This window comes from Algoriphagus antarcticus (assembly GCF_002150685.1).
Lineage (GTDB): Bacteria > Bacteroidota > Bacteroidia > Cytophagales > Cyclobacteriaceae > Algoriphagus > Algoriphagus antarcticus.
The window spans coordinates 57,672-115,342 of sequence record NZ_MSSW01000017.1; the positions used below are offsets into that span (position 1 = coordinate 57,672).

The window sequence follows — 57,671 nt, forward strand, 5'->3', positions numbered from 1 at the left end:
GTTGACCGAGTATAGCCGCCTCTGCTTCAATTCCTCCAACTCCCCAGCCTACTACTCCGATTCCATTTACCATCGGCGTATGAGAATCCGTACCTACTAGCGTATCAGGAAAGACAAGCCCATCACGCTTGATTACTCCTTGGGCTAAATATTCTAGATTCACCTGATGGCAAATCCCCATTCCCGGAGGAACGACAGAAAAATTATCAAATGTCTTTTGAGCCCATTTCAGGAATTTATAGCGCTCGGAATTACGCTCATATTCCACTTCCACATTTCGCTGATAGCTATAACTAGTACCAAAGTAATCCACTTGTACCGAGTGATCTATCACCAAATCCACAGGAATCAGTGGATTGATCGCACTCGGGTTTTTTCCTTTTCTCTTTGCCTCAGACCTCAGTGAAGCAATATCCACTACGGCTGGAACCCCTGTAAAATCCTGCATTAAAACTCTGGCGGGTTTAAAAGGGATGTCTTTGTCTGAGGATTTCGGTGACCACGAAAGCAAAGTTTCCAAATGCTCCCTAGTGACAGCAAAGTCATCGAAATTCCGTAAAGCATTTTCCAATAAAATCCGGATAGAAAAAGGTAAATGCTTCACCGGGTGACCGTTTGCTTCAAGTTTTTCCAAACTCCAATAAGTATGGTCTCCAGTTGAAGTTTTTAGCGTAGTTTTGATCTGATATGGGTCATGGGTCATGATTAAAAGAGGATTTGGTTAAAAAAAAGATTGCATAGATGTAACTCAAAATTATTACTTAGGATTCCATCTGTGGTAATTGAGTCCCAAAGTCTTGCCATTAAACTGGAAAATTATTCAACTTTAATTTAACTTAAGAAAATCAAATTTTTACATGGGCTACATTCTGCTGCGAGTATTCAGTGCATTTTTCATATTTGCTACATTTTTCCCATTGGTCAAGTTGGACTACTGGTGGGTTAGGATTTTTGATTATCCCCGACTTCAGAAATTCATCTTCATACTGATTATGATAGCTTTATGGCTAGCTCCTTTTGGCAGTGCTATAGGTCTGGAGGCCTACATATGGTCTGGCCTATTAGGTATTTGCGCCATATATTTAATCGGTAAAGTCGTCCCTTTTACGATATTGGGCAAGAAAATGATCGAGACGGTTCCATATTCTGAGGAAGCGGGAATTCATATTCTGGTGGGAAATGTCTATCAATACAATACAAACTATCACAAAGTGGTGTCACTTGTACAGTCTGAAAATCCTGATTTGATATTCTTTGTAGAGACGGACAAAGCTTGGGAAAATGGCCTTTCTGATATAGAAAAGGACTATCCCACTCAGATAAAACTTCCTATGGACAATACCTATGGTCTGTTGCTTTATACCCGTATGGAAATAGTTCGGCAGGAAATAAATTATCTCATCGACGAGGAAGTACCTTCATTGGAGATCGATGTGAAGTTACGAAACGGGGAAATAATTACCATTTACGCGATTCATCCCACTCCGCCCGTACCGGGAGAGAATGAAACAAGCACCGAAAGAGATGCTGAAATCCTGCTTGTCGGAAAAAAATCAAAAGAAAACACAAAACCTTCTTTAGTCATAGGAGATCTGAACGACGTGGCTTGGAGCTACACTTCAAAGTTATTTTTAAAAAACTCCGAGATGGCAGATCCACGCAGAGGTAGAGGACTTTTCAATACCTTCCATGCAAAAGTCCCTCTTTTCAGATGGCCTCTGGATCATATCTTTTTGAGCAAGCACTTTGGCTTGGCTAGCCTTCAAGTCCAGAAAGCGATCGGTTCAGACCATTTCCCCATATCAATAAAAGCCGTATTGACTCCCACAGACAATACAGATACCATCAAGGCAAATGGGGATGAAAAACAAGAAGCCCAAGAGAAGATTTCCCGTGGGCTTGATGAAGAAGATTAATATGTGTATCCGCTTTTCTACAACTCGATAAAGTAATCCATACAAACTTTGGGCTGATTCTAAATTTGCCCGTTTCGGGCTTCCGTCTTCTGTCTTCCGTCATGAAATAAAAAGAAAATATGGCTAATGTCAGAATTGAATTCAATCATAAGAATAATACTTCTCTTAGTTATTTTCCTTCTCTTCAGCTTTCTTCTTACGCTTGAAGCCTTTGTTGAAAGGCCAAGTATATTCTAGGGCATCCATGCCACGGTTCAGGTTATAAGAAGCAGAATCGGCATTTTGAAGCGTGCTTCTCAAGGTCTCTGCTAATTCAGGATCATTCAAAAGCATGCCCACTGAATTATCAGTGGAGTTAAACTTTTCTGTCACTGTACTGAGTTCAGATGTCATCTTCTGGGCATTCTCGGCAGCAGTATTCAAGCTTACCAAAGTCTGCTTCATTTCCGAAACCATCGTCGTGTCTGTAACCAGCTCATTGAATAAATTACCTTCCTGATTCAATTTTGCCGTGAAGCTTTTGAGCTCATTGATCATTCTGTTGCTATTTATTGAAGCTTGATTCAGGTTATTTACAATAGCACGGAAGTTCTCAGCAAGCAAAGAATCTGTCAGCGCAGCTCCCACCATACCTTCACCTTCAGCAAGCTTGCTAGTCAGGTTTTTAAGATTTCCGGTGATTTCCACCAGGTTCTCATTGTTCACCTGAAGCGTCTCCATCATCTGATCAGTATCCAAAGGCATCACTGACTCAAGTCGATCTCCATCTTCTACTGCAGGAGCCAAAGTAGTTCCTCCATAGATCACGATGATTTTGTTGCCGATAAGACCGTCGGAACTAATGGTGGCTTTGGAATCTTTACGGATAAATTCCACCACTTCTTCCTCCACATTCATTTCTATCTCTACCTGAGCGTCACCGTAAAAGTTGATTTTGCGGACTGTACCTATTTTCACCCCGGAAAACCAGATATTATTCCCTTCCTGTAAGCCTCCGATATCATCGAACACAGCTTTAAGCTGTATGGCTTTTACAAATTTCTTCTGCTGACCTCCAAGTGTCAGGACTCCTGCCACAAGTATAGCTATGCCTACAAAGACAAATATGCCTACTATGACTGATCTTTTATTTTCGCCTCTCATGAGTTGATAAAATTATAATCGTAAAATGATTTTATGCGTTTGTCTTCTGCGTGAGGAAATACCTCTTCAAAAGTTCCTATAGATCCAAACTGCCCATCCAAAAGCACTGCCATGCGATCCCCTGTTTCTTTGGCACAGGTCAGATCGTGTGTAATGACAATGGATGAAGTATTATACTCTTGTCTTACCTGGTTTATCAGCGTATTGATCTCTCCGCACGTGATTGGATCCAATCCAGCTGTAGGTTCATCATAGAGCATAATTTCCGGCTCCAAAATCAACGTACGCGCAACACCTATTCTCTTTTTTTGACCTCCCGAGAGCTCAGAAGGCATTTGATTGATAGTTTGAGGCAATCCCACGCTATCTAATAAACCTTCTATTTTCGCAGTGATTTCCTTCTTTGTCAAATTCTTGATGTTTCTCACCAGAGGGAATTCCATATTCTCCCGAACGGTCATACTGTCGTAAAGCGCTGAATTTTGAAATGAAAACCCAATCCTCAAACGCAAAGCATTCAATTCCTTTGTTTTTAAAGTAGAAACTTCTTTGCCTAATACATTCATTGTCCCAGAATCCTGTTTCAAAAGGCCTACCATAATTTTGATCAGAACTGACTTTCCTGAGCCAGATTTACCTAAGACCACCAAATTTTCTCTTTTGTACAAATCCAGATCCACTCCTGTGAGCACATCCAAATCACCAAAGGATTTCATTAAACCGCGAATTTCTACTACTTTCTCTTCCATTGCTTACATCATTCGAATTGCGTTCACGATCTGAAGAACCAAAAGCTCTTCAATAAATATCAGGAACATCGCCATCACCACCGCGGCATTTGCAGCACGGCCAACGCCCTCTGTTCCTTTGGAAGAATTGTAACCCTTGTAGCAGCCTACAATACCAATTGTAAAGCCAAAAAGCAGCGCTTTTAGAACCGATGAAATAATATCCAGAAAGCTGATGGATTCGAAAACCTGAACAAAGAAGGTTAGCATACTAACATTTTCATTTGCATTCACGCTAAGAAATGATCCCATCAAGGCTACAAAATCGGTGAACATCACCAGCACAGGTATCATGAATGTTGTCGCCAGTACCCGTGTAACTACCAAGAATTTGAATGGATTGGTCGCTGATACTTCCATCGCGTCTATCTGCTCCGTCACTTTCATAGAGCCTATCTCAGCACCTATACTTGACCCTACCTTTCCTGCTGCAATCAATGCTGTCACCAATGGGCCCATAGCCCTTACCACAGCAATGGCAATCAAGGAAGGAAGCCATGAAGTGGCTCCGAAGTTAGAGAGTGAAGGCCTGGATTGGTTGGTAAATACGATTCCCACAATAAATCCAGTCAGAGCAATCAGGGGCAAAGATTCTACCCCAATCCTATAGCACTGATGAATAACCTCCCTAAATTCATAAGGCGGCACAAATACCTCTTTGAAGAATCGCTTGAGAAAATTCCAAGCGTCCGCCAGTCCGGTAAAAAACTTATCTATTTTCTTTGAAAGCAGGGGCTTTCTGTCTGCTGCTTTTTCAGTCATACATTCTTTATGATGGCTCGAAATTAATTAAATTATTTAAAAGGATGATTCTAATATAGTTCAAAGTCCAAGGATTGATCTCAAGTCGGATTCACTCAATGGCTTTTCAAAAATATTACTGATTCTTTTATCCAAATTTGCCCGCTTCATTTCTTCACTTTCAACAGACCCGGATTGCAAAATCACTATAGAATCTGGACAAACTTTTTCCACCTCATTTACAAATTCCCAACCGCTCATTTCAGGCAAATTCAAATCTACCAAAAGTAAATCTACCGATTCAGATTTCAGAAAATCCAAAGCTTTGCCAGGTGAATCGAAATAAACAAATTCAACACCAGAGTCAATTTTCAAAAGTCTTTTTTCCACTAGGATTTTTTGGATTCTATCGTCATCGAGTAAAAGGATTTTTTTGATGCTGGTAGGTTTCATTCTGAAAAGTTTGACAGTAAAAGATATGAGTTGCTTTTGCTAAGATTATAAAATTATGACTCAAAAACTCAATCTCTACTAAGCAGATTGTTAAACAAAACTTTTCAAAGTGAGAGTAAATACGCGAAACCTGTCCAGAAATCCTTATCATCGATAATAGGAATGCTCTTTGGGATTTAAGCGGGGCTATTTTGCTAATCATCTAATTTTTAGCCAAAGCTAATCTTTTTAGTCCAGTCAAATTATGTGAACCCTAAACCAGTCTTATACTTCATAAAATCAACTAGTTACGGTTCAAATTATAAAGTCATGATTACTACATAAGTGTGTGATTATTTAGCGATAGGAAGCAGGACTGATAAACACTCGATTACCTTCACCGTAGAATATTCTGCTTTTAGACTGGCACTATCTTACCCCAAAAAAGGTCTGGATTTCAATTATTATGAAAAGATTTATTTTTAGAAAAATGAAGGAAGAGGCTAAGCCACGAAATAGAAGGAGTAATCCATTTACACCATTGCTGAGATCGATTTGATCTTCGAGAAGTCAAAAATGTGAGTTGAAAATGATAGAATAAATCGTCAAAAACGTAGAGCTAAATGGAGTAAATATCTGAACTTTGATATTTGTGATTCACGTCGTTTCTGTTAGGACTTAACGTACACTCAAGGCAGACATCAACTGAGATTTGCACATTTCGCCCCTGAGGCATCCCAATATGGGGATCATAATGGCCGCTATATTTAACGATTTTTGACTTGGTGAATTGCTCGATCAGGAATCTTGGAGTAGTTGTTTTTAGTGTTATTTTGATATCCAGATTTGCTTTTATTTCATACGTCTTGACAATGCCCACTCGGAGCTAATTGTGCCAAATATACCGACGATTTAGGATGTCCTGATTGCGGTCTTTGGAAGACTCGCTGGGATCATGGCTGGCTCTAGAAAAGGTGAAAAGTAATGCGGTCCGAGGTGTGGCAATTGTCACTGCGTTGATATGCTCGGCTGGCTACAGTTTGGCAACTATGAATATGTACTTTTTTTTTGGTGCCTTTTACCTGTTATTCACCAACTCGTCTTCATCTCTTGATCAACTTAATTGATCGTGAAATTTATGAAATGTCCCAAAAAAAGAGATCTTGGATAATAAGAAACCCTCTTACTCAGACATTGAAAATTTGCTAAATTGGTTTTAACTATGCGATAAGTCAGATTCAGTTTTCTTAATCTTATAATACCCCCCAGACCTATGAAAAAGCTAATCTTGTTCTTAATCTTCGCCATTTTCGCCAATTCTTATTCTTTCGCACAAAATTCAGCCTTTGATGAAACTTTAGCTAAAGAAGTCGGTGCCGATGAGTACGGCATGAGAAAATATGTAATTGCTTTCCTTTATCGTGGTGACAAAGTGGAGGAGTATTCCGAGCAAGAACGGTCAGACATCCAAGCTGGACACATGGCAAACCTCAATAGACTGGCGAAAGAAGGAAAGATGGTAATGGCTGGACCTTTCTTTGGAAATGAGGATTTGCGAGGTCTATTTTTCTTTGCTGTGGAAAGTATGGAAGAAGAAGAGCAACTTACCTCAACTGATCCAGCGGTCAAAGCTGGCGTACTGAGAATGGTTCTAAAAGAATGGTACGGCTCAGCTGCATTGATGCTAATGGTGGATATGCATAGCAAAGTGGCTAAGGTTGAAATCTAGAATAAAGAGAAGGCTAATTTGTCAGTCAAGAGTTCTAAAGCTCTAATGGCTTTGATAGAATTCCCTTTATCATTGAGCTCAGGACTCCACACAGCGATACTAAACTTATGCGGCATCACTGCAGCCACTCCTCCTCCTACCCCACTTTTACCAGGAAGTCCAACTCTGAATGCAAATTCTCCTGCTTCATCATAAAATCCACATGTCAGCATCAGTGCATTAATCCTTCGGGCGCTGCTTTCTGATAGAATCTGACGATTGGCAAAAACAGAAAAGCCGTCATTGGCTAGAAAGGAAAAGGATTTGGCCAGATCCACACAACTCATTTCCATAGAACAGTGGGAAAAATACAAATCGAGCACCTCATCGATAGGGTTGTTGAAGTTTTTGTATGATTTTAGGAAATAAGCCAATGCCGTGTTGCGTGCCCCATGATTCTTTTCAGAATTCTTGACCTCAGAGTTGATTTTCACGCAAGTCTCACCCGCAAGCTCATTTATAAACTCTGTTAGTTGATCTATCGGCTTTTCGAATTTGCTACACAGGGCATCCGTAATCACCAAGGCTCCTGCATTGATAAAGGGATTTCTGGGAATTCCCTTTTCGTATTCCAGCTGCGCTATTGAATTGAAAGGATCACCACTTGGCTCCACATTTACCCGAGACCAAAGTTTCGTATTGAATACATTAAAAACCATCGTCAGCGTATGAACCTTACTGATACTTTGGATAGAAAATGGAACCTGATGGTCTCCAACACCATAAACATTGCCTTTGAGATCCACCAACGCTATCCCGAATTGATTTGGGTTTACGGAGGCAATTTCAGGAATATAGTCAGCGACTTTGCCTTTTAGGTTCTCCGCTTGTACTTCGTGATATACTTCTTCAATAAGTTCCTGATAATCCATGTTAGAAAAGTGTGGAATTTTGATCGTGAATGAAAGGTTTTTTTGAGAAATCATATATAGATGGAATGTTGCCAGTTTGACTTAGTAGTCTGATGTCCGATGCTAGGTGACCGATGCTGACTTCCCTATTGACTCTGTAGTCAAACATACTCCGCAGTTATTCCAAATTTCGAGAAGGAATGAAAAATCACATACCTAAAATTCTTATGTATATAATTTTTCTATATATTTGGTTTAGCTAGGTAATACAGCGAAACCATGTCGAATAACAATCTAATCAAAGGCTCTCTTCAAACCATCATTCTAAAGCTCTTGGAAGAGAATGAACGCATGTATGGCTATGAGATCACACAGCGTGTCAAAGAACTTACAGCAGGTGAAATCAAAATTACTGAAGGCGCTCTCTACCCTGCCTTGCATAAACTGGAAGCAGAGGGGCTGCTCAGCACTGATATCCAACAGGTGGACAATCGAGTTCGCAAGTATTATAGTTTGACTAATGACGGGCAAAAGGAAGTCACCAGCAAAATGTCCGAGTTGCAGGGTTTCGTAGAAAACCTCCAAAGAATACTGACTCCTGACCTCAAACCAGGTTTTAACATCTGATTTTTTAAACCAAGCAGCTATGAGAAAACTTACAGAACAGGAACTTGATCAGGTGAAAAAAGCCATCGCAGCAAAAGAATTGACTTCAGCGGAAATCCTAATAGAGATCTATGATCACTATGTGAGTCATTTGGAGAGTTTTGAGGAGATGGATTTCGAAGAGCAATTATTTGAGTTGGAGGGGAAGTTCACCCCAAACTATTGCAAAACCCTTCAACTTAACTTTTATGAAACAGCCGAAAAGGAGCTTAATCGGCTTCAATGGTCCATTTGGAAAAGCTATTTCACTTGGCCGAGAGCGATGTGGACGATTTTCTTTTTTATTATTTTCTTCTATATATGGATCAATGGAGGAGCATTTTCCAGAACACTCGCACTTAGCTTTCCCTTTATATCAGGATTTTCACTTAACGGATGGCTTTGGTACAAATCTTATAAAAAGGTAAATGAAATCAGAAAGCTGGTAAAAAGTCACACCACGCTCCAATCATCCTATTTGCCTAATTCTGTCACTCAATTTGCCATCATGTTTGGTGTATTTAATTTGCTTTTTAATATTCCGAGAACGTTGAACTTGCTTAATTCTATGGAAAGCATCTTTTCCATAATTGCCATCCTTCTAATCTATGGTTTATTTATCAGCTACATGCTTTCATTTTATGAGGCTTGCAAACTAAAATCTAAAATCGCGCTGATATGAGAAAGCTTTCTTCGCAAGAACTCGAATGGATTCATACTCGGCTAAAAAGCCTTTATATCAGATACACCGAAGTGTATGAGGAGATCTTTGATCACTATTGTACAACGCTAGAGAATACTCCAGCTATAGATTCTCCCGTAATCATTGCGAAGCTGAATGAGACCTTTGCCTGGTCGGTGGTAAAAAATATGGATAAGGAATTGGAAACAAATGTATCCAAGCAAGTACTTGTCGCTCAACTAGATTATCTCAAGTTCTGGAATCATGGAATAAAAGGTCTCTTGATAGGTTTCGCAGGATTTGCTGTACTGAATATCTCTATCTTCATTATTCCACCTTCTGAATTAATAATCATTTTCCTGCTGTCTATTATTTGCACGGCCGCTGGAATATTTTTCATGAAAAGAGATGCATTATCCTTTAGCCTCACCCACAAGTCTGTGTCAGTCTCATCTTTAACTGTTATAAAAAAGGTTGGAATATTGAACACACTTATGATGTGGATCTGGGTTATGCCAACTGTATTGACTCGTGGTGACATTCAATCAAACAAGCTATTTGCTATAGGAATGGCACTAGCCACCGTCCTTAGCATCATTTATTCGATAAGTCTAATAGTTGTTGCTTCAAATTTGCCTAAAAAAAGTCACGTTCAATGAAACTCTCCCCTTCCCAAATAACTACACTCAAAAAACTGATTTCCTACAAAGGTTATCCTGAGATCGATTTGCAATATGAGATCTTGGATCATGTGGCCTGCAAGGTGGAAGTACTTTTAGAAGAAAAGCCTACTCTATCACTAGACGATGCTTTTCGAAAAGTCCATGGGGAATTTGGGATTTTTGGGTTCAGTGATTTGGCAGAGTCTTATACAAAAAGCATAGAAAAGCGGTATCGGAGATTTTTCTGGGAAGAGTTTAAGTCAATCTTTACGAGTATTAGAATCATCTATCCAATAGCTATAGCATCTATCCTATATTGGCTGAGTATAAATACCAGACCGTTTGGATATGAATTGACCTTGCCTATTTGGGGTGTCATATTCTTTTTTATTGGGTTGGTATATGTAATTAGTAGCTATATGAGAGTTGATAAAGAGCTCAAAAATTACGTGGCATTTAAAAGCACCAACAACTTTTTGGTTATCCTGAACCTCTTTATGCAAGTCAATATTTATGGATTAAGGTATTTTGAAAACCCCAATTACGTCATTGAATTCACTGCCAAAGGTGTTTTCATGTCCATAGGCCTTGTGTTTATCTTAATGTCGTTCTTTTCAGTCTTCATCCTTCCTAGGGTTTTGAACAGATCAATCGCAGAAACCAAAAAGTTACAAGCCATCTACGAAGGGTAGTAAAAAAGAATTCAGTGGGTTTTTCTTATTGCAACTGTAAGTCTCTCCATTTTTCCTTAATACCTTCTAAGCGCAGGGTAAAACTATCAAATCTTCTATATGCTAAATAGGCTCATCAGGGCACATAACACTAAACTTCACAGGTAGATAACCTTACTCCAAAATTTTATTTGTACTTTTGCGCCTCAATCAGGCAAACCATGCAGAATATTCGGAATATCGCGATTATCGCACACGTTGACCACGGCAAGACTACACTCGTGGACAAAATCATACACGCTTCTCAGATTTTCAGAGAAAACCAGCAGTTTCAAGATTTGATTCTTGACAGCAATGACCTGGAGCGTGAACGAGGAATTACCATTCTTTCAAAGAACGTATCCGTTCGCTACAAAGACGCTAAAATCAACATTATTGACACTCCAGGTCACGCCGATTTCGGTGGTGAAGTAGAGCGAGTATTGAAGATGGCTGATGGGGTGATCCTTTTGGTGGATGCTTTCGAAGGTCCTATGCCTCAGACCCGATTTGTATTGGGCAAAGCTTTGGATCTTGGATTGACTCCTATTGTAATAGTAAACAAGGTAGATAAAGAAAACTGTCGTCCTGACGAAGTTCACGAGGCAGTATTCGAATTGATGTTCAACTTGGACGCTACCGAAGAGCAGTTGGAATTCCAGACGCTTTACGGATCAGCTAAGCAAAACTGGATGGGTCCTGATTGGAAAAACCCTACAGATACAATCTTCCCTCTTTTGGATGCTATTTTGGAACATATCCCAGCTCCAAAAATCGAAGAAGGCACACTACAGATGCAAATCACCTCTCTGGATTATTCCAATTTCGTAGGTAGAATCGCTATCGGTCGTGTGAAAAGAGGTACAATCAAAGAAGGCCAGCAGATCGCTTTGATGAAAGGTGACGGTACTATCAAAAAGATGAAAGTTAAAGAGCTTCATACGTTTGAAGGACTTGGAAAACTTAGAGTTACAGAAGTTGCCGCCGGTGATATCTGTGCAGTAACTGGTATAGAAGATTTCGAGATCGGTGATACTATCGCTGATGCTGAGAATCCAGAGGCTCTTCCAAGAATCTCTATTGATGAGCCTACGATGAATATGCTCTTCACCATCAACAACTCTCCTTTCTTCGGTAAAGAAGGGAAATTTGTGACGTCACGTCACTTGAGAGATCGTCTGATGAAAGAGACTGAGAAAAACTTGGCACTTCGTGTAGAATCAACTGATTCTGAAGACAAGTTCTTGGTTTACGGTCGTGGTATCCTTCACTTGTCTGTTTTGATCGAAACTATGAGAAGAGAAGGTTACGAACTTCAGGTAGGTCAGCCTCAGGTGATCTTCAAAGAAATAGACGGTACTAAATGTGAGCCTATCGAAACGTTATTCGTAGATGTTCCTCAGGAAACTGCCGGTAAAGTGATCGAACTGGCTACTCAGCGTAAAGGTGAATTGCTGGTAATGGAGCCTAAAGGAGATCTTCAGCACTTGGAATTCAACATTCCTTCAAGAGGTTTGATCGGTTTGAGAAATAACATGCTTACCGCTACTCAAGGTGAAGCCATTATGAACCACCGATTTACTTCATATGAGCCTTTCAAAGGTGTAATGCCAGGTCGTACCAACGGATCCTTGATCTCTATGGATGGCGGGCAGTGTACAGCTTACGCGATTGATAAGCTTCAGGACAGAGGTACCTTCTTCGTAGAACCAGGTGATGATCTATACACAGGCCAGGTCATCGGTGAAAACTCACGTGACAATGACATCGTGGTAAACGTACAGAAAGGCAAGAAATTGACCAACATGCGTGCATCAGGATCTGATGACAATGCGCGTATCACGCCAGCTAAGAAGTTTTCTCTAGAAGAATCTATGGAATATATCCAAAAAGATGAGTACCTAGAGATCACTCCTAAATCTATCCGAATGAGAAAAATCTATTTGGACGAAGGCGAAAGAACCAGAAACGCCAAGAAAGACTCTTAAGAAGATTAAAGGGCTAACGTTCTAAAATCAAGAATATATAGAATCCCTCGGACGAAAGTTTGAGGGATTTTTTTTGTCTAGACTAATCGAATAGCCAAACTATTCATCCAACTTTTGCGTCTCAGAATTAAACAATTAATATTTACTATGAAAAAATATCAACTGCTCCCTTTCATACTTTGCTTTTTCGGAGTTTCACTTTTTGCGCAGACCAAATCCGATAAATTGTTTACTCAGAATGAAGTGAAAGAAGTAAATGTAAAGGAAATCACCCCGGTAGCGATACGCTATACCTATTCTGGAGAAGAGACTGTATACAGTATTAATAAAATCCTAGTTAATAAAATCGAATTTGCGAGCGGAAGACAAGAGGTTTTTCAGGAAATCCCCAAATACATCAATGATCTGGACGACTACCAAAATGTCTTTATTGCTACGGATCCATCGGAAGTTTTAGATCTAGAGCAGTTAGGATTGCTAAATACAGCATTCTATAAAATGGAGCCACTCACAACAATAAATCAGTCGATCCAAAAACCCATTTCCAAACTGAAACTAGAAGCAGCTATGCTTGGAGCTAATGTAGTGCTAATTGAGAACGTCGGAGAAAATGTCAACACAACTTATTTCAACTATAACTATGGCGTCAACGGTCTTCAAAATGATGTTGGTGTAGGAGCTGCTTTCAGCACAGTGAATCTCTCGTATGTTGGTATGGCTTTTCGCTCCAATCCTTTGGAAATTGATTACCTGAAAAGTAAAATTTCAAATCAAGAGTTTCACCTGATGACAATCAAAAGCCTGCCTTCAGGCAATGCGGAACTACAAACGATTGAAGCTTCAAAGTATAGCTCAGAAGGAAGACCTGTTTTTGACCGGCTAAGAGAGATTAATGAAGTCGGAAATCAACTGTTCGTCAGCTCTCAAGGAATCAGTAAAGAATTCCATGAATTGGAAGTGATCGATGGTGGAGAGGATTATGTCGTATTATCTGGGCAAAACAATCAAAAAATCTCCAACTTCTACCTTTACACCAAATCCTACATCCCTTCTAAAATTACCATTAATGTCTCGATGATAGGAAATTAAGAGGTCATTTTAAAAAAGAGACTGAACAAGATTTATTTAGAGCAAGGCCAACCACCAGAATAACAAAAAAGACGCCTAACTGAGATCACAGAGTCAAGATTCTAAAATAGATTGAATCCCTCAAGCGAGAATTTAGGGGATATTTTGCTTTCTACCAAAGATGATGGACTTCCTCGCGGATGTACTTGTCGTAGATTTTCTTAACACCTATCATTTGTTCATCCGTCAGGTTTGGTAGTTGGCCTGCCTTCACATTTTCTTCCAATTGGGAAGATGTTGAAGCGCCGGGAATCACTACACTTACCTCATCGTACATCAATATCCAGCGAAGAGCCAGTGCAGCCAAATCTCCATCTCCTTTAAAGAAATCCTTCAACTCCTCCACTGCAGGAAATGCTTTTCCCAAAGGAACTCCTGAAAAGGTCTCTCCCTTATCAAAAGCTTTTCCTTCACGGTTAAAGTGTCGGTGATCGTCTTTAGAAAAAGTAGTTTCAGGTGTGATTTTACCAGTAAGTAGTCCACTGGCCAATGGAACACGAATTATTAACCCTACGTTTTTTGTGGATGCTATTTTAAAAAGCTCATCGGCTGGTTTCTGCCGAAACATATTGAAAATCACCTGGACACTTGAAACAATCTCATATTCCATAGCGCGTTTCGCTTCTTCCACTTTCTCCACGCTCACGCCCATTGCAGCTATTTTGCCTTCTGCCTTCAATTTTTCAAACAAACCGAAGATATCATCCCGCTGATATACCGAAGTGGGTGGACAATGTAACTGAATCAAATCCAACCTATTCAACCCAGTATTGCGTAGGCTATCTTCTACATGACGCCTCAGCCTCTCTATGGTATAGGTTTCGTCGATGTGAGGCTGAATCCTTCTGCCGCATTTAGTCGCCACATATATCTTTTCCGACCGATCTCTTACAGCCTGCCCTACGGCTGCTTCACTCGCCCCCCCATCATACACATCAGCAGTATCTACGAAATTTATCCCTTTGTCAAAGGCCGCATGAAGTATTTCCTCAGCAACTTTTGGGCTAAATGGGCTTCCCCAGCCTCCACCAACTTGCCAAGTCCCCAGTCCTATTTCTGAAACTTTCCATCCGGTCTTTCCTAAAATTCTATAATTCATAGTTCTTCTATTTTATTGAAAAAAGGGAGTTGGAATAAAAAAGGAAGGCTAAAAATCCCCTGATTATCTAAAAGTAATTTAAATTTTTATCTTTAGAATCACAGTTAATCCTGATTTTTGTCCGTTAGAAAAATCCAACAAATGCCTTAAACCAATAAGCTATTTACATGAAATCAAGAAGACAATTTATCAAAACCATCAGCGTGGCAAGTGCTACCGCTGTCCTACCTATAACCTCAATCGCTAAAGTAATGGCAAAACAAAAAATGATTCACCAAGTATACTTTTGGCTACATGATACTGCCAACACGCAAGAATTTCTCACAGAAGCAGTACCTATGCTAGGTAGATGCAAGACTGTAGGCAAATTCATCGCTGGCACACCTGCCGCCACCGAAGACAGAGATGTAGTCGATCATAGTTTCCAAGTATCCTGCACGGCTTTCTTTGATAGCTTAGAGGATCAGTTGATTTATCAAACAGATCCTACCCATTTGGAGTTTATTGAGAAGTATTCTCACATGTGGAAAAAAGTGCAAGTGTACGACATCGCAATCTAACACATCTAAAACCACCTCTCACTCGTAGCTAACTACAGCTAAGCCTGATATTATGAATAACTCAAAGTGGATTTTCGGAATACTAATACTACTCATCTGGTCATGTCAACCAAAAGATGAAATAATTCCAGACCCTCAATCGGAAAAAGTGAGAGGTGCTATTTTTGAATCCATGCAGGAATGGTACTACTGGAATGACGAGCTGCCGGCTTCTATTAACACGGCGGATTATTCTTCCAATGAAGAGCTCCTGGCTGCAATCCTTTTCAAACCTCTGGATCGATTCTCCTATCTGACTACCCAAAGTGCATTCAACGATGCATTTGTGGGTAAGAATGCAGGTCATGGGTTTGGGTTTGCCTTTGATGCTGCCGAAAAACTTTATCTAACTTTTGTTTTCGATGAGTCGCCTGCTGGAAAAGACGGCTGGCAACGCGGCTGGGAAATCACCGACATTAATGGGAAAGCTATCTCGCAATACAAAACCAGTTCTGGAGGATATGACTTTAAATTAGGAACCTCAGACCCCGGAATCACAAATTCCTTCACTTTCAACTTACCGGACGGCACCACTTCTACCCGTACAAATGTGAAAGCAGAATACCAGTCAAACTCAGTGCTGCATCAGGAAGTAATTGAGCTTGCTGGCAAAAAAGTTGGGTATTGGGTGTATCAGAGTTTCAAAGCCACAGCCGGTCAATCTCCTACCAAAAGTCTGGAAGTGGATGAATCAATCAAGTTTTTTGAAGCCGCTGGCATAAATGAATTGATTATAGATCTTAGATACAATGGCGGCGGATCTGTAGCCGTAGCTGAGCAAATCAATAACTACTTGATTCAAGCCGTAAATACCAATAAACTGATGTACACAAACAAGCTGAATTCGCTAAAAACAGAAAATCAAAAAAGCGTGAATTTCAAAAAAGGAGGCAGTTTAAACTTGGATAAATTGATTTTCATTACCTCCCGTGGCTCAGCTTCAGCATCTGAACTAGTGATCAATTCACTTGATCCCTATTTCGACATTACGCTAGTTGGAGATAATACGTTCGGCAAGCCGGTGGGTTCATTTCCGCTTTCGAGCTACAACAGTATCCTTAAGGATAATAACGTAGAACTAGTACCCATCACTTTTGCTACTGCAAATGCTGAAGGAAAAGCCGAATATTTCGATGGATTTCCAGCTGACTTTGCTGTGGGCGATACACCGCAGTTCAATTGGGGAGATCAGAATGACTTACGTCTGGCTGCTGCGCTGAATGTTGTGGAAAACGGCTATGTTGGCGGGAGAATCCTGAATACTTTCTACAGACCCAAATGGGAGATGATCGATCAGTTCAAAGGACTGAAACAGGAGTTTCCAGCTTATTAGAAATTACTTATAATGAGTATCTGCAATGCTGCCACGATTCTTATTTTCTTTGCTTAGCGGGCTGGAAGACCCGCCACATCGAGGCAGGCCGATGACGGAAGACAGAAGTGGCGCCTTTGCTAGTACCGATGGCTATCGGGATCACCAAATTCTCTGTTGATTTTGTATTCTACTGGCGGAAAAGCGGCTACACAGATTACTTCTTATTGAAAGTAGATTCCATCAGTACCCAAGAATCTGGATCTAGAATTACTTTCTCCGGCTCAAAGTCAAGTGCAAAAGAAAAGGAGTTTGTTTTCTCTTTTATCTCAAGAGTTTTAATGAGACGCACCTTTTCACCTTGCTTATAAATTGCCACTTGGATAGGCATTTCGAATAAACTCCCGTCCTTCTGAACCTGATTTAGTGAGATTTCAAGTTCCTGTCGAATCTTATTGTATTCCCAACCACCCTCAAACACCATGGCCCCGGGCTTATACAACCACTGGTCAAAGAAAACCTCAAGATCCCTTCCTGATACTTCCTCCATTTCCCTTCTAAAATCAGCGGTTGTAGCATTCAGGTTTTGGTATTTGGAATAATAAGCCCGAATTCCTTCCCAGAAAAGCTCCTCTCCCATTATTCCACGCAGCATATGCAGAATCCATGATCCCTTTTGATATGTCTGGCCCGTCGTAACCTTACTCATATCCTCCAAATTATTATGAACGATGGTATAGCCGGGATTTTGGGCATTAAAATTATCTACCCGCTTTTTACTAGATGCCATCTGCTCCATAAAAGCATCGTGACCATACTGGTGCTCTATGAAAAGCGATGTAAAATAGGTGGCAAATCCCTCGCTTAGCCACACATCATCCCAGTCATACTCGGTGACCGCATTTCCAAACCATTGATGAGCGATTTCATGAATCACCACATTTCGCCAGCGTTCATTCCTATCTCCCACTACCGAACTCTCACTATATAAAATTGCGGATGCCGCTTCCATGCCGCCACTTACGCTATTAGATTGGATATTTGCGAGTTTCTCATAGGAAAAAGGGCCGATGTAGTCAGAGTAGAATTCAAGTGCTTTTTTGGTAGGCTCCGCAAAATCATAAAAGCCAGCCTCTTTATCCTGACGATATACCCAAGTCTGTATAGCTTTTCCATCAAAATCATCTACATGCTGAACCGCAAATTCAGCCACTCCCATCACATACAACCAAGATGCTATTGGTACGGATTGCTTCCAATGCGTCACCCGATTCCCATCTCCTAGGTCAGTTTCTTCGACCATAAGTCCATTGGATACGACTTGATAATGATCAGGAGCCGTCACGACAAACTCGCTTGTGGCCTTGTCATAAGGATGATCCACAACCGCCAACCAATTTCGTGCTTTGTCAGGCCAGTTGTCACTGAAAAAAGTCCGATCGCCATACTTATTATTTGCGATCTTCAGTCCCGTCGCTGGAATACCAGAATAAAACACGGTATAGCTACTTCTTTGGTTTAAATAAGATGCCTCAGGCAAATTGATCTTCAATTCTTCCCCTACGTGTGAGTAACTAAACTCTTTTCCCCCAGCTGCCAATACTTTGCTGACAGTCATTCCTTTGTTCCCTAAAGCTTCGCTAGACTTTGTCAAATCCAGCCTAAGGACATCCACTCCTCCCTTATAACTCACATCTATTGTTACTTCACATTTGATCTCATCTGTATCATCAGATAGTTCTATTCTGAATACATAATTCAGAATATCTACTTTGGGATTTTTAGGGTACTTATCTTCTGCGAAAGAAAAAGTAATACAAAGAAGTAGAAAAGAAAGGCTCAATAATGCGTGTTTCATAAGGGAAATGATCAAGGTTAAAGGCTATTTTTCGAATGGTAATTTCACAGCAGGACGTTCTTCAATCATCCCTTTCTCAGCTATTGTCTTCTCCACATCTTCTATACTGGTTGGCACAAATGCACTCATATTTTCGACTCCATCTTCTGTAACCAAAGCTACATCCTCAATTCTTATATAGAGTCTTTCGTCCCGAATCCAGATCATCGGGTCAATCGTAAAGACCATTCCTGGCTTTAATTTCACTCCGTGAACTCGTCCCACGTCGTGAACAATCATTCCTACAGGATGCTGGAAATGTCCCCGAAACTTAATCCCATCTTCCACTGCTTTCAAATGAGAAGACTTGACAAAAGTCTTTCCCACCATATACTTTTTCATATCAGCTGCGGCTTGATCCAGCACTTCATTGGAAGTGACTCCTGGTTTGATATATCTAAAAAGTGCATCTCTGTATTCTATTATAAATTCATACAATGCTCGCTGTTCTTCATTGAACTTTCCGTTGACAGGCCAGATTCGGGTAACATCGCTAGAGTAATACTTATAGTCCGGAGCATAGTCCATCAGTACCAAATCACCATCTACAAGCTTGTCGGTTTTATGAAAATAATGACCCATGTAGGCGTTTGTCCCGCCTCCGATAATCGCCGGATAAGAATCGCCCATTGCACCATGCAGTGTAAAAACATACTTGGCAGCTGCACCCAGTTGGTATTCATAGACGCCAGGCTCAGTAGATTTCATAGCTTCAATGATTGCCAGACCAGCTATCTGAGTTGCTTCTCGGAGAATTTCAATCTCCTTTTTACTTTTGATCAACCGCAGCCCGTCAAGGGTAGGCGTCAAGTCTTTGATTTCAAATTGAGGATATTGTGATTGAAGTTTTTGAATGAATAACGCTTCGCGAGAAGCCGCTCCATCCCAGGGATCAGAAGCAACCATAATCTGCTTGGCAAGAAGTTCATCCCGACTGTCATTTCCACTTTCTACCGGACTAAACTCTACATGGAGAGCTGGAGCAGGAGGTCTGATCAAACCTGTTCCGCTTAAATCTCTGGCTAGAAATTCAATGCCCTTTACATCTTCGATTCCAGTGAGTTCTTTTACCAACTCAGCATCTTCCGCTGATAGCACCTTGCCCTGATTACGCTCCATTCCCTCATCTCTATGAGGTAGATAAAGCGTGGATCGCTTATTTTTCCCGTTAAGAAGAAGGTAAGCGTGCGGAGATTCTACTCCCGTCAAATAATAGAAGGAATTGGATTGGCGGAAAACGCTGACTCCCGGCGTCCCTCCCGAACCTTGGATGACTGCTATAGATTGATCACCAATTGCATCAAAAATCATTGCTCTTCTACTGGCAAATTCTTCTTTTGAGAAATCAGTTTGGTAGTAGTTTTTCTCCTGAGAAAATGACGGAATAATCACGAGCAAAACCAGGAGAACTGATAAGATTTTTTTAATTTTCATACTTAGATCGACTTTCAATTTCAATAAAAGATCTTCCAAAACAATCTGTGCCAGGCCTTTCAATTACTTCTATCCTAAGAAAGTGATAAAAAATGAAACAATTCAAACCTACTAAAATAAAAAAAGGCCCGAATTCCTTCAGACTAATTGTACTGTGAAAGTTATCAGCCGTAGTCTGTGTCCTCACTGACCAACCAAAAAATGGCAGAATGTTCAGTTGTGATATGTGTTCACAACTTTCTGAATATTTCCATTCGAAAGACACGAACGGAGGCAAAGTTAGTAACGCATAGATCAACCATCCCCACTACCTTGGGCTGACCAAACCTTACTCACCACCATGGTCTGTGTCCTCACAGACCAACCACAAATGCCTTACTTTTTCTTAGGCCGATCGATCAACACATCCATCACCTCGTCTAGCTCAAAACTTTTAGGTTCGAGCAATACCTAGTAATGATAAAGTAAGTCCGCCGCTTCACCTATAAACGATTCTTTGTTGTTGTCCTTAGCTTCGATCACTATCTCTACCGCTTCTTCACCTATCTAATAAATAGGTCGAAATTGGTCGACCTCAATTTCATTCTCTATAAAAAAAAGAATCATCTTACAATTTAGGAATTAGATTCCTAAATTGTAAGATGATTCATAGAGACGCGCTAAAGGAATTAGAAATTCTTGCTAGTCAATTTAAATGTGTAGGTATAATTGGCCCAAGACAATCAGGTAAAACGACTTTGTGTAAACTCACATTTCCCCATAGAGATTATGTCAGTTTAGAAAATCCTGATACGCGTATTTTTGCTGATGAAGACCCACGAGGCTTTTTATCGAATTACCCCAATGGAGCAATCCTGGATGAAATTCAAAGAGTTCCTAAGCTTTTCTCTTACCTGCAACAAATTTTGGACGAGAGCAATGAACCCGGATTTTTCATACTCACCGGCTCAAACAACTTCCTACTCCAAGAATCCATATCACAAAGCTTGGCAGGAAGAATAGGGTACATCAATCTCCTACCATTAGCAATACATGAAATCATTCCTAAAGGATATGAATCTCAGGAGAATTATAGTGACCTAATAGTTAAAGGCTTTTTCCCGCCTGTACATGATCAAAATTTAGACCCTGTAAGATGGCATCAGAATTACATCAGAACCTATGTGGAAAAAGACGTAAGGCAGATTAAAAACATTCTCCAACTTAATCTATTTGAGAAATTTTTAAGGCTTTGTGCAGGAAGGATAGGACAGTTATTGAACGCTAATAGCCTGGCAATAGAAATCGGAGTAGACAATAAAACCATAAGCTCGTGGATTGGTGTGCTTGAAAGTAGTTTTGTGATTTTCTTATTACGCCCTCATCACAGAAGTTTTAATAAACGAATAGTCAAAATGCCAAAGCTCTATTTCATTGATACTGGAGTTGCATCTTCACTTTTAGGAATTAGAAATAAAGCTCATTTGGACACGCATCCTCTCAAAGGAAATCTCTTTGAAAATCTAATCGTAAGTGACTTATTAAAAACTCAGTATAACTTAGGAGTCGAAAATCGCCTGTATTTCTGGAGAGATAATGTAGGACACGAATTAGATGGACTTATAGATAGTGGAAATAAACTCCATCCTATAGAAATTAAATCAGGTCAAACTATTACTTCGGACTATTTCAAAGGACTTAGCTACTGGGAAGAAATCTCGAAAGAATCTGGAGGAACAATCTTCTATGGTGGAAATACACCTCAAAAAAGAAGCTCTGGGGTTGAAATTCACCCATGGTTTGACTGTCAAAAAATCGTTCACCTTTTTGATTGAGAACGTTTCTTTCAGTGTATCAATCAACATCTCCATCATCTCCTCAAACCAATAAATTTTATCTTGGAGCAATACCAAATAGTACCCACACCCATAAATACCTCCTTGTCGTCATCCTTAGCTTCGATCACGTTCTCATCAGCGTAGTCTGTGCCTAACAGAACAACCATACCCACTGCATTGGGCTGACCAAACCTTACTCACCACCGTGGTCTGTGTCCTCACAGACCAACCACAAATGCCTTACTTATTCTTATGCCGATCGATCAACACATCCATCACCTCGTCTAGCTCATAGCCTTTGGCTTCGAGCAATACTAAATAATGATAAAGCAAGTCTGCCGCCTCACCCATAAACAATTCTTTGTTGTCGTCCTTTGCTTCGATCACGATCTCTACTGCTTCTTCACCTACTTTTTGCGCCACTTTATTGATGCCTTTGGCAAAAAGTGAAGCAGTATAAGAGGTGTCTGTAGGATTGTTTTTCCTATCCTTGATGATAGCTCTGAGTTGATCGATAAAACCAGTTTTAGATGAATTCACTTCATCAAAACACGTATCAGACCCAGTATGACAAACTGGCCCACGAGGATTGGCTTTTACCAAAATAGAGTCCCCATCACAATCTTCAGTAATACTTACCAACTCCATGAAATTACCTGAGGTTTCTCCTTTAGTCCATAGTCTGTTTTTGCTACGGCTGAAAAAAGTCACCATTCCTGATTCTTGGGTTACTGCCAAAGCTTCCTCGTTCATATAACCCTGCATCAGAACTACACCACTAATCGCATCTTGCACAATTGCTGGAACAAGCCCATCCATTTTCTCAAAATCAATATTCATATCTATTTCTTTAGACCTTTTCTTTAGACCTTCCAGGTTTTGAAAACCTGGAAGGTCTTGGTTATATCTACTTTTTGTTTCTCTAATAACCTCAGAAAACTATCAATCATTATAAAAACGTTCGAGGAGTCCCGATAGCTATCGGGAGAAACCTCAAAGGTTATTTCACTTCCGAATACTCACTCCCTCATTTCCCAAATAACCTTTCAATTCAGGAATTGGAATTTCCTTGAAGTGAAAAATACTTGCCGCCAAAGCTGCATCGGCTTTGCCAAAGGTAAACACATCTCTGAAATGTGCCATCGTCCCAGCTCCACCGGAGGCAATAACAGGAATGGGAAGTGCAGATGAAATCTCCGCCAAAAGCTCATTTGAGAAACCTGCTTTCGTACCATCGTGATCCATGGAAGTCAGCAAAATCTCACCAGCTCCACGATCACAAACTTCCTGAGCCCAAGCCTGGGTTTTCAGTAAAGTTGCTTTCCTTCCTCCGTGTGTATGCACGAAGTCAATTCCATCTATATTTCTGGTATCAATTGCCACCACAATACACTGAGAACCAAATTCTGCAGCCATTTCATTGATAATTTGGGGATTGTGCACGGCAGCCGAATTGATGGAAATCTTATCTGCTCCGGCATTAAGTAGGAATTTCACATCTTCCACAGTCGAAATCCCTCCGCCAACAGTAAATGGGATATTGATTGCTTTGGCCACCTTTGTTACTAAGTCAGCCAAAGTTTTCCGCTTGTCCACCGTAGCCGTGATATCCAAAAACACCAGTTCGTCAGCTCCTTCGTCAGAGTAAATCTTCGCCAGCTCCACCGGATCTCCAGCATCTCTGAGTTCGACGAAATTCACTCCTTTCACCGTACGGCCGTCCTTTATGTCTAGACAGGGGATTATTCTCTTCGTTAACATGGTATAGTATTCAAAACTTCAAAATTAATTATTCTGCGCTCTTCATTTTAAATTACGATTTACGATATTGGATTTACGGCGCCTAAACTATGCTTTACCTATTATCTCCAATTTAGCCTTACAAAAAGGTAGAATTGGAGATTATGGTTAGAGGATCAATTCAATCTCGTCAATCGTATTTCTTTACTCGTAAATAGTGCAAGTTCATTTTAAATTACGATTTACGATATTGGATTTACGGCGCATAAAACTAGTGTTAACCACTATCCCAATCTTTAGGCTTTAAGGATGGTAAGAATTGGATATTATGGTTAGAGAATCAATTAATCATATTTCGTCAATCGTAAATCAGACAAACGCCGCCAGTTCCTCTAACGTCACTCTTCCCTCATAGTATGCTTTTCCTACAATCGTCCCATAAACCCCGATTTTCTCCAACCCTTCCAAATCAGCAACTGAGGAAACTCCACCACTTGCGATGAGTTTCACGCCAGGAATTTCTTGCAGAATCTCCTTGTATAAATCAACAGAAGCACCTTGAAGCAAACCGTCTTTTGCCACATCGGTACAGATCACATAGCTAATTCCTTTGGCCACATAGTCTTTGATAAAAGGAATCAAATCCACCGAAGTTGTCTCTTCCCAACCACCAACAGCAATTTTTTTGTTCTTAGCATCAGCCCCAAGGATAATTTTCTCAGAACCGTAATTAGCAATCCAAGCTTCAAATAATGCTGGGTTTTTCACCGCAATACTTCCCCCAGTCACTTGCTTCGCTCCCAAACTGAATGCTTTCTCGATTTCCTCATCTGCTTGAATTCCTCCACCAAAATCAACTTGCAAAGAAGTACCCGCACAGATGCGTTCCAAAACTTCTGCATTCACGATCTTTTTTGCTTTGGCTCCATCAAGATCTACTAAATGTAAGCGCTGAATTCCAACTCCTTCAAAGCGCTTGGCCATTTCCAGAGGATCGTCATGGTATTCTTTTTTGCTGCTGTAATCTCCCTGACTAAGACGAACACATTTGCCGCCGATCAGGTCTATTGCTGGGATTATCTGCATGTTTTATTAAGTATTAAGTCTCAAGATTTAAGAATCAAGACTCGCTGGGTTATCAAGGGTGAAACTTTGGATGAGCCTACTCCCCCTTTCGAAAGGGGGCAAGGGCGATTTCTTATAATGAAAGAAAATTAGCGAGCAACTTCTCCCCAACCAATCCACTTTTTTCCGGGTGAGCCTGAATAGCATAATAATTATCCCGATGGAGCATGGCTGAAAAGTCATGAATGTAATGTGTCTGAGCAATCGTCAAATCACTCAGTTCAGCATAGAAGCTGTGTACATAATACACGAAAGGATTGGCAGGCAGATCTTTCAAAAGTAGATTATCAGCAAGATTCTCTAATTCATTCCAACCTACATGAGGCACCTTGAATTCCTGCGAGTTTTCAGGTACAAAGCGCTTTACTTTTACTGGAAAAATACCCAAACACTCTGTATCATTTTCCTCAGAATGCTCACAAAGCAGTTGCAAACCTAAGCAAACACCCAAAAAAGGCTGTTTGATGTCAGAGATCACTTGATCCAATTTTCGCTCTTTCAAGTATCGCATGGCAGTACTTGCTTCGCCCTGACCTGGAAAAATCACTTTGTCTGCGGCTCGGATCACTTCCGGATCATCCGTCAGTTCAGCATTTGCACCAAGCCTCTGTAGCGCGTAGAGCACCGACTGCACATTGCCGGAATTATATTTTATGACTGCTATTTTCATTTTTATTGTCGGGTGCTAGATGCCCGATGTCAGGTGTCAACATCCAGCATCAGTCATCCAACTTTTTACATTTTACTTTATACTTCTCACAACTTTTACTCTTTACCCTTCACCACTTACCACTCACAAATTTTACTGATCACACTTCACTACTCACCACTTACCACACACAAACTTTACTGGTCACCGCTCACTTCTCACAACTTACCACTAACAAACTTTACTGGTCACCGCTCACTTCTCACCTCTTACCACTCCCAAATTTTACTGATCACACTTAACTACTTACCACTTACCACTAACAAATTTTACTGTTCACCGCTCACTTCTCACCTCTTACCACTAACAAATTTTACTGATCACACTTCACTACTTACTTCTCACAAAGTTTACTTTTCGCCTCCTACTTCTTACTCCTCACACCCCTTCACCAACATCTCCTCCAGCACTTCCTCAATCTCAGCAAGCGACTCATAAAGCTGTTCATAACTCTCGATCACAAAGTATTTATCCTGAAAGCGATCTTTCCAGTACTCCTGATTCAAAATCTTTCGAACATCGTACGCCAGATGCGCAGGTTCGTTTGAAAGGCTGAATTTAGTCTCTCCAGCCGAACTTAGGATCCCCGCTCCGTATATTTTTAACTCACCTTCTTCGCGAATCAAGCCAAACTCTATCGTAAACCAGTAAATCCTACTTAGCAACTGGATCGCCCAAGGATTGTCAATATGCTTTAGAGCAATTCCAGAAAGGTTTTCCAGAAAGTCCACATACGGCTGATTCGTCAGCAAAGGCATGTGTGCAAATGCGTCATGAAACATGTCTGGTTCCTCCAGGTAATCGAGCTGCTCCATCGTTCGAAGCCAAGTAGAGGAAGGAAACTGTCTGTTATTCAACAACCCAAAAAACAAATCATCATCAATCAAACCAGGAACTACATGAACAGCCCAGCCTGTACTTTTCACTAAAACCTGATTCAATTCATCAAAGTTGGCAATTTTATCTGCGCTAAACTTGACCAGTTCCACACCTTCCAAATATGCTTTGGAAGCAGCTTTCGGTAGATTTGGCATTTGTCGCTCAAAGAGAATCTTCCAAACGCTGAAATCTTCCTTGGTGTATGTTTCATACTCCTGCCTAAGCTTTTGGAGTCGTTGGTCACTGAAGACCCAGTTTTTTTGTTTTGTGTTCATGGTATTTGGGTGTATTCTGTATTCTGCTTAACTATTCTATTTCGTCATTGCGATCCGCCACAGGCGGAGAAGCAATCTTGTCAGACTGCCACGCCTCGTTCCTCGTCTCGCAGTGACGGAGGAGGGAAGCCATCTACTTGTTACACTAAAGATTGCTTCTCCGCTTTGCGTATCGCAATGACGAAACAAAAAAGCCTACCCCTGAAAGGAATAGGCCTCTATATTCTTTTTACCAAAAAACCATAGCTATCCTACCCCTTCATCGAAGACAGTGGTAAGAGTGATGTACGTAGGTTCTTGGTGTTGGATTCATAGCCTAAAGGTAAGTCGTCATTTCTTACGGTCAAAAAATCAGGCTGTCTTATTTGCAAGAGGAGGCAAACCCAAAGCTTCATAAATAATTTTTTGATTTACCGGAGTGAGGAGGCCATTTTCGATTGAAAGGTTTCGGCTCTTGATCCAGCGCGAAAGTGTCTTGGCAGACACACCATATTCATCGGCGACTTGCTGTCGGGTTTTGGCTTTATGCTCCATAAAAAGTAGTTAAAATGAATTGTTGGTGTTATTGAGGTTCACCTAAAATAAAAGTAATTCCGTGGATTTCAAACTTGTTTTATAGATTTCACCTATTTTTCTTGCCTATAAAATAAATCTTGTCCGATCTTGTCCGATCTTGTCCGATCTTGTCCGATCTTGTCCGATTAAATTAAACTTTCTTTTTTTAATTTTAATGACAAGTTTTTTTTCTCATGGTCAATTCTATTTCCCATCGGTTGAGCTCTCTTTCCCACACCTGGTCACGCACTTGGGTCAATTCATATATACTTCTTTTAATCCTGTCAGGGGTCACAGTTTTTGCCTTCTTGCCCACATTATCCAATGATTTCCAATTGGCTTGGGACGATACTTGGCAGGTGTTGGAGAACCCATTGGTCAACTCGACCTCTTTACAAGTCGTTTTTTATCATTTGACCCACTTTTGGCAGCAGCAGTTCTCCCCGGTAAACTCTCTATTCTATTTAGTCATCTTCCAGCTGTTCGGTATGAATGCCAGTGCATTCCATACCGCATGTCTCCTTATTCATTGCTGCAATACTGCGCTGGTTTTTTTGATTGCAAAAAAACTGCTTCCGACTTTATTGCCCCGAGTAGTGGATGCAACCGTCAGGAGTTATGCTTTCTTCACCGCATTGATCTTTTGCCATACATCCGGTGCAGTTAGAGTCAGTAGCTTGGATCAGCGCATCGAAAATTCTGCTCTACGGATTTTTCACGTTGACAGCCCTCTACTGCTACATTCGCTACATACAATCTGCACACTACGGCTGGTTAGTCATCACTGCTGTAGCTTTCCTGTTGGGTTTTGGATCCAAAGAACAGGCTATCATTCTTCCATTGAACTTAATTCTGTTCGATTATGCATTTGGAAGGTACACCGGGCTGACTTGGAAGCGTATGCTTACCTCCAGAGTTCTGCTTGAAAAAATTCCACTATTCCTGATGGCATTGGGTTTCTGGTATTTTTCATGGACCAACAATATCGGAACAATCAATCCGGATGGATATCCATTGTACCAAAGAGCAGTATTTGGCTTCTACAGTTTTACCGAATACATCTTCCGCTTTCTGGCACCTGTCAAGCTCTATTTTTTCCATCCATTCCCCATAGGGCTGGGTGAGCAGCTTCCGCTGTACTTGTATGGAAACATCGCATTGGTGGGTATAGTGGGCTACTTTGTTTGGGATATGTATCGCAAAGGAAACAAGCTGGTTCTAGTTGGATTTCTCTTTTTCCTTATCAACCTACTTTTAGTACTGCATATTATTCCCTTGCCACGAACTGTCATCACAGCAGATCGCTATATGTACTTGAGTATAATAGGAATAGCTATGGTGTTGATTTGGCAGGTGGATCTATGGCTTACTAGCTTACCTACCACTGGCAAAACTATGCTACTTGTGTTGGGATTTGCATGGTTTACTTTTCTGGGTGTCCATACTTATATACGAACGGCGGACTGGAAAGACAGTGAGACTGCAAATGGTAACGTGAACGAAATCATTAAGTTAAGACAAAAATCACAGGAACCCGAACTCTTTAATCTGATAGAAAATGAATGATTTCCTAGTGTCCCTAGTCGTCCCTTGTTATAACGAAGCTGAAAATATAGCTCCTCTCCTATCGCGGGTAGCGCAGGCGCTGAAGCTCTTCAGCTATGAAGTCATCTTGGTCAATGACGGAAGTGATGACGGTACACAACTAGCCATAGAGACAGTCCTATTAAGTAATCATCCGGTGAGGTATATCTCCTTCTCGAAAAATTTTGGTCATCAGGCGGCGCTCAAAGCAGGAATAGACCATGCCGTAGGAGACTGTATCATCACGATAGATGCTGACTTGCAAAAACCACCAGAAGCGATCCCGGAAATGATCACCCTCTGGCAAAGAGGAAATGACATCGTCACCGCAGTCTGCAAAAATGAGGGGCAAGCCTCTGCCTTCAAAAGACTAAGCTCAACTGCCTATTACACTCTGTTGTCTTGGCTGGCAGACCATACCGTAGTTCCCAACGGGGCAGATTTCCGATTGATCGACAGAAAGGTAGCCGATATCATACGAAGCATTCAAAGTCAGAATCTGTACCTGAGAGGCATGTTTTCCTGGATAGGCTATCAGCAGGGGGTCATCTATTACAGGGAGGAAAACAGAAGATTTGGCAAAACAAAATACAGTATCTGGAAAATGCTAAACCTGGCAAGTAATGGCATCACTTCTTTCAGTATCAAACCATTGCGTTTTGCATTGGCGGGAGGATTGTTTTTCGCCTGCTTGGCCTTTGCCTATGGGATCTATGCCATAGCCATGGTATTTCTGGGAATGACAGTCCCCGGCTGGGCCTCGCTGATAGCGAGCATTGTATTCCTATCCGGAATACAGCTAATTGTATTGGGAGTAATCGGGGAATACATCGGCAAAATGTATATGGAGCTCAAGCAACGACCTGTTTACCTGATCGCAAAGACCAATATAGTTAGGTCAGAGGTCAATCCGATAACTGAGTCAATTAGTTCACCAACTCAAGAAAGGAGGACAGCGATGATTTGAAGCAGACCTAGCAAAGTTTCTTTTCTTAAACTAATCGAATAAGATAAGCACGTCAATGGTCACGAAAGACCACAAACAACAAAATAAACTTCAAATCAAAATTGAAAAAACATGAATACGAAATTGAAAAAAATAGCAAAAACAGTTGCTGTAGGTATATTCTTTATGGCACTGTTCTTTAATGTGAAATTCAGTCTCACAGATCCATTTATCAATATTGACAATGCTGCCATCGCACAGACTACGAGTAGTTCTGGGGGAGGCGGTGGAGTTACATGTCCAAGATGGCCAGCAACTGGAAATTGTCATACAATGAAGACAAAGTATGAAAATGGGATGATATGTTTCTATTGTGAGTTCACAGGTTATGAATTCGAATATTGCAGTATATAAAATTTCACAGAAGCACAGGGTAACGCAAATTTTGCTTACCCCTGTGCTTAAATAAGACAAATCATGAAACGGATTCATCTGCTAATTTTCGCAATATGTGTGAGTAATATTCTGTGGGCGTGCAAAAAAAAAGAAAGTATTGATACGTCATATTTGACATTAAAAGTGAACTTGGACAAATTAGATTCTAATAAGTGGGAAAATATTTTTAAGGAAGTTGAAGTCATACCATTGGAGTTTAACAGCGAATCTATGTTAAGCAGTATAGATAAGATAATATTTCAGGACCGTCAATACTTAGTTCTTGATAAAAAAACTAACATTATTTACAAATTTGATTCAAAAGGAAAGTATATTTCAAAACTAGACAAATTAGGTGAAGGACCAGATGAATACTTCCCAATTTCTGATTTCAATATAAATCCATATTCAGGTAATATAGAACTTACTTCTATATATGGCTTATTCTATATTTATGATATAAATTTTTCATGGTTGGAAACGATTGAAATACAAGAAGTTTCTAGCATTAACAAATTCGAATATTTAGACAAAGATATCATAACTTTATATTGTAGTAATGATAGAAACTACAATCTTTGGTTGTATTCAAGATCAAGCAAAGATTATGTAAACAAACTATCAATGCCACAATCAATATTTGAGTCATTTGGAGGAACTATGCTAAACAATCCATTAGCAAATAGTTCAACAGGACAATTTTATTGTGTTCCATTTATCAATTCTATTTATAGCATTAAGCAGGAGGGAGCCACTTTACAATATGTTTGGGACTTCGGGGGAAATACCTTCGAGTCAGGAACCTTAGTAATAGGTGATCCACATCAGAAATTTATTGATCAATACGAATATAATATAGTAAATGGTTTTGGATCATTATACAACTATTTTGATTATGAATCGACAATATTCGCACAGTTCTATTTTAAAAATAATTTTGGAACTATGCTATACAATAAAGTAAGTAATAAATATCAGATATATTATGACAACTATACACACAGTTTGACTATCCACTATTTGGTAGATGGATATATTTCGTATACATCAGAAGAAAATCTTGAAAAAGTATTAAAGAACGCAAATACTACATTTAATGCGAAGAATATGATTCAAAAAAATCATGAACCCAATCCCATACTTTTGAAGTACAAGTTTAAAGAGACTAGATAGCTATTTAATACATATATATACTACTCATAAAGTATTAATGAGAATAACATACAACTTTCTATTAAAAATGGTTCTACCACGAATTTAATGGAATAGCTATCTTTAAGCAAAAAGATGTTTACGGAGAATCTTTTCACAAGAATACTAGATTTAAAAGATGGATGGGTAGTCGAATCGGTTGACACAGATTTTTCTAAAGAGGAAATTTCTATCCAAATAGTCTGTTTGTCGGAGCAGTTAGAAGATACCCATACTGGTAAACTCTGCAAAATTTACGATCACGCGCCGGCACGTAAATGGAGGCACTTGGACACGATGCAGTACAAAACTTATATCAAGTGTGAACTGCCTCGGATTATTACTTCTCAGGGTAAAGTAAAGACTGTTCAGCCCAACTGGGCCTCTGGGTACGAGCGTCATACCTTCCTGTTTGAGCATGCGGTAATAGACTTACTCAAGGCGAGTAAAAATCAAACCAAAACAGCTCAAATTATGCGCTGTGGCTTCAATGTGGTAAATCGGATCATGCACCTGAGCACAAAAAGAGGCATGGAGAGAAGAAACTATACAGAGCTGGTATTTGATCAATTAAGTGTTGATGAAAAGTCCTTTAAGAAGGGTCATCAGTACATCACTGTCCTGAGTCATCCCGGGTCTGGCTGTGTACTTGATGTGGAAGAAGATCGAACAAAGGAGGCTTGTAAGTCACTATTTAATAGAACATTAACCGAAACACAACTTGGGCAGGTAACCACAATCAGTATGGATATGTGGCCCGCATATATCAATTCAGCGGAGGAGCTGCTTCCCAATGCTGCGATCACGCACGATCGGTTTCATCTGATCATGTACCTCAATAAGGCTATCGATCAAGTGCGCCGAAGAGAAGTAAAATAGCATGACGAGCTAAAAAACACACGCTATGCTTTACTTAAGAATTCAGAAAACCTCACAGAGAAACAACGGATTAAGTTTGAAGAAATTACCGGTGCGAACTATGAGGTTAGCAAGGCTTGGCAAGTAAGAGAAAACTTCAAAGATCTGTTCAGTTGCGGAAAACTTTTCGCTTGGACACTATACAACAAATGGACAGCTGACTCGAAGAGAAGAAAAATAAAGGAAATAGATAAAGTAGTAGAGACGTTTAACAACCATATTTCCGGAGTGGTAAATGCATTCATAATGAATCTAAGCAATGCAATGGCTGAACGACTAAATGGCAAAATTCAAGAACTCAAAACAGTAGGAAAAGGCTATCGAACCTTTGCCAACTTTAGAAGCGCAATGCTGTTTTTCCATGGTGGCTTAGATCTATATCCCCACTAACTTAAGGGTAGAACCTTAAAAATTACTCTACCCTTATCCGGAATACAGCTACTAGTGCTGGGAGTAATAGGCGAATACATCGGCAAAATGTATATGGAGCTCAAGCAACGACCTGTTTACCTGATCGCAAAGACCAATATAGTTAGGTCAGAGGTCAATCCGATAACTGAGTCAATTAGTTCACCAACTCAAGAAAGGAGGACAGCGATGATTTGAAGCAGACCTAGCAAAGTTTCTTTTCTTAAACTAATCGAATAAGATAAGCACGTCAATGGTCACGAAAGACCACAATCAACAAAATAAACTTCAAATCAAAATTGAAAAAACATGAATACGAAATTGAAAAAAATCGCTAGAACAGCTGCTGTGGGAATATTCTTTATAGCGCTATTCCTGAATGTGAAGTTGAGTCTTACAGATCCTTTTATCAATATTGATAATGCGGCGATAGCCCAGACAAGTTCCCTCAATATACAATGTTATAGTATTCTGGAGGGATTCGATGGACAATCTGTGGCATGTTCACCTTGTTACCTCGCCACAGGTATTCCACCATGGTATCATTTTGGAAGTCAATGCACTCCAAATTACTAAATAGATAAAACTACCACCCATTCCAACATCTTAGAGGTATGGGTGGTATTATGTTCAAATACATAGACAACCAGAATTCAATAACCATGTAAGCCAAGAAAAAAATTTACAATAAAATGAAATTTCACAATCAATTAATGAAATTTCGACTCTCTAATAAAAAGGGCAATGAATAAAAATAAAATTTAGATCTAAAAATCAAATATATAAACTTTTGATCTTAAAAATAAAACTGCAAGAATATCCCCATAATAATTAATAACCCTAACCAAATTTATAGTAATAAAATGAAATCGCTATCATACTTATATCTTATTATGCTGATTGTTTTTGGGTGTAATAATAAAAATAATAATATATTCAAAAAAATACAACCCAATAATATAATTTTTGAAAAGACATATGAACTAAAAGGAGAAGAGCTAGAGATAGATGCGTTTGTTTCAAATAATTTGATAATATTCGACACACTTATAATCCTAGTAACACCTCAAAGCGAAACATTATATCATGCAATATCAACAAATGACTATAATTGGGATAAAAAATTTATACGTAAAGGAGAAGGTCCAAACGAATTTCAAAATGTATTAAAACCTCTTTCTTATGAAAAAAAAGATAATGACCTCCTACTCACATTTTATGACAAGGCAAGAGAAGGACTCTTTCACTATAATCTAACACAGTCTTTTAATCAAGGAATAGATATTTTTCAAGACACTATTTCACTAGGTGAAACTACTGAAATATATCGAGCATATAAAATCACTGATAATAAAGTATTCATTGATAATTTAGACTTTATTAACCTTAACCAAATCTATTCGGTTTATGAAGATAAAAAAATTATAAGCACTGATACAGCACTAGTTTCAGGCCTTATTAATCAATCAGACTCATATATAATGACCACCATTACTAGCTTTAATAAAAATAAACTTAAATATGCTGGTGCCATGATGTTTATGGATCAAATAAATATATATGACATAAATAATCCAAATAACTCTTTAGCAATAACAGCAAATAACAACAACAGACCTTCAATCAATGAAGTGTCGCAAACACTTATGCCCTATAAAAATGAATTTTATGTAGACTTAAGGCAAACAGATTCTTACATATTTGGCCTTTATGCTAACCAAAGCAGAAAAGAATGGGCTACTGGAGATAATCCTGGTGTTATTCACATATTAGACTGGGAAGGTAATCCGATCTGCAAACTTAAAACAAAAGAAAAACTTATTCATTTTGATATTGACTCTAATAGTAATACACTTTACGGAATGACAGAAAAAGAAGAAATAATTAAGTATAATTTAGATGAAATATCTGAATTGGCTCAATCTGGCAAGTAATGGCATCACCTCTTTCAGTATTAAACCATTGCGTTTTGCACTGGCAGTAGGGCTGTTCTTTGCATTACTGGCTTTCGGCTATGGAGTCTATGCGATCAGCATCGTATTCCTCGGCATGACCGTGCCGGGGTGGGCCTGGCTGATAGCGAGTATTGTATTCCTATCCGGAATACAGCTACTAGTGCTGGGAGTGATCGGAGAATACATAGGCAAAATGTATATGGAGCTCAAGCAGCGACCTGCTTACCTGATCGCAAAGACCAATATTGATAAGTCAACAATACATCCGACCACAGAGCCAACTAGTACACTATCTCTAGAAAGGAGGGCAGCTATGACTTGAGATGGGCATAGCAAAGTTTCTTTTCTTAAACTAATCGAATAAGGTAAGCACGTCCGTGGACACGAAAGACCACAAACAACGAAATAAACTTTAAATCAAAATTCAAATAAAATGAATACGAAATTGAAAAAAATAGCTAAAACAGCCGCTGTGGGGATATTCTTTATGGCGTTATTTCTTAACGTGAAGCTGAGTCTTAATGATCCTTTTGTGGCCATTAGCAATGATGTGATGGCTCAATCGAATACCAGTGGAAGTAATCCATGTGATGCTGGAGATGAAAAAAACTTTGAGGGGTGTAGAGACAGGAACTGTACCGAGCTAATTAGTTTCGAGTGTACGTTTATTTATGCTGGTGATCTTGTTACACTATGGGGACGAAAGAAAACATCATAATGGGTTTACCCTATCGTATTAAAATGCAAGTATACTATGTATACTTGCTACCTTTTTTGCTGTTTAGATGTAGTTATCCCCCTATAAATGATTACAGCTTCAGTGAAACGAAAGAACTGCAGTCTCATTCATTCTCAAGTTATAGGATAGGCTATGATTACCTGATTGACAAGATTGATAACTATTTAATTGTAGTCAGTTTTAAAAATGGAGACCTTATTTCGGTTTATGATGCTGATAGCCAAAGATTATTGATGCATGGAGCATCCAATGGAGAAGGAGAAAACGAACTGTTGGCGCCAGTTGCTTTGTATGTTGATAAGCAAGAACGTTCATTCTATATTTATGATGGCATGAAGCAGAGGCAGTTTAAATATGATTTGGGCGAGATTATGAAAAACGGAGAAATCGGTACCTCCGTTAGCATTAGGCTCCCTAGCTCGGGTGATTTTATGAACCCTGTTATTCCTTTGGGAAAGGGAATAAATTTAACCATGACATATGATAAAGAAGGACATTTTATGTTTTTTGATAAAGAAGGGGAGGTAGTGGGCAAACTGGGGGAATTTGAGAAAATGGATGTTAGAGGAGATGATATTCCTGATATGATTTATGGCCTGATCTGGAAAGGTAAATATGCAGTTAATAAGTCCAGAAAACTAGTTATCAAAGCATACATGGATTATAGTAGAATTTCTTTCTTTGATATGGAGGCTAACCTGTTAAAAGATATATGGACAGGGAACAAGGATATGCTGACTGTAGAGTTTGATGGACAAAACGTGATAAAGAAGGGTGAGAGGAAGATACACTACGGCTCTGTGAAGGTTACTGACAGCTTTGTATATGCATTGTATTCAGGGGAGGGTTATGACAACGACTATAGCGTTTTTCCTGGAAAGGAAATACATGTGTTTGACTATGATGGGAATAGGGTTTCCAGGTATTTGTTGGACAAATTGGTATCCGACTTTTGTATCGATGAGGAAGGGAACAGGATATTCGGGGTAAACTTTACTTCAGATGAGGAGGTAATTGTTTTCAATTTATAAAAGAATTGTATTCCCTAGTTAACTCAAGAAACGGCTCACTTATCTCATCTCAAAAATCAACATCACGCTCCCTTTTGACACCCAAAAGCAAGGAAGCTATTCAATAAACCCAAGAGACATGACATCCAGTAGGCAAGAAAGGAGGTCCGCCATGACTTGACAACAGAATGATTTTTCTTGCTCTGCCAATCAGAGTCGAAGAAAACTTAAGTGAAAACGAAAAATTCAGACGAAATAAAAATTTACTCTTATACTAAATTCTTAAAATGATGAATACGAAATTAAAAAAGATCGCAAAAACAGCCGCTGTGGGGATATTCTTTATGGCGTTACTAATGAATGTAAAAGTAAGTCTCACAGATCCGTTTCTGACAATTAGTAATGAGGTGGTCGCCCAAACAAATTCTAGTAGTGGAATGGAAATATATTATGTCCAATTTGACTATTGCAGTAATTATATCCCTAATTGCAATAAAAGAGTGCTAAAATGTAGGTAAATTGGAGGAAGATTCTGTTCCGCATCAATTCAGCTTCCATGTGAAGAGGCTTGCGGAGGAACTTAAAAAGCTTGAATTAAACTATGATCAAATGTAGTAGAACTTTATATCAATATAATAAAACTTATGATCATAGTTTAATTTAATAGTTTCAAATATTATTATGAAAGATAATGTAAAAAGCACATAAAATAATTGACAAAATGAAATATATATACATAATAACATTATTTTCAATCACACTGAGCTGTACAGAACCTACTACTAAAACAGAAGCGGAGGATGTTGAACTGATTAATTTTAGAGTGAACCGAGACTTGAAACTATCTGAATTTATTGATAGTATCGAATACAATATTTTACCCAAAGAAATAAAATATGGATATTTTGATAAAATATTATTAACAGAAAATAATTTCATTATAGCAGATTTCGAGATGTCAATGAATATATACATACTAGATAAGCAATTTAACTTAATATCGATTATTAACAAATATGGAGAAGGGCCTGGTGAATATCAATGGATTGAAAATATAAATTACAACATTGAAAGAGAAACTATCGAAGTACTGACAAACAAAGATATTCTACGGTATTCTATATCTGGGGCATTTATTGAGTCGATAAAGCTCCCATTTTCGTTTGGAAATTTCTCTTCAATATCAAGAGATAAATATATAATTTATAATAATAATTTAACAACGGATTATCCAGAAAGCACTTACATGTTTGCAATTTGGGACTCTAAAACAAACAACTTAGAACCCTTAGTAAAACATATAAAAAACGATTTAGTCAGTTCCCATTTAGACAGAAGCAATATATTTAGATATGAGGACGAAGTATTTGCATCCCATATCTTCCTTGACACATTATATAAAATCAATACGAATAAAAAAATATCCAAATTTCATATCAATATCAACAACCAAAATCTTCCGTATGAATATGTGAAATTTGATACAGAAAGTGGCCATGAATCAATTCTTGATAAAAGTGAGGTGATGTCCAATTATGCTTTCCATTATCCAAAATTAATGGCCAATAAAGAGTTTTTAATCGATGGTTATATAAAAAACAACACAATTTATTTTTATCTATTAAATAGGATTAATAGAGATATATTTACAGGAATTAATATTATTAATGATATTGATGGAGGACTAAATTATCTAAATCCAAGAATTTTAGATAATTCCAATAACATATACACCTTTCATGAATACGAAGAACTAAAAGAAAAAGCTAATATAAACATTGATAAAAAATTAATATTTAATGAATATATAAAATCTCTTGGTCCAGAAACAGGATTTGTAGTAGCAAAATATCACATAAAAAACTTATAGGGAATCTACAAATACCCAATTCTAACAATATTTCTCCGGTTATTTATAAACAGAATTATATAAAATATATTAATATAGTTAGTTGGCTTTAAGAAACTGTTGTAACACAATCAAAAAATTCACAAACAGAAGAATGTAATGATCGACATAAAAGTAGCGGATATCATACGAAGCATTCAAAGTCAGAATCTATACTTAAGAGGAATGTTTTCCTGGATAGGGTATCAGCAGGGGGTGATTTATTACAGGGAGGAAAACAGAAGATTTGGCAAGACAAAATACAGTATCTGGAAAATGCTAAACCTGGCAAGTAATGGCATCACTTCTTTCAGCATCAAACCATTGCGTTTTGCATTGGCGGGAGGATTGTTTTTCGCCTGCTTGGCTTTTGCTTATGGGATCTACGCCATAGCCATCGTATTTCTGGGAATGACTGTGCCAGGCTGGGCCTCGCTGATAGCGAGTATTGTATTCCTATCCGGAATACAGCTACTAGTGCTGGGAGTGATCGGAGAATACATCGGCAAAATGTATATGGAGCTCAAGCAGCGACCTGCTTACCTTATTGCAAAAACCAATATTGATAAGTCAACAGTCCATCCAACCGCTGATGCAATAAGTACACATACTCAAGAAAGGAGGACAGCGATGACTTGAAGTGGATATTGCAAAGTTTCTTTTCTTAGACTAATCGAATAAGATAAGCACGCCCGTGGACACGAAAGCACCACAAACAATGAAATAAACTTTAAATCAAAATTCAAATAAAATGAATACGAAATTGAAAAAAATAGCTAAAACAGCCGCTATAGGAATCTTCTTTATGGCACTATTCCTAAATGTGAAGCTAAGTCTCACTGATCCGTTTGTGACAATTAGTAATGATGCACTTGCTCAGACAAGTTCAAGTAGTAGTAGTTGTAGTACATGCACTAAATGTGAGGTATCTCACATTGCTTCAGAAAATCAAGGTGGGTGTACAGCGAATCCATATGGAGGAGGTATGTGCGTCAGATCCGGGCCAGGCCCCTTATGCAGTGGTACAATAAATAGCTAGAACTAATCATACAGCTGCCTTCTGGAATCCGTTGGTTTGTTACTAGCCTATATTAATAGCATAACTACTGTAATAGAACTCCTTGAATCCTAAAGGCAGCTGTCTAACAATATTACTTAAAACATATATTGTTAACACTTTTGATTTCAATATGAAAAAATATTCAATCTTATATTCAATTGTAGTGCTAGGTTTTTCTTGTACTGAAAAGAGCGAATTTAACTCCTATTTTCAGTTAGCAAACTCTTCTGAATACAACAAAGCTATGGAGTTAGTATCATTGAACATTCTTGAATATCCTTTGGATTCAAGCCTTCGTTTTTCGACCAACTCAATAGGGGTTACAAATATTGAAGGAAAAGAATATTTAAGCTTTCTGGATACTGAACTAGAGACACTAGTGATATTCGAGTATCAGGACTCAAAAAAGTCACGTAAAATTCAATTTCAATACGAAGGCCCAAATGGTGTGGGAAACTCGACTTCCTCAGCTCACTATCTTCATAGCTTTGATTCCATCTATATATTCCATCATTGGACAGGGGTTCTATTACACATGACTGATTCAGGCAAAATAATAAATCGTTACAAACTTACAGACTACGATGACCCCGCCAATCTCCCTATGCCTTTTCCCACCACGACTACACCTATACTGTTTTCCCAAGGAAAATTATTTATTCCGTGTACCATCACAAAGTATCAAAATGATTACCACAGCTATCCAAGCTCATTAAGCTTAGATCTGAATACAAGGAAGATAAAGTACCTTAGTACATTTCCAGAAATATATAGTAATGCATATTGGGGGTCGAAATTTAAATACGAACCAAGCATAGCCTATAATTCAATAACTGACGAATTGGTTGTAAGCTATCCAGTAGATCATTTCCTGCAAAATATCAATCTTAAGACACGGAAAGTGAGCCAACATTATGTCGGTTCTGAGTATTTCGATGCCATTCCTCCGTTCAAATATGATGTGTCTCACTATCTCACGAGGACTAAAGGTACTGGAGATCAAGAAGAAGATGATCATGGGATGTCCAACTCTGATTATAGAGGCATATATTATGACAATTCTCGAAATCTATATTATCGTATTGCGTTAATACGCTCTCCCTTGGAAAAGCTCTCAATTACGAAAGTTCCAGATTTTTCGATAATAATTCTTAATGCGAATTTTGAAAAATGGGGAGAGCATTATTTTTCATCGCAGGTATATGATCCGTCGAAAGTTTTCCTTTCTTCAAAAGGAATCAATATCTTCCGATGAGATTTATTTGAAAAAAACGAAAATACGATAGCTATTGAGGTATTCTCACCTGTTGAAACTTTAAAAAAGTAGTATAAAAATAAACTACTGGCATACGAGTGATAATCTAGGTCAAATTTAGGTATCTTGGAATAGTAAAGTTGAGGAAAAGAGGAAACTACAAAACTGGTAGTTTCCTCTTTTTAGTGCAAATAGTAGTTCCAACTCATTAACCAGGCTGATTCAATCTACAAAATTATCAAGGCAGTTGAGTGTCTGCCAATTTTTTTTTATCTCCGTGAGATTGTGGATAAGGCTTGAAAAACATTGCAGTTGCCCCCTCATGACAAGACCATGGGCACTAAACAGCTCATAATTTACCGCTTTAGCCTAGGAATCTGGGAAGTCTCCACTGATTAAGGTAAACTATTGAATCATATCAAAGTGCAGTCACACCCAGCTCGATTTCCTAAAATAAGTCCCTATATTTTGCGAAGCATCCAAAAAAATAGAGCCCCCGAATGATCGGAGGCTCCTGCAAGCAAAGAGTGAAGATTATATTACACCCAAAATTACCAATTCTAGCGAATGATAAAAATCATCCACGTATTATTTACCATTTACTCCATTATACTTTTCTTCACGCTACTCCTGATCCTTGGGCTTTTTATTGTAATTCCCTTGAGTATTAGTCCAGCAGGGGGCAAAATCTCTTTTTTACTTTTTCGAATTTGGGCAAGGGTCTGGTCTTTTGGCTCGGGAATCCGCTATGAGTTCCATGGACGAGATATCATTGATCGCTCACAGCCCTACATCTACATCTTCAACCATCGCTCGTTCGTGGATGCTGCCATTATTCCGCTTGCCATACCCCAGCAAGTACGCGCACTGGGAAAAAAAGAATTATCCAACATCCCATTTTTTGGTTGGGTAGTAGGCAAAGTAGCCATCTGGGTGGACAGAACGGATACCGAATCAAGAAAAAAAAGTATAGGCCAATTAGTAAGCTTTCTGAATCAGGGAATCTCAGCCGTAGTCGCTCCTGAAGGAACTAGAAATGACAGTGAAGCTCCACTTTTGCCATTCAAATCCGGAGCATTTAGACTTGCTGTAGAGACGGGCATTCCTATCCTTCCGATCGCAGTAATTGGGGCAAATAAAATCATGAAAAAGGGATCGCTTTTGATCAGACCTGGCAAAGTGAAAATCTACTTTTCTAAACCAATCTATCCTCCTTCCCCTTCAGAAACTGCAGTGAGTGTACTCTCCAAGAAATGCCAATCAAGGCTTGAGGCTATGATTCTTACACCTGAATGATAGTTTCACTTGGTTCGTCCACCGCATCAATAGTCAACTCTTCAAAAAGAATATAAACGGATAGATAAGTCATCGGAACCGTGATGAAGAGCCCAACTACCAAACAAAGGAAACCCACTATATTAAGAGCTAGTAATGCTAGCCCGAACAAAAAGAATTTCAGCCAATTCGTATGAACCAGTCTACGGCTGAGCTCCATGGAAGTCCAAAAATCAAATCCTCCAAAAATCACAAACAGCAGGCAAAACATGTAGCCAATGAGTAAATAAATCCCCGGTGCCACAAAGCAAATAATCCCAAAAACAATCACAATTGAGCTAATGAGGTTAGTAGTCACTAGATTCCACCAGTATTTGAACCCATCAAAATAATTCTGGAAATCCAGGTACTCCTTTTGGCTTTGACGGTTAGCAATTAAGTAAAAGCCACAGATAAGTGGAGGGGCCAAAAAGATACTATAGAGGAAAGTGAAATCCTTCAAATAAAGAGCGAAGCCAGCCTGAATCGCCGCAATCAGCACCATGTATCCCACATGAAACACTGCCTGGGATTTGAACATCTCCCAGGCTTTTGTAAGTATCTCCTTAATATCAAAATCTACTCCCGAATCAATGATACTCTGAATTTTACCCAGATCCATATTTTTGTGTAGTCGGTTTTTTACCAGTAAAGGGTAATAAGCTATATAAAATCTGGTCTCGAAAGCTATCGAAACTAAAGTTTAGGTTACTTCTCCCGATAGCAATCGGGACGTCTTCAGTCTTCTCGCCTGTAAACCAAAGGAATTAAGGGTGCTGGCATCAGACCCATTTATAATGGTGATACTACTTCGTGAAAGCCTCTAAGATATCGTGCTTGGTGATGATATGAATTTGATTCTGTGCATCTCGCACAAGTACTGCTTTTTGTTTTTCCACCATAGAGGAAAGCACATCCAGCGTGCTATCAAGCGCCACAAAATGCATAGAATCTTCCATTACATCGGCAACATTCGCATCTTTCAAGGCTGGGTTATCGATGATTCTGGCAAGCAGTTTATTATCCGTCAAGCTTCCGACCACTTCACCGTTTTCCATTACTGGAATCTGCGAAACACTTGTCTTGTTCATCAATCCAATTGCCTCCTTCACTGAGTCAGTTTTCAGAGTTGAAACCAAAGTATAAGCTCCATTTCGCTGCGAGATGATATCTCTCGCTGTAGAGAAGGTCTTATCTTCCAAGAATCCGTGGTTTCTCATCCACTCATCGTTATAGACTTTTCCCAAATATCGAGTGCCGTGATCTGGAAGGATAATCACCATCTGATCACCTTCTTTCAGATTATCTTTGGCCCACTCCAATGCACCGTGCACAGCCGATCCGCAAGACCAACCTACAAACAAGCCTTCTTCTCTTGCCAATCTACGCGTCATCACCGCAGAATCTTTATCAGTCACTTTGACGAAGTGATCGATCATATCGAAGTTCACGTTCTTTGGCAGAATGTCCTCTCCGATCCCTTCCGTCAGGTATGGATAGACCTCTTTCTCATCAAAAATGCCAGTTTCCTTATACTTCTTAAATACAGAACCATAAGTATCTATTCCCACAGTCACCACATTTGGATTCTGCTGTTTCAGATACATCGCAGTTCCGCACATGGAGCCTCCAGTTCCTACGCCAGCTGCATAGTGAGTGATTTTCCCATCGGTATCATTCCAGATCTCTGGCCCTGTCGTCTCGTAGTGAGCCGCCGTATTGGACATATTATCATATTGATTTGGGTAAAAGGAATTCGGAATATCCTGATTCAATTTTCTCGCGATGGAGTAATATGATCTTGGATCCTCCGGTGAAACGTTTGTAGGACAAACGATCACTTCTGCCCCTACTGCCTTGAGAATGTCGATCTTCTCTTTGGACTGCTTATCCGCCATGGTGAAAATACACTTATAGCCTCTTGCAATTGCTACAAGCGCCAAGCCCATTCCTGTATTTCCGCTGGTACCTTCGATGATCGTTCCTCCGGGTTTCAGCAAACCTGCTTTTTCGGCATCCTCCACCATTTTGATCGCCATTCGATCTTTCATTGAGTTACCGGGATTGAAGTACTCCACTTTCACCAGCACCTCGCCCTTGATGTGTTTGGCAAGCTTATTTAGTCTGATCATCGGCGTATTACCGATGGTCTCGATTATTGAGTTGTAGATCATAGTTGGTTACATTTGGTAGGGCAAAAATACGGGAATTTTCTTGGTGAAGCGATTGTGGGAAAGTTAAAACAGAATAAAATTCGGCTTGTCGATAGAAAAGACGTTGACTGAACAATTTAAACTGCGACTCATCAAATCTCCCTAAACTCCAATCGCTTCAATACATCCAAGGTCACATGCATCAGAATAGCTGCTACGAAAAACATTCCAAATGTCCCTCCAAACAGCGCCCAAACGAATTGCTTGGAAACTACAAATGCGATAATACTGAACGCAAATGCAGGCACAAAACCGAAAAGCACAATCCCTCCAATCATAAATGGTTTGATCAATTTCCTGTCCCAACCCTCGTCTAATGCTATTTGAGGAATGATATTAATACCGAAACCTATCAAGTAAACTTCTATAGTTGCAAATAAGAACAGCGGAATTATAAACCAGTTTAGACCTGCAATCAGAACTGTAGGGATAATCAAGGCCACGCAAAACAAAGATATCTGCAAAATATCCAGCTTGATCATATTCCAAAACTTGGAAGCCCACGTAGCTGGAACAAGGATGAAAAATGGCTTTTTCAGGTCTCCCACATTTGCTCTGCCTATACCTGCAAAGAAATATAGAAACAGCATAATCAGCAGATATCCGTACAAAAAGTAATGTGAGAACCATTCGAATAACGAAAGTACAGCCAGTACAATCCCTATTGCTACCATGATCAGAGAGTACAATCCAAATAGCGGATGGAAATCCTGCCGGGAGCTATGCACATAATTCCTCCAATAAAATGCCTTGGCGCCCGTTCCGAAGTCGGGAAGCGCAAGTTTCTTTTTAGTATTCAGACTATATGAACTCTCGCCAACTTCCTTTTTACCTTTTACTTTCTCCAGCTTATCCTCGTTTGACTTGGTCGCTTCCAGCACGTCTTCGTAATAATAGCCAGCAAAGCGAATTACCAATTTTAAAATCGCAAAATAGGAAATCCCATAAAGCAAAATAAAGCCAATAGAAATCACCGCATTTCCATGACCTAGATAGCTCGCAATTCCCCGACTCCATCCCACAATCGGAAAGAAATCAAACCAAGGAGAACTGATCCAAGTAAACATTCCCTGCCAGAATTTCTCTGCCATCAGTCCCGGGATAATAATCATTCCGGAAAGTAAAACCGCCAAAATGATCACTCCGATGCGGATGTATTCCATCACATCAAACTTCGTATTCAGCGTGTAAACAAGAAATTTGATAGGGGAAATAATAAAAAAGAACAAGGCTACAGATAGAATCAGGAATACAAAATTCGCGACACTCACCTCAAAAGTATCTATCGCCTGACTGTATGCATAGGCCACGAAGATGATAGCACCGCCAAGAGAAGGCAAAATTGACCTTCCCATATAATAAATCAGGATATTCTCTGGCTTAACCGGCGCGGTGAAAAGCAGATTGACATCAGCCATTTTGAAAAAGCTGACATTGTTTTTCGTGGCTCTGTAAAGCTGGTAAATGAGAATAACCAAGGCCAAAATTGTCACTCCCCCGACTATGTTTTGCATCGCAAAATTCACCTCAGGAATGCCATTCATATCCAATTCTGGCATTTCTTGGCTAGCTGAGTCCTCGCCTCTGCTCTTGAGACGCATGAAGTACATAAAAAATATATAGCCCGCAAGACCTGCATACGGCAATAGCCGAAGAGGATTTCTCAGTATTAACTTGATATTATTGAGCAGGATGAACATATCCTTCCTGAACAGCAGTCGGATTTCATTCATCTTTTGTCATTTCTAAGAAAAGGTCTTCCAAAGTGGTTCCTTCTTCTTGTACAAATTGCTGCTTAAGGTTTGAAATCGTGTCATTCCCGACGATGTTTCCATTTTTCAGAATCATCACTCTGTCCGCAATAGTCTCAACACTGTCAATCAAGTGAGTGCTGACCAGAATTGTCTTTCCTGCTTCTTTCAACTGTCTAAAAATCTTCTTGGTGTTTTTGATCGCTCTTGGATCCAAACCAATCATCGGCTCATCAAAAAACAAAACCTGAGGATCAGGTAGCAAAGCACAGCAAATAGAAACCTTTTGACGCATTCCTTTGGAAAGATCCCGACCGAGTTTGTCTCTTTTGTCCGTTAACTCAAATATCTCCAAATACTCATCTGCCTTTCCTCTCCAATCTTTCACCCCATAAGCCTGCGCTACAAACTGCATGTGTTCATGAACAGTAAGCAAATCATAAACGTAAGGAGTCTCAGGAATGTAGCTAAAAAGACGCTTAGCCTCCACGCTCAAATGATCGTGTCCTCCCAACGTAATTTCCCCGGAAGTTTTGCGAAGCAAGCCCACAATGCATTTCATCGTAGTACTTTTTCCCGCACCATTTGGCCCCAACAGGCCGACTACCTCTCCTCCTTGGAGTTCAAATGTAATATCATTGACAGCATTCTGCTTGCCATAGGTTTTTACCAGATTGGTTACGCTCAGCATAAAAGTGAATTTGAGGCTAAAACTAACCTGCTTAAGGATAGGTTACGAATTTTTGGAATCTTTTTTGAAAAGGGAGAATAAAATCAGTTTTCACCTTCACAAAAACCCGGCTATGAAAAAGTTCTTTTTATTTCTTCTATTTATCTCTGTTTCAGGCGCCTCGATAGCTCAGCAGGCAGGAAGGTTCAGAATCAATCTAGAGACCGGCCCCGCCATTCCAAAAGGAGGAGGAATTGGCCTTTTATTTAATATAGAACCAAAAATTAATGTGGCGGATAACATGTCGGTAGGGATTAGATTCGGAACGACAGCGTTGGCAAAAGATGTCACCTATTTCAACTTGACGGAAGACTACGAAGGAGAGATATCTGGAAATATTTCTGTTTCAGGCACTTTTGACTACTTTTTTCACAAGGAAGGAAATAAACTTGCTCCCTTCATCGGCGCTGGTTTTGGATATTATGCGCTAAGCAGCATTGAAGTAAATAGCGATGATTTTAACTCCCCTGATAACTTCGGGGATTTGGAAGCTAATTTCAAATGGGCTCCTATGATACGAGCAGGAATAGAACTGGGCAAATTCAGAATGGGCGCTGAATACAACTTCATCCCTTCAAGTAATTTGCAAAACGCCTCGGGACAAGTAATCGGTGAGGCGATCAACCAATACTTTGGATTTACGCTTGGAGCTTTTATCGGCGGAGGAAGATGGAGGTAAAGAAGATAGAGATTTGAGATTTGAGACTTAAGATTTCAAATCTCTTTACCCTTTTGCTCCTGCCAATAAATAAAGTACAGCCATTCTTATTGCTACTCCGTTTTGCACCTGCTCAAGGATAATTGAATGCTCCGAATCTGCTACATCTGAGCTCAGTTCCACTCCCCGATTGATAGGCCCTGGGTGCATGATTACGATCTCCTTATCCAATTGGCTTAATAGTTTTTTATTGATTCCATAGTAAAGTGAATATTCGCGCAAACTTGGGAAGTATTTGATTTGCTGTCTTTCGAGTTGAATTCTAAGGACGTTAGCGACATCACACCATTGCAGGGCTTTCTTCACATCCAATTCTACTTTCACTCCCAGACTCGCAATGTATTTCGGAAGCAAGGTGATTGGACCACATACCATCACTTCTGCACCAAGTTTTTGCAGGCAAAAAATATTGGAAAGTGCTACTCGTGAATGCAAAATATCACCGATGATGGCAACTTTTTTCCCTGCCACATCTCCCAACTTTTCTTTGATAGAAAATGCATCAAGCAAAGCCTGAGTTGGATGCTCGTGAGTCCCATCTCCGGCATTGATGATATTCGCATTTACATTTCGGGAAAGGAAGTGTGGTGCGCCGGGACTTGAATGTCTCATCACCACCATATCCACTTTCATGGAAAGTATATTATTGACTGTATCTACCAGCGTCTCCCCTTTTTTCACCGAACTGTTTGAGGAGGAAAAGTTTATCACATCAGCAGAAAGCCTTTTTTCTGCTAGCTCAAAAGAGAGTCTGGTTCGGGTAGAATTCTCGAAAAACACATTGGCAATCGTGATATCACGAAGAGAAGGTACTTTTTTGATCGGGCGATTGATCACTTCTTTGAAATTTGCCGCCGTGTCAAGAATAAGCTGGATATCTTCCTCTGTTAGGTTTTTGATTCCAAGTAGGTGTTTTGTACTGAGTTGCGACATGGTTAAGGGTTAACTTTCTCTGTGATCCAAATTGCGTCTTTTTCATTTCCCTGCTCAGCCCATTCCACTAGCACATATTGACTTACCAACGTATGTACACGGATGCCATAATAATCAGGCATAATAGGATAATCCCGGGTGAGTTTGCGATCTACCAGCACCATGAGCTCCACTTTCTGCGGTCTTCCAAAAGCTATCATCGCATCCATCGCCGCTCTTACAGACCTGCCTTTGTACAGCACATCATCGACTAAGATTACTTTTTTGCCTTCGACCAGAAAGTTGATTTTGGTTTCGTTTGCTTTGAGAGGAAGATCTCTCCTGCGAAAATCATCTCTGTGAAAAGTAGCATCGAGATATCCTGAAGGAACTTTCACTCCGGAAATTTCTTCCAGAAGTTTTACGATTTTATCCAACAATATTGGCCCTCTAGGCTGCAAACCCAAAAGTACGGTGTTGTCAAAATCATCGTGATTTTCGATCAGTTGATGACAAAATCTCCTGAGTATGATCTCAATTTGTACTTCGTCTAAGACTAGCCTTTTTTGCATGGGGTAGATTTGCGGGTAAATATAAAAATAAAATCTAGTCCGGAAGTTCTTCTGGCCGATACAAATCCCCGTCCACCACTATTTTGGTAAGAAAGTAAACCTCTCTCATTTGATCAACTCCGTCCTTATTCAAGTATCGAACGCGCTGAGTACCCGAAAGCAAATAGTATCTGTCATACCAATGTATCAATCTTAAACTCTCCAGATTAGTATCCCGAATCCGTTCATTCTCATTGACCAAGCCCAATTCGAATTCCTGGTTTTCAAAGATCTTTTCTCCATTTCTGAAAAAACTTAGGTGGATAGTCTGGTCCACTACATACATATGGTAAAAATCCTCTCCCACCACAGCCACTTCGCCGAATGCTTCTGGATAGGTGGTGACCATTTCATTGTAAGAAGAAGCATTGTCCCAAAGTACCTGACCTGTTTTTGCGATTTTGGCAAAGTGCGCTGAAACATATCGGTACTCAGGTACGGTCTGGTAACTACTAGTCATAGGGAAGCGATTAACCAAATATGGATCATTCAGGATAGTAGTTCCCATTCTGCTCCATCGATCGTACCGATAGCCTCCGTCACGCGAATACATGCCATTTTGATATCGACTATTGGCCACCGTATATTGATCAAAGTAAACATAGTAAGCATTAGGAGTTTGGCGTACATCGCGGATAGAATACATACTACTTATACCCGGGATCTTTTTTCTCTCAAGTTCCTTTTGGACATCAGTATCTCTTTTTGCTTTAGCTTTTTCGTTGAGGTAATTGTAGAAATTCGGAAAATCTTCCAACGTGTACAGTTTGAAATCAAACTCCCCAAATTCATTAATATCCATGATGTACATGCCTTGGTAGGAATTTCTGCGTTCCAGCCCAAAAGCACCTATCATCGCTTCTTGATAGTTTCCTGCTGACAGTAAAATCCCGTCCATAATCTCTTGGCCAGGCGAAGCAAACTGATCTACTTTTATCTGCTGTATGACATTCCCAATCATGTCATAGGTGTTAATGAGTATATCCCGATTTTTATAAGCTCCCTTCCTGCTCAGGACTACCTCTAGCGATTGAGTTTCGGGCTTTTTTCGAATCTGCAGAATTTGAGTATCATTTCCATAAATCCCCTGAAGGGTTTGGACACTTTTAGTGACCAAATCATGAATCTGCAGGACAGGCCGACTATCAGACGTTCCCATGAAAATGGCTTTTTTATTTTGAACCAAAAACTCCATAATCTCCATATCCAGCACGTTATCCACTACAAATTCTAGCCCTTGCTTAGTTTCCAAATTCACTTGGAGCAAATACTTCGCGGCATTTATAGCGAACCCTCTGGTGAAAAGAATAAAGAGCAAGTTATCATCCGTATCGTATCCCAACATATCATATCCCTCCTTCACAGGAAACTCCACCAATCCTTCGGAGGAATTCAGGGAGGAGTCTGAGATAAAATATTGAAAAATACGCCTCAGATTCAGACCTTTCTCGGGAAGAGTCCGAAAGGAAACCAATCCCACTTCAGAATTAATCATCTCAAACAGCGGATCATTCAACTCTGAAGGTATTTCATAGCGTTCTATGAATCTGAGCTGAGCAAAGACATGCTGCCCAAGAATAAAAAGGAAAAGAAATAGAATCAGCTTTTTCATGAACCCATTTTAAGAAGTAAATCAAATTCTATCTTCCCGACAGGCAACACAGACAAGCGGGATTGCTTTAGCATTGGCAAATCGGATAAGTTATCCTCAGCTTTGATATCGGCTAGGGAAACTGCATTTTTCAGTGGACGTTTCACTTTCAATTTTACGGCAGTCCACGCATTATCCTTAGCGTCAGGAAACTGCTCCTGACTTACCTCAGCTATACCTACGATGGCTTTTTCTTTTCCACTGTGATAAAAAAACACCAAGTCTCCCAACTCCATTTCCCGAAGATAATTCCGTGCTTGATAATTCCTCACACCATCCCACACATCTTCATTTTTCTCGACGAAATCAGCCCAAGAATAGGATTGTGGCTCTGACTTGACCATCCAGTATGTCATACTTTTGTTGATTGAAAGTTAAAAAGAAGTTGAACTAAATAACGTAATAACATTCTCACTGTTTAAAAACACTTGAAATGTATATGAATCTTACTCCATTCCAGTGATTTGCAAAGCTCAACTAATGGAAAATCACATTTCAATTTTAAGTTAAGTCATAGCCTCTTAAATTGAAACATTATTTCAAGACATTTGTCTAAATACACTCACGCAACCCCAGAAATTTTGGATCACAAGACTCTTCTGAAAAAAATAAAACTCAGCATTCAGCTGATGGAACTTCACGACGAAAACCCATTCAAAATCCGCAGCTATCAAAGTGCGCTTATTTCCTTAGAACGCGGGGATCAGGACATCATGGGACTGAGCGAGGCAGAACTTGCCAAGATTCAAGGTGTGGGAAAGAGCATGGGGGAAGCGATTCAACAACTGAAAGAAACTGATACATTTCCCTTTCTTGAAGAATTACTGACTAAAACTCCCGAGGGAATTATGGAAGTTCTTCAGATCAAAGGCTTGGGGCCAAAGAAGGTGAAAATCCTCTGGGAGGAACTTGGCATCACCTCCACCCATGAATTGATGGAAGCCTGTCAATCTGGAAAAGTGGCCAAAATTAAAGGCTTTGGAGAGAAAACACAGGACACCATTATCCAGAATTTGGAGTTCAAAGCCTCCAACGCCGGCAAATGGCTCTATGCAGCTATAGAGGAATTAATAGGGCAACTGGAAGAAACATTGCGATTAATGGCACCTGAAGCTGATTTGGCAATAGTAGGTGATTTCGCACGACAGATAGAAGTCATTACTGAAGCTGAATTTCTAATCGCCTCGGATGAAATGGCTGCAGTAAAATCCAAAATCAAAGCAATGGAGTCCATCGAGTGGATCTTGCTTGAATCCGGACCACGAACTTTAAGAGGTAAACTGAAAGAAATTGACCTTCGGGTGAGTATTCACTTTTGCTCCAAAGAGGATTTCCTTTGGAAAAAACTATCGCTAATCGCTTCTCCATTTCACTTAGATTCGATGGTGGATGAAAAAGAAAGCGTTGCCCAAAAGCTTCAGAAAAAGGATTATTCAAGAGAGGCAGAGTTTTTCAGCAGAAATAACCTCCAATTTATCCCAGCAGAAATGCGTGAAGGTTTTGGAGAGGTAGAGCTGGCTAAAGAGCATAAAATACCTGAACTACTCACAGAAAAAGATCTCAAGGGAATTCTTCATAATCACTCTACCTATAGCGATGGCAAACACAGCCTAAAACAAATGGCAATGTATTGCAAAGAGCTGGGCTATGAATACTTGGGAATTTCCGATCACAGTAAAACGGCTTTTTATGCTGGAGGATTGACGGAGGATCAAATTTTGAAACAACATCAGGAAATCGATGCCTTGAATGTGGAAATGGCTCCATTCCGTATTTTCAAAGGAATAGAAAGCGATATTCTCTCTGATGGAAAGCTGGATTACGTGGACTCTGTGTTGGCAACTTTTGATTTTATAGTAGCCTCCGTTCACTCCATTCTGAATATGGATATCAAGCGAGCTACGACGCGATTAATCACTGCGATTGAGAATCCATATACTACTATTCTGGGTCACCCAACGGGCAGATTGTTACTTCGCAGACAAGGTTATCCTCTCGATCATAAAGCGATCATCGATGCCTGTGCTGCAAATAATGTGGTCATAGAAATCAATGCAAATCCATGGAGACTCGATCTGGATTGGAGATACGTTCGCTATGCCATGGATCAAGGCGTGATGCTTTCCATCAATCCGGATGCACACGCGATGGAGAGTTATGCTGACATGAAATATGGCGTGTTGGTGGGTAGAAAAGGCGGACTAAGTAAAGAGATGACGCTTAATGCCATGACTGGAGAGGAAATAGGGACCTATTTCAATTCAAGGCTGGAAAAGCTGAAAGTAAAAAAGTAAAAGCATAATTGAGGTAAGACAGGAACTGGGAAGTCTTGTATCTTGCGGCTAAATTCTAGATTCAGAAAAAATGAAATGGACTGACCATTCAGAAAAGACATTACTTCAGCGTTCCTTCTTATTTGGGATCACAGGTATCGTATTGGGTGTGCTTTCGCTTTTGAATACTTATTTTCAAGTGCTGGAAGCTCCAATGGGACCGCTTAACGGAGTCGCATTAGCATTGCAATTCGTAGGTTTAAGCTTGGCTGTGTTGGTGATTCGCAAGCGAAAATTATCCCCAGAAATGAAGGAAAAGGCTAAAAAGATGATTTTGATTCTTAGTGTGGGGCTCTTGTTTTTTATTCTTACGCTGTAATCTCCCACAATTGCTATCAGCAATTGAACAAGAAGCCAAATTATTTTTATTAGACCTCAACCGCTTACCGTCTTAGAGGCAGGCTCTCATAATCGAGATAAATTAGGCTGCTACTCTCCACTTTGATACAATCGAACTTTGGTAGCCGAGAGTAGTCTAAGCGTCTGTTTCCTCTTAGAAAAACAAACTGTGTCTGCTAGCGTAAAACCAAAAAAAACTAAACGCCTTACCTATGAAAAATCACTTATTTACATTGTCACTTTTAATTCTATCATACCAATCTCTACAGGCTCAAGACCTTTCAATAAATTCGGGTAATCCCAGTCAATTCAAAATCGTCACTGTTGTAGAATCCATTGTTCCTATGGGACTAGGAAGATCCAGAATCATTGACTCTCAAACTACTGTTGACGCCAATATTTTCACTACCGAAAGAACCGATGGAAAAAAAAGTAGTCAAAATGAAATTGATCGAAGAGATATCAAAGTCGATGAATTGGAAGAAACTAAATTATTGAACTTCTTCAGTGCTACAGGAATAAATTTCCAAAACATAGCCTCTAATGACGCTGTGATTTCGTCGAAAATCAACAGTATGATTCTTGAAGGATGGACTCTTACCTACGTCACATCAGGGGTTGAGAGTAATGCAGGAGCAGATGACGGACAGGGTATCTTCATTACTCGTTTATTTTTCTCTCGAAAATAGACAAAGAATTTTACCAATAAATTTGTAAATAAAACGCCGGACTTCTAGCCCGGCGTTTTGCTTATCTGACTTGATCAAATCCTTTTCGTATTAACTACCTGAATCCTATTACTCACTAATCATTTTTAGGTTTTTATAGAGTCTCTTCCTCGTAGTCTTTGATCTGAACGAGCATCTCTTGCGCTTTCATAATCGGGGTCCATTCATAGCTGCCAAAGAGAAATTTGAACCAGCGCTTGTCTCTGTTTTCATAGCGAATATTTATAAAAAGCCAGATGGAGGCTCCTGCAAAAGCTACTGTAATTGAGACTTGGATTATCCAGAAGAGTGGATTTGCTGATCCTATCCATGCGGAACTAAGAAAAAACGTAGTCCAAAAAGGTAGCTGTAGCATAAGTATCCGTGTGACCCATAGCGTAGAAGTTACTAATCCAGCAATTTTCTTCTGAGTACTCATCACAGGTGCATTGATATTGACTACGGAAATCAGGACTAATTGATAGAGATAGATCCCAACTGCTATTTTGTTTACCAAAGAGATAAATCCCGCGGAAATCAAAAAGTACGCATTACCAACAGGGAAGAGGTTTATCACCAAAATGTCCAGAAATAAAATCCAGAGAATTCCTGCTAGAACCGTGAAGAGCTTAATCGGACGCATAGCTGTCAATTCACTTTTCACCTTCATTTTGGTGATATCTGAAGCATTCTGTCGATTGAAAACCAGTTGTTCTTGCAGCTTCTGGTCATAGGATTTCCAGAGTTGTTGTAGTTCGATGTCTTGCATGATTTCTTTTATTAAGCTGTGAATTTCTTTTTTAATTGTTGTTTGATGCGAGAGAGTTTTGTTGCCACATTACTTTCCGACAGTCCCAAAACATTTCCAATCTCAGGATATAAATAGCCATCGAGGTAAAGAAGAATCAATGCACGATCCACTTCTTTAAGTTCTCGGATCAAGACTTGCAGCATATCCCGATTGTCATTTACCTCACTCGTATCATCATCCAAATAAATAGCCGTTTCACAAAGTGGTTGAAGAATCTTGCTGCGCTTACTTGCTTTTCGATAAGATGAAATTGCCACATTCAACGCGATTCTATACATCCAAGTACTCAGTTTGTAGTCTGGCTTGAAACTCGGGAAAGCCTTCCAAAGCTGGAGAATAATTTCCTGGAGAAGATCCTCTCTGTCCGCGTCATCCTTACAATAGGAATTTGCCACCTTGTAAATGATCCCCTTGTTGGATTCTATGCAGGAAAGGAAATATTCTTTTTCTCTAGACAAGGATTCGATGGTTGGTTATAAAACTCTTTCAAACTATTAATCGCAGCGTTTCCGGAAAAATCACAGAGATAAAAATAAAATTTAAAATTGAAACAAAAATAGTTATGTGTACCGAGTGCATTGCAGAAAAATTTGAGTCCAGCTTCTGGATTAGCAGGACAACTGAGTCCTCTGCGTTAACCTCTGTCCCCTCTGCGGTAAAAAAAATAAAAGCAAAAAAGCCCCGAACTCATCGCTCGGGGCTTTCACTTTATTCTTGACAGCTAACTGTTAATCAGCTTTTTCTTTCTTCTTCACAGCGATGGTCAACTCTGTACCTTCACCAAGGTAATCTGCAGTGATTACATCGCCCTCAGATAGATCCCCTTTCAGAATTTCTTCGGCTATCGCATCTTCCAGATATTTCTGAATCGCTCTGTTCAGCGGTCTAGCTCCGTATTGTTGATCATAGCCTTTCTCAGCCAAGAATTCCTTAGCCTTCTCGGTCAATTCGATCTTGTAACCAAGATCAGTGATTCTTGAGAACAACTTACCTAAGCTAATATCAATAATTTTGTAGATGTGCTCTCTGGTTAATGAGTTGAAGACAACCACATCATCCAATCTATTCAAGAATTCTGGGCTAAATGCCTTTTTCAAAGCAGATTGAATAGTTGATTTCATCACCTCATCCATGTTGTCAGATTTGGCCTGACTGGCAAAGCCAATCCCAGCACCGAAATCTTTCAAATCACGAACTCCAATATTCGAAGTCATGATGATGATAGTGTTTCTGAAATCCACTTTTCTACCCAAACCATCTGTCAAGATGCCATCATCCAGCACCTGAAGCAGAATGTTGAACACATCTGGATGAGCCTTCTCAATCTCATCTAGCAATACTACAGAATATGGCTTTCTTCTGACTTTCTCGGTCAACTGTCCACCTTCTTCATAGCCCACATAGCCTGGAGGTGCTCCTACCAGTCTGGATACAGAGAATTTCTCCATGTACTCAGACATATCAATTCTGATCAAAGAATCGTCTTTGTCGAAAAGGTAAGATGCCAACATCTTGGCCAATTCAGTCTTACCAACCCCCGTAGGACCTAAGAATATAAAAGAACCAATCGGCTTTTTAGGATCTTTCAACCCAACTCTAGTTCTCTGTATGGCCTTTGTAAGTTTCTTAATTGCTTCATCCTGACCGATTACTTTGCCAGATAAATCAGTACTCATATTCAAAAGCTTCGCGCCTTCTTTCTGAGCGATTCTCTTAGCAGGTATTCCGGTCATCATCCCGATCACCTCAGCCACATTATCTTCTTCTACAGTGAATCTCTTGGATTTACTTTCTTCTTCCCATCTATTTTTGGCTGTTTCCAGTTGCTCGAGTAATTTCTTCTCCTTATCTCTAAGCTGAGCAGCTTCCTCATATTTCTGAGACTTCACCACACGGTTTTTCTCAGTTTTGATATCTTCTACTTCAGCTTCCAGTTTCAGAATATCTTCTGGCACATGGATATTTTTGATATGGACTCTAGCTCCCGCCTCATCCAAAATATCTATCGCTTTATCAGGAAGAAATCTATCCGAGATGTATCTATCCGAAAGTTTCACACAGGCAATTATAGCCTCATCGGTATAATTCACGTTGTGATGATCTTCGTATTTATCCTTGATGTTATTCAGGATTTGAATCGTTTCCTCAGGTGTAGTAGCATCTACCATCACCATTTGGAATCGACGAGCCAAAGCTCCATCCTTCTCAATATACTGACGATACTCATCCAGCGTCGTAGCTCCGATACATTGGATCTCTCCACGTGCCAAAGCTGGTTTGAACATATTGGATGCATCCAAAGACCCAGAGGCTCCACCTGCTCCTACTATAGTATGCAACTCATCTATAAAAAGGATCACGCTTGGAGATTTCTCAAGCTCGTTCATCACGGCTTTCATTCGCTCTTCAAACTGTCCTCTATATTTGGTGCCTGCTACTAATGAAGCCAAATCCAAAGTCACTACGCGCTTATTGAAAAGCACGCGAGACACTTTCTTCTGAATGATTCTAAGAGCCAATCCTTCGGCAATGGCTGTCTTACCTACTCCAGGCTCACCGATCAAAATCGGATTGTTTTTCTTTCTTCTGGAAAGAATCTGAGCTACTCGTTCGATTTCCTTCTCACGACCGATGATAGGATCTAGTTTATCATCTTCAGCCATTTTGGTAAGATCTCTTCCAAAATTATCCAAAACCGGAGTTCTGGATTTTTCAGCTCCAGGCTTAGACGCTCCAGAACTACTTCCGGAAGACCCGAAAAGCTTGGATCCATCATCATCTCCATCCTCAGCCTCAGCTTTTGAACGAGGAGGTGAGTCGGATGACATTTCCAGCATCTCTTTTACCGAGTCGTAATTGATTTCAAATTTGTTAAGTATCTGAGTAGCGATGTTGTCTTCGTCTCTCAAAATTGACAGAAGCAAATGCTCCGTGCCAATCAATTGACTTTTGAAGATTTTCGCTTCTAAATACGTGATTTTCAACACCTTCTCTGACTGTCTGGTCAGAGGGATATTTGCCATATTCTTTACGTTGTGATTTGCGGTACCTTTTACAGCGCGTTCTATCGCATTCCGCAACTCGTCCATTGGCACTCCCAATTTCTTAAGAATGGAAACAGCAACACCTTCTCCCTCGCGAATCATCCCTAGCAAGAGGTGCTCTGTGCCAATGTAATCATGTCCCAGGCGAAGAGCTTCTTCGCGGCTAAGAGAGATCACCTCTTTAACTCTGTTCGAAAATTTTGCTTCCATTGAATTCCTATCTGATTGTTTAATAATCCTGTACGTATGTTAC

General features: G+C 39.7%; 55 protein-coding genes and 3 pseudogenes (1 of these 58 only partly in view). 30 read left to right on the forward strand and 28 right to left on the reverse strand.

Translation table 11 applies throughout. The annotated features are described in order from the left end of the window. A protein-coding gene (gene acnA / locus BVH04_RS08250; protein WP_086540997.1) for an aconitate hydratase AcnA crosses the window boundary here: on the reverse strand, positions 1-703 show its 5' portion. 2,075 nt of this gene lie to the left of the window's left edge; 703 of the gene's 2,778 nt are visible here — the first part of the coding sequence; the start codon lies at positions 701-703; its stop codon lies off the left edge, out of view. A 154-nt stretch (positions 704-857) separates the two neighbouring features. Between acnA and BVH04_RS08255 the strand changes: the two genes are divergently transcribed. Then, positions 858-1,916 carry an endonuclease/exonuclease/phosphatase family protein gene (locus BVH04_RS08255; protein ID WP_086540998.1) on the forward strand — a complete coding sequence of 353 codons (1,059 nt, stop codon included), beginning with the start codon at positions 858-860 and terminating at the stop codon, positions 1,914-1,916. A gap of 165 nt (positions 1,917-2,081) precedes the next feature. On the opposite strand, the gene BVH04_RS08260 is transcribed toward BVH04_RS08255, so the two are convergent. Genes BVH04_RS08260 through BVH04_RS08275 form a run of 4 tightly spaced genes read right to left on the reverse strand, consistent with a single transcriptional unit; the run spans position 2,082 to position 5,041 of the window. Next, the gene (locus BVH04_RS08260) at positions 2,082-3,059 is read right to left on the reverse strand and encodes an MlaD family protein (RefSeq protein WP_086540999.1); all 978 of its coding nucleotides are present in this window, start codon (positions 3,057-3,059) and stop codon (positions 2,082-2,084) included. Further along, complete coding sequence (locus BVH04_RS08265; RefSeq protein WP_086541000.1) at positions 3,056-3,808, reverse strand: ABC transporter ATP-binding protein; 753 nt, start codon at positions 3,806-3,808, stop codon at positions 3,056-3,058. The genes BVH04_RS08260 and BVH04_RS08265 overlap by 4 nt, the downstream gene beginning before the upstream one ends. 3 nt (positions 3,809-3,811) lie before the next feature. Further along, positions 3,812-4,609 carry an MlaE family ABC transporter permease gene (locus tag BVH04_RS08270; protein ID WP_086541001.1) on the reverse strand — a complete coding sequence of 266 codons (798 nt, stop codon included), beginning with the start codon at positions 4,607-4,609 and terminating at the stop codon, positions 3,812-3,814. Between the two features lie 60 nt (positions 4,610-4,669). Continuing rightward, positions 4,670-5,041, reverse strand: a complete 372-nt coding sequence (locus BVH04_RS08275; RefSeq protein ID WP_086541002.1) for a response regulator — start codon at positions 5,039-5,041, stop codon at positions 4,670-4,672. 914 nt (positions 5,042-5,955) lie between these two features. On the opposite strand from BVH04_RS08275, the gene BVH04_RS26605 reads away from it, so the two are divergent. Beyond that, positions 5,956-6,147 carry a DUF389 domain-containing protein gene (locus tag BVH04_RS26605; protein ID WP_169714383.1) on the forward strand — a complete coding sequence of 64 codons (192 nt, stop codon included), beginning with the start codon at positions 5,956-5,958 and terminating at the stop codon, positions 6,145-6,147. Positions 6,148-6,293: 146 nt separating this feature from the next. Next, on the forward strand, positions 6,294-6,749 hold the full coding sequence (locus BVH04_RS08280) for a YciI family protein (protein WP_086541003.1): 456 nt from the start codon (positions 6,294-6,296) through the stop codon (positions 6,747-6,749). Here the strand turns inward: BVH04_RS08280 and BVH04_RS08285 are convergent. Next, positions 6,746-7,648, reverse strand: a pseudogene (locus BVH04_RS08285) (glutaminase); the annotation flags it as partial. The gene BVH04_RS08280 and the pseudogene BVH04_RS08285 sit on opposite strands and share 4 nt — an antisense overlap. 270 nt (positions 7,649-7,918) lie before the next feature. On the opposite strand from BVH04_RS08285, the gene BVH04_RS08295 reads away from it, so the two are divergent. From BVH04_RS08295 to BVH04_RS08320, 6 genes are all read left to right on the forward strand, one after another. After that, positions 7,919-8,266: a PadR family transcriptional regulator gene (locus BVH04_RS08295; RefSeq protein WP_086541004.1), complete on the forward strand. Its 348-nt coding sequence runs from the start codon at positions 7,919-7,921 to the stop codon at positions 8,264-8,266. Between the two features lie 19 nt (positions 8,267-8,285). After that, positions 8,286-8,966 (forward strand): hypothetical protein, encoded by a 681-nt coding sequence (locus BVH04_RS08300; RefSeq protein WP_086541005.1) that lies wholly within the window; start codon positions 8,286-8,288, stop codon positions 8,964-8,966. After that, positions 8,963-9,625 carry a hypothetical protein gene (locus BVH04_RS08305; RefSeq protein ID WP_086541006.1) on the forward strand — a complete coding sequence of 221 codons (663 nt, stop codon included), beginning with the start codon at positions 8,963-8,965 and terminating at the stop codon, positions 9,623-9,625. The genes BVH04_RS08300 and BVH04_RS08305 overlap by 4 nt, the downstream gene beginning before the upstream one ends. Next, entirely contained in the window at positions 9,622-10,320 is a 699-nt protein-coding gene (locus BVH04_RS08310) for a hypothetical protein (protein ID WP_086541007.1), read from the forward strand. Before BVH04_RS08305 ends, BVH04_RS08310 begins: the two co-directional genes overlap by 4 nt. 200 nt (positions 10,321-10,520) lie before the next feature. Further along, positions 10,521-12,326, forward strand: a complete 1,806-nt coding sequence (typA, locus tag BVH04_RS08315; protein WP_086541008.1) for a translational GTPase TypA — start codon at positions 10,521-10,523, stop codon at positions 12,324-12,326. 147 nt (positions 12,327-12,473) lie between these two features. Beyond that, positions 12,474-13,415 carry a hypothetical protein gene (locus tag BVH04_RS08320; RefSeq protein ID WP_086541009.1) on the forward strand — a complete coding sequence of 314 codons (942 nt, stop codon included), beginning with the start codon at positions 12,474-12,476 and terminating at the stop codon, positions 13,413-13,415. 151 nt (positions 13,416-13,566) lie between these two features. Here the strand turns inward: BVH04_RS08320 and BVH04_RS08325 are convergent, their stop codons facing one another. After that, on the reverse strand, positions 13,567-14,553 hold the full coding sequence (locus BVH04_RS08325; protein WP_086541010.1) for an aldo/keto reductase: 987 nt from the start codon (positions 14,551-14,553) through the stop codon (positions 13,567-13,569). A gap of 167 nt (positions 14,554-14,720) precedes the next feature. On the opposite strand from BVH04_RS08325, the gene BVH04_RS08330 reads away from it, so the two are divergent. Next, complete coding sequence (locus tag BVH04_RS08330) at positions 14,721-15,113, forward strand: Dabb family protein (protein WP_086541011.1); 393 nt, start codon at positions 14,721-14,723, stop codon at positions 15,111-15,113. 52 nt (positions 15,114-15,165) lie between these two features. Beyond that, positions 15,166-16,485, forward strand: a complete 1,320-nt coding sequence (locus BVH04_RS08335; RefSeq protein WP_086541012.1) for a S41 family peptidase — start codon at positions 15,166-15,168, stop codon at positions 16,483-16,485. Positions 16,486-16,681: 196 nt separating this feature from the next. Here BVH04_RS08335 and BVH04_RS08340 read toward each other — a convergent pair whose 3' ends face one another. From BVH04_RS08340 to hisE, 3 genes and pseudogenes are all read right to left on the reverse strand, one after another. Next, a complete protein-coding gene (locus tag BVH04_RS08340) occupies positions 16,682-18,322 on the reverse strand; it encodes a M1 family metallopeptidase (protein ID WP_086541013.1) in 1,641 nt (546 codons plus the stop codon). A gap of 24 nt (positions 18,323-18,346) precedes the next feature. After that, entirely contained in the window at positions 18,347-19,795 is a 1,449-nt protein-coding gene (locus tag BVH04_RS08345; protein ID WP_140160545.1) for a M24 family metallopeptidase, read from the reverse strand. Between the two features lie 375 nt (positions 19,796-20,170). Continuing rightward, positions 20,171-20,341, reverse strand: a pseudogene (gene hisE, locus BVH04_RS08350) (phosphoribosyl-ATP diphosphatase); the annotation flags it as partial. 95 nt (positions 20,342-20,436) lie between these two features. Between hisE and BVH04_RS08355 the strand changes: the two are divergent. Further along, positions 20,437-21,609: an ATP-binding protein gene (locus tag BVH04_RS08355; RefSeq protein ID WP_086541015.1), complete on the forward strand. Its 1,173-nt coding sequence runs from the start codon at positions 20,437-20,439 to the stop codon at positions 21,607-21,609. Between the two features lie 35 nt (positions 21,610-21,644). Here BVH04_RS08355 and BVH04_RS26345 read toward each other — a convergent pair whose 3' ends face one another. The 7 genes from BVH04_RS26345 to BVH04_RS08385 all read right to left on the reverse strand — a co-directional run bounded on the left by BVH04_RS26345 (position 21,645) and on the right by BVH04_RS08385 (position 26,874). Continuing rightward, positions 21,645-21,779, reverse strand: coding sequence for a hypothetical protein (locus BVH04_RS26345; protein WP_262481362.1), 135 nt, complete (start codon positions 21,777-21,779; stop codon positions 21,645-21,647). 73 nt (positions 21,780-21,852) lie between these two features. Next, positions 21,853-22,488 carry a bifunctional phosphoribosyl-AMP cyclohydrolase/phosphoribosyl-ATP diphosphatase HisIE gene (hisIE, locus tag BVH04_RS08360; protein WP_262481364.1) on the reverse strand — a complete coding sequence of 212 codons (636 nt, stop codon included), beginning with the start codon at positions 22,486-22,488 and terminating at the stop codon, positions 21,853-21,855. A 129-nt stretch (positions 22,489-22,617) separates the two neighbouring features. Continuing rightward, positions 22,618-23,373 carry an imidazole glycerol phosphate synthase subunit HisF gene (hisF, locus tag BVH04_RS08365; RefSeq protein WP_086541017.1) on the reverse strand — a complete coding sequence of 252 codons (756 nt, stop codon included), beginning with the start codon at positions 23,371-23,373 and terminating at the stop codon, positions 22,618-22,620. A gap of 348 nt (positions 23,374-23,721) precedes the next feature. Continuing rightward, the gene (gene hisA / locus BVH04_RS08370) at positions 23,722-24,438 is read right to left on the reverse strand and encodes a 1-(5-phosphoribosyl)-5-[(5-phosphoribosylamino)methylideneamino]imidazole-4-carboxamide isomerase (RefSeq protein ID WP_086541018.1); all 717 of its coding nucleotides are present in this window, start codon (positions 24,436-24,438) and stop codon (positions 23,722-23,724) included. 112 nt (positions 24,439-24,550) lie between these two features. Beyond that, positions 24,551-25,147, reverse strand: coding sequence for an imidazole glycerol phosphate synthase subunit HisH (gene hisH, locus BVH04_RS08375; protein ID WP_086541019.1), 597 nt, complete (start codon positions 25,145-25,147; stop codon positions 24,551-24,553). 410 nt (positions 25,148-25,557) lie between these two features. After that, the gene (locus BVH04_RS08380; protein ID WP_086541020.1) at positions 25,558-26,340 is read right to left on the reverse strand and encodes a phenylalanine 4-monooxygenase; all 783 of its coding nucleotides are present in this window, start codon (positions 26,338-26,340) and stop codon (positions 25,558-25,560) included. Between the two features lie 351 nt (positions 26,341-26,691). Then, the gene (locus tag BVH04_RS08385) at positions 26,692-26,874 is read right to left on the reverse strand and encodes a hypothetical protein (protein ID WP_086541021.1); all 183 of its coding nucleotides are present in this window, start codon (positions 26,872-26,874) and stop codon (positions 26,692-26,694) included. Between the two features lie 678 nt (positions 26,875-27,552). Between BVH04_RS08385 and BVH04_RS08390 the strand changes: the two genes are divergently transcribed. The 14 genes and pseudogenes from BVH04_RS08390 (at position 27,553) to BVH04_RS08470 (ending at position 41,580) form a co-directional block, all read left to right on the forward strand. Further along, positions 27,553-28,461 carry a hypothetical protein gene (locus BVH04_RS08390; protein ID WP_086541022.1) on the forward strand — a complete coding sequence of 303 codons (909 nt, stop codon included), beginning with the start codon at positions 27,553-27,555 and terminating at the stop codon, positions 28,459-28,461. Continuing rightward, entirely contained in the window at positions 28,454-29,446 is a 993-nt protein-coding gene (locus BVH04_RS08395; RefSeq protein WP_086541023.1) for a glycosyltransferase family 2 protein, read from the forward strand. Before BVH04_RS08390 ends, BVH04_RS08395 begins: the two co-directional genes overlap by 8 nt. 111 nt (positions 29,447-29,557) lie before the next feature. Further along, on the forward strand, positions 29,558-29,839 hold the full coding sequence (locus tag BVH04_RS08400) for a hypothetical protein (RefSeq protein WP_086541024.1): 282 nt from the start codon (positions 29,558-29,560) through the stop codon (positions 29,837-29,839). A 63-nt stretch (positions 29,840-29,902) separates the two neighbouring features. Beyond that, positions 29,903-31,033 carry a 6-bladed beta-propeller gene (locus tag BVH04_RS08405; RefSeq protein ID WP_086541025.1) on the forward strand — a complete coding sequence of 377 codons (1,131 nt, stop codon included), beginning with the start codon at positions 29,903-29,905 and terminating at the stop codon, positions 31,031-31,033. A gap of 492 nt (positions 31,034-31,525) precedes the next feature. Then, positions 31,526-32,359: pseudogene (locus BVH04_RS26070) on the forward strand (ISL3 family transposase). A 327-nt stretch (positions 32,360-32,686) separates the two neighbouring features. Next, a complete protein-coding gene (locus BVH04_RS08420; RefSeq protein ID WP_086541028.1) occupies positions 32,687-32,953 on the forward strand; it encodes a hypothetical protein in 267 nt (88 codons plus the stop codon). A 287-nt stretch (positions 32,954-33,240) separates the two neighbouring features. Next, the gene (locus BVH04_RS08425; protein ID WP_086541029.1) at positions 33,241-34,311 is read left to right on the forward strand and encodes a TolB-like 6-bladed beta-propeller domain-containing protein; all 1,071 of its coding nucleotides are present in this window, start codon (positions 33,241-33,243) and stop codon (positions 34,309-34,311) included. After that, positions 34,277-34,654: a hypothetical protein gene (locus tag BVH04_RS08430; protein WP_086541030.1), complete on the forward strand. Its 378-nt coding sequence runs from the start codon at positions 34,277-34,279 to the stop codon at positions 34,652-34,654. The genes BVH04_RS08425 and BVH04_RS08430 overlap by 35 nt, the downstream gene beginning before the upstream one ends. 111 nt (positions 34,655-34,765) lie before the next feature. Further along, positions 34,766-35,050 (forward strand): hypothetical protein, encoded by a 285-nt coding sequence (locus tag BVH04_RS08435; protein WP_086541031.1) that lies wholly within the window; start codon positions 34,766-34,768, stop codon positions 35,048-35,050. Then, a complete protein-coding gene (locus tag BVH04_RS08440) occupies positions 35,026-36,102 on the forward strand; it encodes a BF3164 family lipoprotein (protein ID WP_086541032.1) in 1,077 nt (358 codons plus the stop codon). The genes BVH04_RS08435 and BVH04_RS08440 overlap by 25 nt, the downstream gene beginning before the upstream one ends. A gap of 700 nt (positions 36,103-36,802) precedes the next feature. Continuing rightward, the gene (locus BVH04_RS08450) at positions 36,803-37,951 is read left to right on the forward strand and encodes a 6-bladed beta-propeller (RefSeq protein WP_086541034.1); all 1,149 of its coding nucleotides are present in this window, start codon (positions 36,803-36,805) and stop codon (positions 37,949-37,951) included. A gap of 138 nt (positions 37,952-38,089) precedes the next feature. Next, entirely contained in the window at positions 38,090-38,608 is a 519-nt protein-coding gene (locus BVH04_RS08455) for a hypothetical protein (protein WP_086541035.1), read from the forward strand. Positions 38,609-39,273: 665 nt separating this feature from the next. Next, positions 39,274-40,284, forward strand: a complete 1,011-nt coding sequence (locus BVH04_RS08465; protein ID WP_240510879.1) for a DUF4221 family protein — start codon at positions 39,274-39,276, stop codon at positions 40,282-40,284. Positions 40,285-40,851: 567 nt separating this feature from the next. Continuing rightward, positions 40,852-41,580, forward strand: a complete 729-nt coding sequence (locus BVH04_RS08470; protein ID WP_317045491.1) for a lysophospholipid acyltransferase family protein — start codon at positions 40,852-40,854, stop codon at positions 41,578-41,580. Here the strand turns inward: BVH04_RS08470 and BVH04_RS08475 are convergent. From BVH04_RS08475 to BVH04_RS08490, 4 genes are all read right to left on the reverse strand, one after another. Next, positions 41,567-42,220 carry a hypothetical protein gene (locus tag BVH04_RS08475; protein WP_086541038.1) on the reverse strand — a complete coding sequence of 218 codons (654 nt, stop codon included), beginning with the start codon at positions 42,218-42,220 and terminating at the stop codon, positions 41,567-41,569. The two genes, BVH04_RS08470 and BVH04_RS08475, sit on opposite strands and share 14 nt — an antisense overlap. A 184-nt stretch (positions 42,221-42,404) precedes the next feature. Then, positions 42,405-43,772 carry a pyridoxal-phosphate dependent enzyme gene (locus tag BVH04_RS08480; protein ID WP_086541039.1) on the reverse strand — a complete coding sequence of 456 codons (1,368 nt, stop codon included), beginning with the start codon at positions 43,770-43,772 and terminating at the stop codon, positions 42,405-42,407. Between the two features lie 131 nt (positions 43,773-43,903). Further along, on the reverse strand, positions 43,904-45,544 hold the full coding sequence (locus BVH04_RS08485; RefSeq protein ID WP_086541040.1) for a putative ABC exporter domain-containing protein: 1,641 nt from the start codon (positions 45,542-45,544) through the stop codon (positions 43,904-43,906). After that, positions 45,537-46,253 carry an ABC transporter ATP-binding protein gene (locus BVH04_RS08490; protein ID WP_086541041.1) on the reverse strand — a complete coding sequence of 239 codons (717 nt, stop codon included), beginning with the start codon at positions 46,251-46,253 and terminating at the stop codon, positions 45,537-45,539. The genes BVH04_RS08485 and BVH04_RS08490 overlap by 8 nt, the downstream gene beginning before the upstream one ends. A gap of 112 nt (positions 46,254-46,365) precedes the next feature. On the opposite strand from BVH04_RS08490, the gene BVH04_RS08495 reads away from it, so the two are divergent. Continuing rightward, on the forward strand, positions 46,366-46,971 hold the full coding sequence (locus BVH04_RS08495) for a hypothetical protein (protein ID WP_086541087.1): 606 nt from the start codon (positions 46,366-46,368) through the stop codon (positions 46,969-46,971). A gap of 45 nt (positions 46,972-47,016) precedes the next feature. Here the strand turns inward: BVH04_RS08495 and BVH04_RS08500 are convergent, their stop codons facing one another. The 4 genes from BVH04_RS08500 to BVH04_RS08515 are packed head-to-tail and all read right to left on the reverse strand — an operon-like array spanning position 47,017 to position 50,540. Further along, on the reverse strand, positions 47,017-47,943 hold the full coding sequence (locus BVH04_RS08500; protein ID WP_086541042.1) for an aspartate carbamoyltransferase catalytic subunit: 927 nt from the start codon (positions 47,941-47,943) through the stop codon (positions 47,017-47,019). A 2-nt stretch (positions 47,944-47,945) separates the two neighbouring features. Then, positions 47,946-48,494, reverse strand: coding sequence for a bifunctional pyr operon transcriptional regulator/uracil phosphoribosyltransferase PyrR (pyrR, locus tag BVH04_RS08505; RefSeq protein WP_086541043.1), 549 nt, complete (start codon positions 48,492-48,494; stop codon positions 47,946-47,948). 34 nt (positions 48,495-48,528) lie between these two features. Next, entirely contained in the window at positions 48,529-50,145 is a 1,617-nt protein-coding gene (locus tag BVH04_RS08510) for a hypothetical protein (protein WP_086541044.1), read from the reverse strand. Continuing rightward, complete coding sequence (locus BVH04_RS08515; protein WP_086541045.1) at positions 50,142-50,540, reverse strand: EVE domain-containing protein; 399 nt, start codon at positions 50,538-50,540, stop codon at positions 50,142-50,144. The genes BVH04_RS08510 and BVH04_RS08515 overlap by 4 nt, the downstream gene beginning before the upstream one ends. Before the next feature lie 225 nt (positions 50,541-50,765). On the opposite strand from BVH04_RS08515, the gene BVH04_RS08520 reads away from it, so the two are divergent. The 3 genes from BVH04_RS08520 to BVH04_RS08530 all read left to right on the forward strand — a co-directional run bounded on the left by BVH04_RS08520 (position 50,766) and on the right by BVH04_RS08530 (position 53,545). Continuing rightward, positions 50,766-52,478 (forward strand): helix-hairpin-helix domain-containing protein, encoded by a 1,713-nt coding sequence (locus BVH04_RS08520; protein WP_317045492.1) that lies wholly within the window; start codon positions 50,766-50,768, stop codon positions 52,476-52,478. Positions 52,479-52,548: 70 nt separating this feature from the next. Beyond that, positions 52,549-52,836 (forward strand): hypothetical protein, encoded by a 288-nt coding sequence (locus BVH04_RS08525; RefSeq protein ID WP_086541046.1) that lies wholly within the window; start codon positions 52,549-52,551, stop codon positions 52,834-52,836. Positions 52,837-53,068: 232 nt separating this feature from the next. Continuing rightward, positions 53,069-53,545: a hypothetical protein gene (locus tag BVH04_RS08530; protein ID WP_086541047.1), complete on the forward strand. Its 477-nt coding sequence runs from the start codon at positions 53,069-53,071 to the stop codon at positions 53,543-53,545. Positions 53,546-53,678: 133 nt separating this feature from the next. Here BVH04_RS08530 and BVH04_RS08535 read toward each other — a convergent pair whose 3' ends face one another. The 3 genes from BVH04_RS08535 to BVH04_RS08545 form a co-directional block, all read right to left on the reverse strand. Beyond that, positions 53,679-54,332, reverse strand: coding sequence for a hypothetical protein (locus tag BVH04_RS08535; RefSeq protein WP_086541048.1), 654 nt, complete (start codon positions 54,330-54,332; stop codon positions 53,679-53,681). A gap of 11 nt (positions 54,333-54,343) precedes the next feature. Next, positions 54,344-54,832: an RNA polymerase sigma factor gene (locus BVH04_RS08540; protein ID WP_240510880.1), complete on the reverse strand. Its 489-nt coding sequence runs from the start codon at positions 54,830-54,832 to the stop codon at positions 54,344-54,346. A gap of 270 nt (positions 54,833-55,102) precedes the next feature. Beyond that, positions 55,103-57,628 (reverse strand): ATP-dependent Clp protease ATP-binding subunit, encoded by a 2,526-nt coding sequence (locus tag BVH04_RS08545; protein ID WP_086541050.1) that lies wholly within the window; start codon positions 57,626-57,628, stop codon positions 55,103-55,105. Positions 57,629-57,671 lie beyond the last annotated feature (43 nt).

What these genes read in the sequence shown, in the direction of transcription:
- BVH04_RS08355 (WP_086541015.1), top strand. Translation starts at nt 20,437, where the DNA reads ATGATTCATAGAGACGCGCTAAAGGAATTAGAAATTCTTGCTAGTCAA.
- BVH04_RS08495 (WP_086541087.1), top strand. Translation starts at nt 46,366, where the DNA reads ATGAAAAAGTTCTTTTTATTTCTTCTATTTATCTCTGTTTCAGGCGCC.
- hisF (WP_086541017.1), bottom strand. Translation starts at nt 23,373, where the DNA reads ATGTTAACGAAGAGAATAATCCCCTGTCTAGACATAAAGGACGGCCGT.
- BVH04_RS08470 (WP_317045491.1), top strand. Translation starts at nt 40,852, where the DNA reads ATGATAAAAATCATCCACGTATTATTTACCATTTACTCCATTATACTT.
- BVH04_RS08295 (WP_086541004.1), top strand. Translation starts at nt 7,919, where the DNA reads ATGTCGAATAACAATCTAATCAAAGGCTCTCTTCAAACCATCATTCTA.
- BVH04_RS08320 (WP_086541009.1), top strand. Translation starts at nt 12,474, where the DNA reads ATGAAAAAATATCAACTGCTCCCTTTCATACTTTGCTTTTTCGGAGTT.
- BVH04_RS08405 (WP_086541025.1), top strand. Translation starts at nt 29,903, where the DNA reads ATGAAACGGATTCATCTGCTAATTTTCGCAATATGTGTGAGTAATATT.
- BVH04_RS08525 (WP_086541046.1), top strand. Translation starts at nt 52,549, where the DNA reads ATGAAATGGACTGACCATTCAGAAAAGACATTACTTCAGCGTTCCTTC.
- BVH04_RS08480 (WP_086541039.1), bottom strand. Translation starts at nt 43,772, where the DNA reads ATGATCTACAACTCAATAATCGAGACCATCGGTAATACGCCGATGATC.
- BVH04_RS08385 (WP_086541021.1), bottom strand. Translation starts at nt 26,874, where the DNA reads ATGGAGCATAAAGCCAAAACCCGACAGCAAGTCGCCGATGAATATGGT.
- BVH04_RS08255 (WP_086540998.1), top strand. Translation starts at nt 858, where the DNA reads ATGGGCTACATTCTGCTGCGAGTATTCAGTGCATTTTTCATATTTGCT.
- BVH04_RS08510 (WP_086541044.1), bottom strand. Translation starts at nt 50,145, where the DNA reads ATGAAAAAGCTGATTCTATTTCTTTTCCTTTTTATTCTTGGGCAGCAT.
- pyrR (WP_086541043.1), bottom strand. Translation starts at nt 48,494, where the DNA reads ATGCAAAAAAGGCTAGTCTTAGACGAAGTACAAATTGAGATCATACTC.
- BVH04_RS08490 (WP_086541041.1), bottom strand. Translation starts at nt 46,253, where the DNA reads ATGCTGAGCGTAACCAATCTGGTAAAAACCTATGGCAAGCAGAATGCT.
- typA (WP_086541008.1), top strand. Translation starts at nt 10,521, where the DNA reads ATGCAGAATATTCGGAATATCGCGATTATCGCACACGTTGACCACGGC.
- BVH04_RS08340 (WP_086541013.1), bottom strand. Translation starts at nt 18,322, where the DNA reads ATGAAACACGCATTATTGAGCCTTTCTTTTCTACTTCTTTGTATTACT.
- BVH04_RS08515 (WP_086541045.1), bottom strand. Translation starts at nt 50,540, where the DNA reads ATGACATACTGGATGGTCAAGTCAGAGCCACAATCCTATTCTTGGGCT.
- BVH04_RS08535 (WP_086541048.1), bottom strand. Translation starts at nt 54,332, where the DNA reads ATGCAAGACATCGAACTACAACAACTCTGGAAATCCTATGACCAGAAG.
- BVH04_RS08440 (WP_086541032.1), top strand. Translation starts at nt 35,026, where the DNA reads ATGGGGACGAAAGAAAACATCATAATGGGTTTACCCTATCGTATTAAA.
- BVH04_RS08465 (WP_240510879.1), top strand. Translation starts at nt 39,274, where the DNA reads ATGGAGTTAGTATCATTGAACATTCTTGAATATCCTTTGGATTCAAGC.
- BVH04_RS08400 (WP_086541024.1), top strand. Translation starts at nt 29,558, where the DNA reads ATGAATACGAAATTGAAAAAAATAGCAAAAACAGTTGCTGTAGGTATA.
- BVH04_RS26345 (WP_262481362.1), bottom strand. Translation starts at nt 21,779, where the DNA reads ATGGTTGTTCTGTTAGGCACAGACTACGCTGATGAGAACGTGATCGAA.
- BVH04_RS08450 (WP_086541034.1), top strand. Translation starts at nt 36,803, where the DNA reads ATGAAATATATATACATAATAACATTATTTTCAATCACACTGAGCTGT.
- BVH04_RS08335 (WP_086541012.1), top strand. Translation starts at nt 15,166, where the DNA reads ATGAATAACTCAAAGTGGATTTTCGGAATACTAATACTACTCATCTGG.
- BVH04_RS08345 (WP_140160545.1), bottom strand. Translation starts at nt 19,795, where the DNA reads ATGAAAATTAAAAAAATCTTATCAGTTCTCCTGGTTTTGCTCGTGATT.
- BVH04_RS08475 (WP_086541038.1), bottom strand. Translation starts at nt 42,220, where the DNA reads ATGGATCTGGGTAAAATTCAGAGTATCATTGATTCGGGAGTAGATTTT.
- BVH04_RS08265 (WP_086541000.1), bottom strand. Translation starts at nt 3,808, where the DNA reads ATGGAAGAGAAAGTAGTAGAAATTCGCGGTTTAATGAAATCCTTTGGT.
- BVH04_RS08425 (WP_086541029.1), top strand. Translation starts at nt 33,241, where the DNA reads ATGAAATCGCTATCATACTTATATCTTATTATGCTGATTGTTTTTGGG.
- BVH04_RS08455 (WP_086541035.1), top strand. Translation starts at nt 38,090, where the DNA reads ATGATCGACATAAAAGTAGCGGATATCATACGAAGCATTCAAAGTCAG.
- BVH04_RS08260 (WP_086540999.1), bottom strand. Translation starts at nt 3,059, where the DNA reads ATGAGAGGCGAAAATAAAAGATCAGTCATAGTAGGCATATTTGTCTTT.
- BVH04_RS08270 (WP_086541001.1), bottom strand. Translation starts at nt 4,609, where the DNA reads ATGACTGAAAAAGCAGCAGACAGAAAGCCCCTGCTTTCAAAGAAAATA.
- BVH04_RS08305 (WP_086541006.1), top strand. Translation starts at nt 8,963, where the DNA reads ATGAGAAAGCTTTCTTCGCAAGAACTCGAATGGATTCATACTCGGCTA.
- BVH04_RS08420 (WP_086541028.1), top strand. Translation starts at nt 32,687, where the DNA reads ATGAATACGAAATTGAAAAAAATCGCTAGAACAGCTGCTGTGGGAATA.
- BVH04_RS08275 (WP_086541002.1), bottom strand. Translation starts at nt 5,041, where the DNA reads ATGAAACCTACCAGCATCAAAAAAATCCTTTTACTCGATGACGATAGA.
- BVH04_RS08485 (WP_086541040.1), bottom strand. Translation starts at nt 45,544, where the DNA reads ATGAATGAAATCCGACTGCTGTTCAGGAAGGATATGTTCATCCTGCTC.
- BVH04_RS08435 (WP_086541031.1), top strand. Translation starts at nt 34,766, where the DNA reads ATGAATACGAAATTGAAAAAAATAGCTAAAACAGCCGCTGTGGGGATA.
- BVH04_RS08430 (WP_086541030.1), top strand. Translation starts at nt 34,277, where the DNA reads ATGAAATATCTGAATTGGCTCAATCTGGCAAGTAATGGCATCACCTCT.
- BVH04_RS08330 (WP_086541011.1), top strand. Translation starts at nt 14,721, where the DNA reads ATGAAATCAAGAAGACAATTTATCAAAACCATCAGCGTGGCAAGTGCT.
- BVH04_RS08395 (WP_086541023.1), top strand. Translation starts at nt 28,454, where the DNA reads ATGAATGATTTCCTAGTGTCCCTAGTCGTCCCTTGTTATAACGAAGCT.
- BVH04_RS08500 (WP_086541042.1), bottom strand. Translation starts at nt 47,943, where the DNA reads ATGTCGCAACTCAGTACAAAACACCTACTTGGAATCAAAAACCTAACA.
- BVH04_RS08545 (WP_086541050.1), bottom strand. Translation starts at nt 57,628, where the DNA reads ATGGAAGCAAAATTTTCGAACAGAGTTAAAGAGGTGATCTCTCTTAGC.
- BVH04_RS08280 (WP_086541003.1), top strand. Translation starts at nt 6,294, where the DNA reads ATGAAAAAGCTAATCTTGTTCTTAATCTTCGCCATTTTCGCCAATTCT.
- hisA (WP_086541018.1), bottom strand. Translation starts at nt 24,438, where the DNA reads ATGCAGATAATCCCAGCAATAGACCTGATCGGCGGCAAATGTGTTCGT.
- BVH04_RS08325 (WP_086541010.1), bottom strand. Translation starts at nt 14,553, where the DNA reads ATGAATTATAGAATTTTAGGAAAGACCGGATGGAAAGTTTCAGAAATA.
- hisH (WP_086541019.1), bottom strand. Translation starts at nt 25,147, where the DNA reads ATGAAAATAGCAGTCATAAAATATAATTCCGGCAATGTGCAGTCGGTG.
- BVH04_RS08380 (WP_086541020.1), bottom strand. Translation starts at nt 26,340, where the DNA reads ATGAACACAAAACAAAAAAACTGGGTCTTCAGTGACCAACGACTCCAA.
- BVH04_RS08300 (WP_086541005.1), top strand. Translation starts at nt 8,286, where the DNA reads ATGAGAAAACTTACAGAACAGGAACTTGATCAGGTGAAAAAAGCCATC.
- BVH04_RS08530 (WP_086541047.1), top strand. Translation starts at nt 53,069, where the DNA reads ATGAAAAATCACTTATTTACATTGTCACTTTTAATTCTATCATACCAA.
- BVH04_RS08310 (WP_086541007.1), top strand. Translation starts at nt 9,622, where the DNA reads ATGAAACTCTCCCCTTCCCAAATAACTACACTCAAAAAACTGATTTCC.